Source organism: Leptospira ainazelensis, from assembly GCF_016918785.1.
Taxonomy (GTDB): domain Bacteria; phylum Spirochaetota; class Leptospiria; order Leptospirales; family Leptospiraceae; genus Leptospira; species Leptospira ainazelensis.
The window spans coordinates 288,358-330,000 of record NZ_JAFFPT010000009.1; the positions used below are offsets into that span (position 1 = coordinate 288,358).

31 protein-coding genes (1 of these 31 only partly in view) are annotated in these 41,643 nt (G+C 41.9%); 19 read left to right on the top strand and 12 right to left on the bottom strand.

The genetic code is table 11. The features are described 5' to 3' along the window. From JWG44_RS02835 to JWG44_RS02845, 3 genes are all read left to right on the top strand, one after another. Nucleotides 1-437: the 3' portion of a dihydrofolate reductase family protein gene (locus JWG44_RS02835; protein ID WP_205273440.1), read on the top strand. The gene continues 118 nt to the left of window position 1, outside the view; 437 of the gene's 555 nt are visible here — the last part of the coding sequence; its start codon lies off the left edge, out of view; its stop codon occupies nucleotides 435-437. 11 nt (nucleotides 438-448) lie between these two features. Next, the gene (locus JWG44_RS02840; protein ID WP_205273441.1) at nucleotides 449-1,981 is read left to right on the top strand and encodes an MFS transporter; all 1,533 of its coding nucleotides are present in this window, start codon (nucleotides 449-451) and stop codon (nucleotides 1,979-1,981) included. Nucleotides 1,982-2,082: 101 nt separating this feature from the next. Next, the gene (locus JWG44_RS02845; RefSeq protein ID WP_205273442.1) at nucleotides 2,083-2,268 is read left to right on the top strand and encodes a hypothetical protein; all 186 of its coding nucleotides are present in this window, start codon (nucleotides 2,083-2,085) and stop codon (nucleotides 2,266-2,268) included. A gap of 146 nt (nucleotides 2,269-2,414) precedes the next feature. On the opposite strand, the gene JWG44_RS02850 is transcribed toward JWG44_RS02845, so the two are convergent. The 3 genes from JWG44_RS02850 to JWG44_RS02860 form a co-directional block, all read right to left on the bottom strand. Continuing rightward, on the bottom strand, nucleotides 2,415-2,957 hold the full coding sequence (locus JWG44_RS02850; protein WP_205273443.1) for an SRPBCC family protein: 543 nt from the start codon (nucleotides 2,955-2,957) through the stop codon (nucleotides 2,415-2,417). A gap of 264 nt (nucleotides 2,958-3,221) precedes the next feature. Beyond that, nucleotides 3,222-4,229 (bottom strand): hypothetical protein, encoded by a 1,008-nt coding sequence (locus tag JWG44_RS02855; RefSeq protein WP_205273444.1) that lies wholly within the window; start codon nucleotides 4,227-4,229, stop codon nucleotides 3,222-3,224. A gap of 247 nt (nucleotides 4,230-4,476) precedes the next feature. Next, nucleotides 4,477-5,928 carry a RecQ family ATP-dependent DNA helicase gene (locus JWG44_RS02860; protein WP_205273445.1) on the bottom strand — a complete coding sequence of 484 codons (1,452 nt, stop codon included), beginning with the start codon at nucleotides 5,926-5,928 and terminating at the stop codon, nucleotides 4,477-4,479. Nucleotides 5,929-6,037: 109 nt separating this feature from the next. On the opposite strand from JWG44_RS02860, the gene JWG44_RS02865 reads away from it, so the two are divergent. The 8 genes from JWG44_RS02865 to JWG44_RS02900 all read left to right on the top strand — a co-directional run bounded on the left by JWG44_RS02865 (nucleotide 6,038) and on the right by JWG44_RS02900 (nucleotide 20,103). Beyond that, nucleotides 6,038-9,457, top strand: a complete 3,420-nt coding sequence (locus JWG44_RS02865) for an exodeoxyribonuclease V subunit gamma (protein WP_205273446.1) — start codon at nucleotides 6,038-6,040, stop codon at nucleotides 9,455-9,457. Further along, nucleotides 9,454-12,633: a UvrD-helicase domain-containing protein gene (locus JWG44_RS02870; RefSeq protein ID WP_205273447.1), complete on the top strand. Its 3,180-nt coding sequence runs from the start codon at nucleotides 9,454-9,456 to the stop codon at nucleotides 12,631-12,633. The genes JWG44_RS02865 and JWG44_RS02870 overlap by 4 nt, the downstream gene beginning before the upstream one ends. Beyond that, the gene (gene recD / locus JWG44_RS02875; RefSeq protein WP_205273488.1) at nucleotides 12,633-14,492 is read left to right on the top strand and encodes an exodeoxyribonuclease V subunit alpha; all 1,860 of its coding nucleotides are present in this window, start codon (nucleotides 12,633-12,635) and stop codon (nucleotides 14,490-14,492) included. Before JWG44_RS02870 ends, recD begins: the two co-directional genes overlap by 1 nt. 92 nt (nucleotides 14,493-14,584) lie before the next feature. Next, nucleotides 14,585-16,957 carry a SpoIIE family protein phosphatase gene (locus JWG44_RS02880; protein ID WP_205273448.1) on the top strand — a complete coding sequence of 791 codons (2,373 nt, stop codon included), beginning with the start codon at nucleotides 14,585-14,587 and terminating at the stop codon, nucleotides 16,955-16,957. A 114-nt stretch (nucleotides 16,958-17,071) separates the two neighbouring features. Beyond that, nucleotides 17,072-18,007, top strand: a complete 936-nt coding sequence (locus JWG44_RS02885; protein ID WP_205273449.1) for an ABC transporter ATP-binding protein — start codon at nucleotides 17,072-17,074, stop codon at nucleotides 18,005-18,007. Beyond that, on the top strand, nucleotides 18,004-18,765 hold the full coding sequence (locus tag JWG44_RS02890; RefSeq protein WP_205273450.1) for an ABC transporter permease: 762 nt from the start codon (nucleotides 18,004-18,006) through the stop codon (nucleotides 18,763-18,765). Before JWG44_RS02885 ends, JWG44_RS02890 begins: the two co-directional genes overlap by 4 nt. 156 nt (nucleotides 18,766-18,921) lie before the next feature. After that, complete coding sequence (locus JWG44_RS02895) at nucleotides 18,922-19,788, top strand: SDR family NAD(P)-dependent oxidoreductase (protein ID WP_205273451.1); 867 nt, start codon at nucleotides 18,922-18,924, stop codon at nucleotides 19,786-19,788. A 141-nt stretch (nucleotides 19,789-19,929) separates the two neighbouring features. Continuing rightward, nucleotides 19,930-20,103 carry a hypothetical protein gene (locus JWG44_RS02900; RefSeq protein ID WP_205273452.1) on the top strand — a complete coding sequence of 58 codons (174 nt, stop codon included), beginning with the start codon at nucleotides 19,930-19,932 and terminating at the stop codon, nucleotides 20,101-20,103. A 3-nt stretch (nucleotides 20,104-20,106) separates the two neighbouring features. Here the strand turns inward: JWG44_RS02900 and JWG44_RS02905 are convergent, their stop codons facing one another. Beyond that, nucleotides 20,107-21,495 (bottom strand): flavin-containing monooxygenase, encoded by a 1,389-nt coding sequence (locus tag JWG44_RS02905; protein ID WP_205273453.1) that lies wholly within the window; start codon nucleotides 21,493-21,495, stop codon nucleotides 20,107-20,109. Nucleotides 21,496-21,635: 140 nt separating this feature from the next. Here JWG44_RS02905 and JWG44_RS02910 point away from each other — a divergent pair, with 140 nt between their 5' ends. Both JWG44_RS02910 and JWG44_RS02915 read left to right on the top strand, forming a co-directional pair. Further along, entirely contained in the window at nucleotides 21,636-22,289 is a 654-nt protein-coding gene (locus tag JWG44_RS02910; RefSeq protein ID WP_205273454.1) for a TetR/AcrR family transcriptional regulator, read from the top strand. Between the two features lie 293 nt (nucleotides 22,290-22,582). Further along, entirely contained in the window at nucleotides 22,583-23,020 is a 438-nt protein-coding gene (locus JWG44_RS02915; protein WP_205273455.1) for a carboxymuconolactone decarboxylase family protein, read from the top strand. A gap of 170 nt (nucleotides 23,021-23,190) precedes the next feature. On the opposite strand, the gene JWG44_RS02920 is transcribed toward JWG44_RS02915, so the two are convergent. The 3 genes from JWG44_RS02920 to JWG44_RS22205 all read right to left on the bottom strand — a co-directional run bounded on the left by JWG44_RS02920 (nucleotide 23,191) and on the right by JWG44_RS22205 (nucleotide 25,522). Beyond that, nucleotides 23,191-23,361, bottom strand: a complete 171-nt coding sequence (locus JWG44_RS02920) for a hypothetical protein (RefSeq protein ID WP_205273456.1) — start codon at nucleotides 23,359-23,361, stop codon at nucleotides 23,191-23,193. Between the two features lie 60 nt (nucleotides 23,362-23,421). Then, nucleotides 23,422-24,918, bottom strand: coding sequence for an ABC-F family ATP-binding cassette domain-containing protein (locus tag JWG44_RS02925; protein WP_205273457.1), 1,497 nt, complete (start codon nucleotides 24,916-24,918; stop codon nucleotides 23,422-23,424). A gap of 346 nt (nucleotides 24,919-25,264) precedes the next feature. Then, on the bottom strand, nucleotides 25,265-25,522 hold the full coding sequence (locus JWG44_RS22205; protein WP_232371446.1) for a hypothetical protein: 258 nt from the start codon (nucleotides 25,520-25,522) through the stop codon (nucleotides 25,265-25,267). A 375-nt stretch (nucleotides 25,523-25,897) separates the two neighbouring features. Here JWG44_RS22205 and JWG44_RS02930 point away from each other — a divergent pair, with 375 nt between their 5' ends. Next, a complete protein-coding gene (locus JWG44_RS02930; RefSeq protein WP_205273458.1) occupies nucleotides 25,898-27,580 on the top strand; it encodes an SWIM zinc finger family protein in 1,683 nt (560 codons plus the stop codon). Between the two features lie 515 nt (nucleotides 27,581-28,095). Here JWG44_RS02930 and JWG44_RS02935 read toward each other — a convergent pair. From JWG44_RS02935 to JWG44_RS02955, 5 genes are all read right to left on the bottom strand, one after another. Beyond that, nucleotides 28,096-28,461, bottom strand: a complete 366-nt coding sequence (locus JWG44_RS02935) for a DoxX family protein (protein ID WP_205273459.1) — start codon at nucleotides 28,459-28,461, stop codon at nucleotides 28,096-28,098. A gap of 184 nt (nucleotides 28,462-28,645) precedes the next feature. Continuing rightward, the gene (locus tag JWG44_RS02940; RefSeq protein WP_205273460.1) at nucleotides 28,646-29,122 is read right to left on the bottom strand and encodes a hypothetical protein; all 477 of its coding nucleotides are present in this window, start codon (nucleotides 29,120-29,122) and stop codon (nucleotides 28,646-28,648) included. Between the two features lie 259 nt (nucleotides 29,123-29,381). Continuing rightward, nucleotides 29,382-30,443, bottom strand: coding sequence for a class I SAM-dependent methyltransferase (locus JWG44_RS02945; protein ID WP_205273461.1), 1,062 nt, complete (start codon nucleotides 30,441-30,443; stop codon nucleotides 29,382-29,384). Between the two features lie 366 nt (nucleotides 30,444-30,809). Further along, complete coding sequence (locus tag JWG44_RS02950; protein WP_205273462.1) at nucleotides 30,810-31,592, bottom strand: DUF2182 domain-containing protein; 783 nt, start codon at nucleotides 31,590-31,592, stop codon at nucleotides 30,810-30,812. Nucleotides 31,593-31,596: 4 nt separating this feature from the next. Further along, nucleotides 31,597-32,208: a DUF1326 domain-containing protein gene (locus JWG44_RS02955; protein ID WP_205273463.1), complete on the bottom strand. Its 612-nt coding sequence runs from the start codon at nucleotides 32,206-32,208 to the stop codon at nucleotides 31,597-31,599. A 425-nt stretch (nucleotides 32,209-32,633) separates the two neighbouring features. On the opposite strand from JWG44_RS02955, the gene JWG44_RS02960 reads away from it, so the two are divergent. The 5 genes from JWG44_RS02960 to tcmP all read left to right on the top strand — a co-directional run bounded on the left by JWG44_RS02960 (nucleotide 32,634) and on the right by tcmP (nucleotide 41,596). Beyond that, entirely contained in the window at nucleotides 32,634-33,239 is a 606-nt protein-coding gene (locus tag JWG44_RS02960; RefSeq protein WP_205273464.1) for a TetR/AcrR family transcriptional regulator, read from the top strand. A 273-nt stretch (nucleotides 33,240-33,512) separates the two neighbouring features. Beyond that, nucleotides 33,513-36,950: a helicase-related protein gene (locus JWG44_RS02965; protein WP_205273465.1), complete on the top strand. Its 3,438-nt coding sequence runs from the start codon at nucleotides 33,513-33,515 to the stop codon at nucleotides 36,948-36,950. 6 nt (nucleotides 36,951-36,956) lie between these two features. Next, nucleotides 36,957-37,478, top strand: coding sequence for a hypothetical protein (locus JWG44_RS22210; protein ID WP_232371447.1), 522 nt, complete (start codon nucleotides 36,957-36,959; stop codon nucleotides 37,476-37,478). Nucleotides 37,479-37,492: 14 nt separating this feature from the next. Further along, complete coding sequence (locus tag JWG44_RS02970; RefSeq protein ID WP_232371448.1) at nucleotides 37,493-40,489, top strand: Eco57I restriction-modification methylase domain-containing protein; 2,997 nt, start codon at nucleotides 37,493-37,495, stop codon at nucleotides 40,487-40,489. Between the two features lie 3 nt (nucleotides 40,490-40,492). Further along, nucleotides 40,493-41,596, top strand: coding sequence for a three-Cys-motif partner protein TcmP (gene tcmP / locus JWG44_RS02975; RefSeq protein WP_205273466.1), 1,104 nt, complete (start codon nucleotides 40,493-40,495; stop codon nucleotides 41,594-41,596). Nucleotides 41,597-41,643: the final 47 nt, after the last annotated feature.

Here is a 41,643-nt window from a genome sequence, read left to right on the forward strand (position 1 = left end):
TAAATCAACTCGACACACTAATATTCGGAAGAATCACCTATGAACTGATGGCGAACTATTGGCCGACGGAAGAAGCTATCAAAAATGATCCTCTTGTAGCGAATAGAATGAACGAAATCGAAAAGGTTGTAGTCTCCCGGACTCTCACAAATCCGAAATGGAAGAATTCCAGAAGGATACAAGGAAATCCCGAAGAGGAAATCCGAAAAATCAAACAACAACCGGGAAAAGATATTGCGATCTTCGGAAGTTCCGATCTGGCTCTTTCTTTGATACGGGCCGGATTGATCGATGAGTTCAGAATTCTTATAAACCCGGTTCTTTTAGGAAAAGGAAAACCTTTGTTTTTAGGTTTACCGAACTCATACAAGCTAAAACTGAAACAAACAAGAATATTCAAATCCGGCAATATACTTCTGAGTTATCAGCCGGTTTAAGAAAAAATAAAATGAATCAGACAAACACAAACTCGAACCTCGCCGGAAAAAAAGAATGGATCGGTCTTGCGGTTATCGCACTGCCCTGTCTTCTTTATGCGATGGATCTTACAGTTCTTTATCTCGCCGTTCCGCATTTGACGGAGGATTTAAAACCGTCCGGCTCTCAACTTCTTTGGATCGTAGATATCTACGGTTTTTTAGTAGCGGGCTTTTTGGTAACGATGGGGACTTTAGGAGACCGTATCGGCAGAAGAAAACTTCTTATGATCGGAGCGTTTGCCTTCGGCGTTGCGTCCGTTCTCGCAGCATTCTCTAAAACCGCGGAGATGTTGATCGCGACACGAGCACTGCTCGGAATTACCGCGGCCACTTTAGCGCCCTCAACTCTATCATTGATCCGTAATATGTTTTTGGACTCGAACCAGAGAACCTTTGCGATAGGAATCTGGGGAACAAGTTTTTCCATCGGAGGAGCCATCGGTCCTTTGATCGGAGGACTGTTACTCGAACATTTCTGGTGGGGATCCGTATTTCTTTTGAGCGTCCCGGTTATGATTCTACTTTTAATCGTCGGACCCAAACTTTTACCGGAGTTCAAGGATCCGAACGCAGGAAGTTTGGACATCCTAAGCGCGGTTCTTTCGCTTGTATCGGTTCTATCGATCATCTTCGGATTAAAACAAGTAGCGGAACATGGATGGGGAATCGTCTCCTTTCTTTCGATCGCCTTAGGGCTGTTTGTCGGAGCGCTTTTTATCCGAAGACAAAAACGATTACCGGATCCTATGATCGACCTTGAGTTGTTTAAGGTTCCGGCTTTCAGCGCGGCGCTCATCGCAAACAGTCTCACGATTTTTGTAGGCTTGGGAAGTTTTCTTTTCTTGGCACAATACCTTCAACTTGTACTCGGCTTATCCCCGATGGAAGCGGGGCTCTGGACCTTGCCGTCCGCAGCCGGAAACGTCGCGGGTTCGATGACTGTCCCGGTGCTCGTAAGAAAAATACGACCCGTCTTTGTCGTCGCGGGAGGTTTGATTTTGACCGTGATCGGAATGTCTCTCTACTCTCTCGTCAACGAACAAACCGGTTTGGCATACGTCGTCGTCGGTTCGGTCATTCTTTCCTTAGGAATTTGTTCCGTAGTCATTATCGGAACGGACATCATCGTCGGCTCCGCGCCGCCTGAAAAAGCGGGAGCCGCCGCATCCATCTCCGAAACCGGAGCCGAGTTCGGAGGTGTACTCGGAATCGCGGTTTTAGGAAGTATCGGAACCGCCGTTTATAAAAATCAAATGAAAGGAATCCTACCGGAAGGGATCACTCCGGAATCGGCGGAGGCGGCTCAGGGCACGTTAGGCGCAGCAGTGGCGATCGCGAAAGAATTGCCGGAACATTTAGGGCATTCTCTTCTCATCCCGGCCAAACAGGCGTTTACCGAATCATTTCAGTTGGTTTCAGTACTTTGTGCGGCCATCGCTTTAGTTTTGGCGATCACGGTGATCGCCTTACGTAAAAGTTTGGGAAAAGGAGAAGAGGCATGAATCCGGACCGTACAATAAAAGTCGGATCGTTTTTCCGCGGATCTCAAAAAACAGAGAGCTCAAATTCCAAACCGTCCTTGATATCGGTCTAAGAAAAAAAAATGAAAGCAGAAATAGAAATAAAAACTTCGAATGTTCTTTCGAAAGATTCTTCCTTTCAAAAAAAGGAAACGGGAAGGATTTTGTTTCATCCGGCTCTTTTAAAAAACCAAAAACGAACGGTGAAAAACTCCGAAATAGAAATGAAAGAGGATTACATTTCTATGATACAATCGCTTTTGTTTTAAACGAATTGAAATTCTAAGGTTCAATACGTTCTTTCTAAATCTAAAAGATAACATTTAAAGAAGCGACTTGTCTTCAAAAAAGTGCGGAAATCGTTTTAAAAAGAGAACATGCTTTCCACTTTAACGAGGAAAGCTAATCAGAATACTTACTTTTCTAGATTCGTCTTTAAGTTCTTTAGACTTTCATCCATGTTATCAATGATTTCTTTTTGCTGGTCCAAACAAACGTTCAGGATAAAACTGATCACAGTCATTGGAAACGACATACGGTCGAACATTCCCAAGGAAACTTTTGTCTGGTTTTCTCCGACGGCTTTGGTCGTAATGTAAGAAGTAAAACTTGCTTCGAAAGGTTTTTTAAAACGAAGCTGAGTTTCCAATTTTTCACCGTCGACGATCTTGACAATTTCCTCTTCGGCGGTTCCGACCTCCGGATTCTCGCTTTCCCAAGAACTCGTAAAACCGACGGTTCCGTCGATTCCTTTAAATTCTTTTTTCATCTTAGGATCTTTTTTCGACCAAGCGTTCCATTGTTCGTGATTTTTTAAGAATTTGATCTGGTCAAAAACCTGTTTGTTAGGTTTGTTGATTACGATTTCTCTTTCTATTTGAAAATCTTTCGGCGCAATCAGAGCGAGAACCACGACGAGCGCAACCAATCCGCCGGCGATGTATAATAAAATCTTCATATTCCATTCTCCCTTTTTGATCAATCGAATCTTACTGCAAATCGATTGTAAACGTAAAAAACGTTCTTTTGAGACGAAATCATCCGGATCAAATTCGATACGATCGTTAAAAGGTCCGAGACTCGTTGAAAAAATCCAAAAGGAGAATCCATAATTCGAGAATCATTCCGTAAAATTGAGAAACCTGCTCCTGTAACCCGGACCGAAAAAAACGTTAAAGGCACATTATATTCTAAAATTAGAATGTAATGTGCGATTGCCGAGTTAAAAATTTAAGGATTGGATTCTTTTCACCAGTTCTTTGGGTTTTACCAATTCCCATTTAGGAACGAGTTTTTCTTCCTGTCCTACGGTCGCCTCTTGCGTCCAAATCTGCCACCGACTAACTCCGGATCGTTTCAGAGCGAAGAGGATCGTTTTTTCCCCCGGGGGAAGATTTGGGAAAACGACACGATTGGAAGCGTCCTTATACGCGGGCATCACAGAACGGATCGAAGGAATGATCAATCGATACGAGGTTTCGTCCTCCCCGGAAGGATAAGCCGCTTCCACGTTCAGGGAAACCAAACGTGTTCCCATATATAGGAATCGATCACAGTTGATCCAACCGAGCGTTAAGATAGGAAAATAAACCGGCTTTGCCTTCCCGGATACGACTAAAACCTCTTCCGAAAAACGCATTTCAACTCTATCGTTCGGTTGTGTCGAAGTTTGATACTTTGCCAACGAAGGTTGAGTCGGTTCCAACTCCGATTTTGACACGTTAGTCGGTCTCGCCGCTTCCGTAGACCAATCTACGATTCCTTCCTTTGTCCGGTTTCCGTAAAAGACTTGAAAACCGGGTTCGATCTTTCCGGAAAAGGAAACTTTCGGAGGATTTTTGGGGTTCACATTCGCCTTGACTCCGGATTCTACGAACGCGTTTAGAAGAATCATCCCCTTTGTCTGAATCGGACGCCCAAGCGAGGCGGTGGTCAAACCGGACAGAAGAATATCTTCACTTTTATAATATTCAGAAACTTCAATACGAACTGCTGCGGTCAGAATAGGATTCCCATCGGCGTCCACAAGGCTTCCGCCCGGAAATTGAATCTTAGTTCCTTCGTCCGCTTCGATTTCGGAATCTTTTTTAGGATCGATCACGAAGATTTGAGTAGGTTTGTAACGGGAGGAATCGATCCATTCATAACGTTGTGTGGAAATCAAACGCTCCCAGCTCGCACAATTGAGAATCGTAATAGAAAGAAGAATCCAAAAAAACCGAACGATCATATACACCTCTATTTCTAATTGGTATCGGGCCCGATCTTAAGACAGACAAACAATCTCTCAAAAAGGTGTCGATAAAAATGAAATTTATTTCCACAAGATAAAAAGAAAACACCGAGTGACCGTAAACCGGGAACTTTGGAGTAGAACGTCAACCTTTTTTGGATCGATTTAATTGTTCCGACAAACAAGTTCTTTCGAGAAAAATACTTGCTTCGAACTCAAGGTTCGACTGGGAAAAAAGGCGAGTTCAAAGAATCGATCCGCGCCCCGGAAGACAAACGTCGCAGTTTCCGCAGCCTGGGAAGATCGTATCAAAATACTCGTATACGAATTCTCTTCTACACTTTTCCGATTTAAGATAGAGGAGCATCTGATACAAACGTTTGAGGCTTGTTTTCTTTTTTAAATCCAATAACTCCGGCGAAACAAGCGCGTCCGGCAAAGGCTCTCTCAATCGTAAAGAATTTCTTTCCAATTCTCCGGAGGTGACTCCGTGTCTTTCAAAAAGATTGAGAACCGTCTGAAGACGGTGATCTCCCCGGTTTTTATGAACAACCCTGGCCTGCAATTCTTCGTATGTCAGAGAAGACAATTTGTCTCCGAGGTGCTGCATCGCCTGAAAAACCCGTCCGATAAAAACTTCGTCCGGATTTTGCCATTCGATAAATTCCATCAATACCGTAAGATCGTCTTGGATATAAAATACGTGACAATCGGAAGGATTTCCGTCTCTTCCTGCGCGACCGATTTCCTGATAATAACTTTCTAAGGAGGAAGGTAATTCGGCGTGAATGATCGTTCTTATATTCGGTTTATCCACACCCATCCCGAACGCATTGGTCGCAAGAAGAATCGTTTCATCCGATTTAAGAAACTGATTTTGTACACGTTTTCTCTGATCCGGAGCCAACTGACCGTGATAGATTCGATGAGGAATTTTTTGTATATCGAGTTTCTCGCTAAACTTTTCTATATTCTTAATTAGATTAAAATATACGATCGTACTTTCTTTTTGTGTTCTTAAAAGATCCACAATCGCTTCCATCTTGGAAGGTTCGTCCACAAAAGTACGAACGTCTAAAAATAAATTCGGTCTACAGATCCCTTCGTTATAAACTTCGATTTCAGATTCTTCCAATCCTATCTGACGAACGATGTCTTTCTGAATTTCGGCGGTTGCGGTTGCGGTTAACGCAATCGTCGCGGGTTTATGAAGAATCTCCCTGAACTCGGAAATCTTAGTATAATCGGGCCGAAAATCATGACCCCACTGGCTGATACAATGCGCTTCGTCGATCGCAAGCAAAGAAACCTTTCTTCCTTGGAGCGCGTCCAAAAATGCCCGTTTACGAAATCTCTCGGGAGAAACATACAAGATCTTATACTTACCTCGTTTTAGATCTTCATAACTCCGAATTCGATCTTCCTTTGAAAGGGAGGAATTGATAAAAGCGGCGTCGATCCCCAGGGTTTTTAATTTGGAAACCTGATCCTGCATAAGCGCGATCAACGGAGAAATGACGATCGTCAATCCTTCCATCGCCAGAGCGGGCAACTGATAACAGATCGATTTACCCATTCCCGTCGGCATGATGACGAGACAATTTTTTCCGGAAAGAACGTCGGATATGATCTTTTCTTGCGAAGTTCTAAAAAAGGAAATACCAAAAAAAGTTTTGAGTTCGGCGACTGAAGGCATTCAGATTACATTCTTCTATCGATCTTTGAGAGCAAGAGAAAATGTAATTACTTGCCATCTCGCCGAATTCTTAGAATGCTCGTAAATCCGGGACCAAAAGAGGAAACGTTTGCCAGTTACTCATATCACAAGTCTATCGCTCGAAGATCTCGCAGTCGAACTTTCAAAAAACATCCTCGTCGAAAGGAAAAATTCTCCCTTACGCGCTCCCGTGATCGTGATTCCCAGCACGAATATGAAACTCTGGTTGAATCTCAATCTTTCCCGTATCGGCGGACTTACGGCCAATCTTCGTTTTTTATTTTTAGAAAAGGCTTTTGAAGAATTTTTTCTAAGAAGGGCCGGTTTGGATTTTGATAAGTTTCATCGAACGTTCCCGAGTCAAGAAACCAATCAAAGAAAAATTCTTACCTATCTGATCGAAAATAAAGACCGAAAAGAAATCCGATTTCTACAATCTTATCTACGGAGTATTCCCCGCGCGTTTTCGCTCAGCTCAAAACTGACTTCGCTTATCAAAGATTACGAGTTAAATCGATCGAGTTGGATTTCTTCCTGGGCAAAAGAAAAAGGAATCGAAATTCCTTCGATTTCACACCGTCCTTCTCCGTCTCCAAAAGAAGACGAATACTATCTTTTTCAAAAGGAACTCTATCAAAACGTTTTTCTCAGTTCGAAAGAACCGGCGACCTTGGTGCAGTTTCTTCTGAAAGAAGCTCAAAAAAATCCCAAATTTTCTCCGAAGGAATTTCCTTCTCTTCATCTTTTTTGTTTATCCAATCTTTCGGACACTTATTTGGGAATCTTAGAATCCCTTTCCAAACGGGATCAACTTCCGATCTATCTCTATCAATTTCATACGGGTGAAAAGAAAAATCATCACGAACCGTTCGGTCCTCAGCGTTGGTCCGTTCCTCAAGTTCATCTCGCAGGAAGAATGGGAAACGTCGAAGGGAGCTTGTCCAAACATCTTGAAACTTTTTCTTCCTTTCCTCCGAAACTAAACTCACTCAGAAGTTTGTTGGATGGAAAACAAAAACCGGCGCAGGAATCCGAAATCGTATCGGATACATCGGTGCGTTTTTGGAACGCGCCTTCCGCCTATCGTGAAATGGAAGCCGTTGCAAACGATATCCTCTATAAAATGAGTCTAAATTCAAAGTTAACGTATTGGGATTTTGCGATCCTTGTAACGGATATGAGAATTTATCGGCCCGCCGTCGAATGGGTGTTTGACGGCGGAATTCTTTTACAAAGTTCTCAAAACGGAAAGACGATCGACCCGCTTCCGGTCCGCAAAAAGATTCCTTATTCTCTCACTGATATCAAGGCAAACGACGCTTCGTTACTGTATCGAGGGTTGATCAGCGTTTGGGAAATTTGCTCAAGTCTCACGGTCGAAAAAAAAAGTCTCCTTAGTTTGTTTAGAAATCCCCTTTTACAGACAAGACTTCGGATCGATTCCCAAACGATTCTCGATCTGGAAAATCTGATCGATTTAAGCGGAATGATCTATGAAGAAGAAGGACGCGAAGCCGATTCTTTTCAGATCTCAAACGGTATGAGAAGAATTCGGTTGTCTTCGATTCTTTCGAAAGAAACAGCCTGGACAAAATACAAAATTCCGCCGATCGATCTCGAATCTGACGAAAACTCTTTTTATCTTTCGACGTTCTGGGAAACCGTCGTGAGGATTAAAAAAAACGTCCTTTCCGTTTATAAGGACAAACACAAGGAATGGACCCGGGAATACTTTAGAATATTAAGGAATTCTTTAGAAGAACTTTTTGAGTTTTCCGAAGAACACGAACAGGAGGGAAAACTTTTTTTCGCCTGGTTGGAATCCCTATACGAATGGGAGGGAGTCCGAGTAGAAAACGAAAAGGACGGAGTCGCGCTCCTCAAGTTCGTCACCGAACAAACCTTCGATCAGATTCCGTATCGAAAAGGCGCTTATCTAACCGGAGGAGTTACGATTTCCCTCTTACAACCGATGCGTCCGATTCCCTTTAAACATATTTTTATTCTCGGATTGGGAGAAGGAAAGTTCCCGGGAAACAACGATCGTTCACAACTCAATCTCAGAAAAGATCTCAAAGAAGAATGGGATATTTCCCGAAGAGAAATACAAGAATCCTTATTATGGGAAACGATTCATTCAGCAAAAGAATCGCTAACCTTGAGTTATGTGGGAAAAAATCTTCAGGAAGACAAAACTTTCGAACCGTGTTCTCATTTTTTCGAGATTATGGAATTCTTCGGAATTCGGGAAACTATCCAAATTCCGCTACATTCGTATAGTATAAAATACAAACATACCAAGGAGGAATTGGGGCAAGGCCTAGTGAGTTTCGACTTCGCAAGAACCTGGGTCAACGGAGATCGGAACGATCAAAATCTACTCGGCCGTTTTCAAAATCCGGACGATTTAAAAAAGAATTCAATAACCCCGTCGATAGGCGAGATCGATCTTCGGGAGATTTCGCAATTTTTGAGCGACCCTCTGGACACGTATCTTAAAAAGAAATTAGGGATGTATTTGGACGAAGAGGAATCGGTTGAAACGGAAGGAGAACCGTTCGACCTGGATGCAATCGCCCAAGCAAATATATTAAAAAAAATGCATGCGGTTATGATGCCGAGTCTTGTTTCAAAAGATCCGTGGGCTTGGAACGAAAAAACGATTTTATCGGCTTTGATTCCTATCTTAGAATTGGAAAAACGATCGGCGCGATTTCCTCAGTCGGTTTTCGGTAAAATCCAGGAAGCCGATCTTCTGGGATATCTTCGTCTTACAAACGAACTCCTCGCGGGTTGGAAACCTCTCTTTCAAGGCGGAACATATTATTCTTATCTGAGTCTGGGAGACACGGGTTTACCCGAAGAACTTTGTAAAAAATTCCCCGAGCTGAACATATCCTTACAATCCGGCAAAACTTTAAAGATCAAAGGAGAATGGGAACACGTGGTGGAAAAAGACGGCGTTCTCTATTGGCTTTTTCCAAAAAGCCTCGAAGACAAACCCACCGAAAACTTTTACGGCTACAAAGACTACTGGAAGGTGATGAGTTTTCCTTTTCTTACCGGCGTCGCCTTTTCCGCATTAGGTGAAAATTTTAAAATTTATTCCTTCAAGGCCCGTCCTTCCGAAGACTCAAAAAAGAAAAACTTTCTTCCGATCCAATATATACCGGAAGAATTTTCCCAAGGAAAAGAATACTTTCGGAAGATAGCGGAACTCTATCTACGGGAAGAACCCGTTTTTTTTCCGAGAAAGGCGTTTCTCGGATACTACGTAAAAAACATACAGGGAAACACGGGAAAAAAAACGACGCCGGATAACGCGGCAAAGTTCGACGATGAAACGGCGTGGAGAAATTATCTCAAAGAGGAATTGGATTCCGTCAAAGAAAATCTTTCTTCTCTCGTAAAACTTTATCGTCAAACGCCCGATCTGATTTTGAGTTCGGAGATTCGTTGGGCTAAGGACTTTTACAAACCTTTTTTGGATTGGAAGAGAGATCTATGAGCGGACAAACAACGCGTCCTTATAAATTAAAATCCAGCTTTATAGAAGCCTCCGCGGGGACGGGCAAAACTTATACGATCATGGAGATCGTAGGCGATCTGATCCAGGAACATAAAATTCCTCTTACGAACATTCTGATTCTTACTTACACCGAAAAGGCCGCCGGCGAATTGAAGGAACGGCTTCGAAAAAAATTGCTCCAGTCCGATCTTACCAAAGAAGCAAGGGAGCTCGACCAAGTTACGATTTCAACTATACACGGATTTTGTAATATGATTCTCCAGGAATATCCGGTGGAGACGGAATCTCCTTCCAATTGGATCCTAACCGAAGCAAAAGAAAGACTAAAAGCGGCGATGTATCGGCTTCAACACGAAGAATGGAAGAACTATGTGAATCCGAACGAATTGGAATCCTTACTTTCAGAATCCGATTTTTTGGAAAACAGAGACCGGATTCTTTCCGCCGGGGCAAAACTTTTAAGCGGAAAAAAATATCCGTATAACAACGATTCTACGCCTTTCTCCCCGGAAAACTTTCTTCAGAAGACCGCGCTGATTGCAAAAAAAATGGTGGAAGAAGAATTCAAGGACGGGGAATGGATGAGTTACGATCAGATGATTCTGAAAACGAGAGATTCTCTGAAAAATCCGTTTCTAAAAAAAGCGCTTCAGAACAGATATCAAATCGGAATTTTGGACGAGTTCCAGGATACGGACGCCGTACAATACGAAATTTTTTCACGGTTATTTTTGGATCCGAGCCCGCAAGATTCGCAAAGAGCTTTATATCTCATCGGAGATCCGAAACAATCGATCTACGGTTTCCGTGGCGCCGACATCGGAACTTATTTGCGCGCAAAAAAAGAACTCAAAACGATTCAAGCCGAGGAAATCCCGCTCGACGTAAACTATCGATCCGTTCCGGAACTCATACAAGGTTATAACGAAATCTTCGGAGGTAAAACCGGAGATCCAAGTTTTTTCCCGATCATAGAAAAAGGATTCGAATCACAACCGATTCTTTACTCGAACGTAAAACATCCCGAAAAAGACGATAAGGTCCGCCTCAGCCCTCGGCACAACAAAGGACCGATTCAGATCGTCCGTTTTCAAGGAAGAGAAACTTGGAAGAATGACGAGGCCAGAATCGCCTGGGGACAATTTATCTCGGAAGAGATTTTAAAACTCGTTTCTTCCGAAAATTCTTTTTCTTACGAAACCTACGATGAACGTTCGAAAACGTTTCAGGAAAAAAGAATAAACTTTAAAGAGATCGCGATCCTAGTCAAAAGTAAAGCCGAAGGGAAGCTCGTCGAACAGGCGTTAAAGCTTCGAGCGATTCCATGTTCGTTTTACAAACAGGAAGGAATCTATCAATCGCCCGAATCGATTCAAATACGCAATATATTGGAATGTCTTCTTGATCCGAATAAACCGTCTTCGTATCGAAAACTGCTTTTAGGAGATTTGTTTCAGGTCCATCCGAATCATCTTCCTTACTTCGACGAACATTCCATCGATTCCTATGAAAAATCGATCCTTGACCGTTGGAAAGTATTGGCGATGGAACGGAAGTTTGCGGAACTCTTTCGCTCCATCGAAGAGGATAGTAGGATCTTTCTGACAGAAGAAAAGACCGACATCGCGTGGGAAAGAAAAAGAACCAACTATAGACAGATCTTTCGCAAACTTCTTCAATTTCAAATCGCCAATCAGGCGGGATTGGAGGAAGTATTAGAAGAATTGAAACAACTTCAATCCGAAAAAAGAAACGAAGAGGAATTGCCCCTTTTCGAAAAAGAAACCGAAAAGGACGCGGTTCAAATCCTAACCTTACACGCATCCAAAGGTTTGGAATGGTCCGTCGTATTCTTATTCAATCTTTCCGGAAATTTCACGCCGGAAGTGTACGATTATCCTTTTGTGGATTCCGAAAACGATCGAACTTGGAAGTTGAGTCTTTGGGATAACGAAGAAGAAGGAAAAATTAGCAAAGAAGAATATTCTAATCAAAACCTAAACGAAAACAAACGACTGCTCTACGTCGGCATTACGCGGCCCAAGGTCAGATTGTATCTTCCTTTTTTCACGCCGCTTAACAATTGGAAGACGAGGGATTCCGCCTATTTCAAAATTCTTTATCCGAGACTCCAAGCGATTTTGGAAAACGAACCCGATCAAAGATTTTTTCAATCGCTCTCGTGGACTCCGCGATCTCCCGATAGTATGGATCAAAACATTCTTACGGAAACCCTATCGCCGGAAGTTATTTTTACTCCCTTAGTTCTGCAGGAATCCTATTCTCCAAAGACCGTCTGGATCCACAGTTATTCCTCTTTAAAGTCAAAGGCGAATGTCGCGTTAGACGAACAGCCTTTGTCCGTTTTAGAAGGGAAGAGTCTTTTTAAATCCGACGAAATCGAAGATTCTCCCTTGGAAACGGAAGACACACTTCCGTCTTCCGCAGCTACGGGCTCTTTTTTACATCTTCTTTTGGAAGAATTAGACTTTTCCCTTTTTGAAACCGAGACTTCGAAAGAACCTCTAAAAAACGATCGTGTCGTTTCTAGAATGGACTTTCATCTGGATTATTTTCAACTTTCGAAAACAAAACAGAAAGATACCGAGTTGGAAAAAGAACTCTATAAAAGAAGGGCCTGCGAAATTCTCTGGAACTCACTAAACGCGAAAATCACCTCTTGCAATCGGACTTCGTTTCGTCTGTTGGACATTCCGAATGAGAAAAGAATTTCAGAGATGGATTTTCACTTGGACTTGGATCCGCAACGGAGCGGTCCGGGAAATTATTTAAAGGGTTCCATCGACCTTGTTTTTGAATTTGAAAATCGATTTTATCTCGCTGACTACAAATCCAACCTTCTTGACGACTATTCTTTGTCCTCATTAAAAAGGAGCATCGAAAGTCCGGAAAGCAGATACGATCTGCAAAGGGATATCTATGCGATGATTCTTTTCGAATATCTAAAAAGTCTTTTCGGAGAAAAGGAAGCGTTTCAAAAACTCGGCGGAGTCTTTTACTTTTATCTCAGAGGAATGAAACCCGAAGAGGAAAAAGGAATTTATTCCGACTTTGATTGGTCCTTGAAAAGATTAAACGAAATCAAGGACAACGTTTTCCTTTTGACGAATCAGAATTGGGAGGACTTTCTATGATGGAAGAATCCTTCTCGTCCTGGACTACAAAGTTAAAGGAAGATATCCTTCTTCTTACGGAACTGGAATCCAAAAAGAAAACGGACACGAAACGTTCCGAAGAAAACTCGACGGTTTTATTAGAAATATTGAATGAACTATGGAAAGCCGGAGAAGACGGAAATTTATGCGTTCCGATCCGAAAAGAATGGAAGGATTTTCTCAAAACAAAACCTCCCGCTTTGGTCGTTGAAAAAATCGGGAACGCCGAATGGCTTTTTTTCGAAAAGACGTTCCGAACCAAAACCGAACTCGAAATTCTTCTTCAAGAAATCATAAGAGAAAACATCCAACTCAAACCCGATTTAGGGAAGGCGGAACAAATTCTCAAAAATCTAGAATCCAAAAGTTTCCCTCTCAAAAAAGGTCAGGTCCGATCTATCATCTCCTGTCTTTCCTCTTCGTTTCAAATCATAAGCGGCGGTCCGGGAACCGGAAAAACGACCGTGGTCGCATTCTTATTAGAAATTCTGAATAAACTCGGAGAACTTCCAGCTCCGGAAGAGATAGCGCTCGTCGCGCCGACCGGAAGAGCCGCCCAAAGATTAACGGAGTCCCTTCAGGAAAATCTCAAAAAAATTTCCATCTCGGAACACAATACGTTTCTGAGAGGGCAAACGATTCACGGTCTTCTTTCCTACAAACCGTCGTTAGGCGGATTCTATTACAATCGGGAACGCTATCTTCCCCACCGATTGATTATCGTCGACGAAGTTTCGATGGTGGATTTGAATCTGATGCTCTCCTTGTTTCAGGCATTACCGAAAAAATCTTCGTTCCGTCTGATTCTCATAGGAGATCCGAATCAGCTTCCTTCGGTGGAAAAGGGCGCCGTGTTAAGCGACTTCCTCGCTGTATTAGAATCCGAAAAAGGGACTTACGTTTCCAAACTCGAAGAAAGCAATCGCCAGAAGAAAAACTCCCGGGGAGAAGTTTCTAAAATCGTCACACTCGCGGAGGAAATTCTAAAGTATGTTCCTGAAAATTTGAATCTTGGAACAAAAATCGACGAGACGTTTCCGAAAACTAAGAACATTGGAGACGATATTGTTTACGAAAGTCAGGTCGTCTGGTTGCAAAATCCTTCCAAAGCGGATCCGAATGTTTTATCTAGAGACGAAGTAGTTGGACAACTCTGGGAAAAAATTTTTTTACCGCAAATCACGCGAATTGCACTTTGGAAAATCGAGGACGGGACCGAATTGACGGACATCGATTTTATCGGAAAGTTTCAAAAAGAGCTCGGAAGATTCCGTTGTCTTACGGTCTTTCGAAACGGATATTGGGGTGTGGAATCGATTCAATCTAAGATTATGAATCTTGCGGCGCAGGATCTTTACGGAAGAATTACGTCCTCCGCTTCTCAAATTTTTTTTCCTAAAAGACTCGCAAAACGTCTCTACTTCGTCGGACTCCCCATTCTGATTACACAAAACGACAAGAGTCGAAAATTATTCAACGGCGATATCGGAATCGTTCTCAGGATGGGAGACACGGGAGAATTGAGAGCGGTTTTTCCGATCGACAATCGACTTTATCCTTTCGCATTGGACACACTTCCGGAACACGAGCCCGCGTTCGTAATGAGCATTCACAAAAGCCAAGGCTCAGAATATGAGACAATTCTAATTTACCTTCCAGACAGCGCAGAGTCTGCGGAATCCAATTCTCATAAATTGCTCACTCGCCAGGTTCTTTATACCGGACTTACGCGGGCAAAAAATCAAGTCGTCCTTGCGGGAAATCCGCTGACATGGGAACTCGGAATTGAAAACTCTCAAAAAAGAAACACCGGATTTCGTGTGAATCAAAATCGATAGATTTTTTTATATGAAGGATTCGATTACAAGAAAATAGATTTCTTTTATAAAAGGATTGCGAATTCCCCCTTTTTATATTATGAAGGAGCGTCATGAATCGGCGCTTTGGTAGAAAGATTCCACATTTTGTTTTTTGGATTTCCATTTTTGGATGGATTCTTTTTCACGCCCATTGCAAACCGATCGCGGACTCCAACCCGAAAGCAAATAAAGGGGTTTTGATTCTTTCGAACGATCTTCCTACGGAAAATAAAATTTTTCCATTGGAAGGGGAATGGGAATTTCAAGAAGGTTTTGAAAGAAAGCAATCCGTCGATTTTATATCGGTTCCCGGTTTTTGGGAAAACAGCGAAGTGCCCGCTTTTAAAGATAAAGCCTTCGGAGCCGCGACCTACAGACTCAAAGTAATCGGTCTGAAGCCCGGAGAATATGCGATCAAATTCCATGAAATCCACAACGCCTATAGGGTCTTTATCAACGGAAAAATGCTCTTAGAATTCGGAAGACCTTCGCAAAATCCGGAAACCGAAGTAAGGAGAATCGGAAAACCCATAGTTCACTTCCTCGTCGAAAACGATAAAGTCCCTCTCGAAATCATATTAGAAGTTTCGAATTGGTTTGAAGCGGTTGGAGGAATTCGAAGGACGCCCGAGCTCGGAAATTTTCAGACCGTATTGGCCATCGATAAGACAAAGAGAAAACTGGACTTTCTTACGTTCGGCGCCCTCCTCTTTTTCGGATTTTCCAGCTTCTTTTTTTATCTTTTAACAAAGGAAGAATCGTCTTCCATCTATCTTTCGCTTGTCTGTGCTACCTTGGGTTTAAGGATATTTTTTACGGAAGAACACTATATCTTTGAAGCCTTCCCTAACTTTCCTCCCTTGCTCGAATTCAGAATCGACCAAGGCAGTTTGTTTTTTCTTGCCGCCGTTTTTTTAAGTTATATCCGTTCCCTATTTCCGAACGAACTCAAAACATTACTCTATCGTATTTTAGTGATTCCTAATTTTCTCATGCTCGGAATTTTTTGGATGTTCCGGGGAAAAATACTGGAATCTCTTTTCGAAGCCTATCTCATCTTTATGTTTCTTCTCATCGTTGTCGTCTTTGTCGTAATGATACGGGCGGCTTTGCACAAAAGAACGGGTTCCTTCGTATTCTTAATATCCTGTCTTCTCCTTTTATTCGGCGCCTTAAACGATACTCTTTCGCGTCTGGGATTGATCCCGACTCCTTATATCGTACCTTATACTTTTTTGTTGTTTATCGCGTTCCAATCGGTTTTAATTTCGATTCGTTATAGAAGCCTTTTAAAATTTACGGATTCTCTCAATCGGGAGCTTCAAGTTAAATTCAGAGCCATCTCGGCTTCGATTCAGGAAGCGATTCTCGTATCGGACGTTTCCGGAAAAATTCTTTTTTGGAACGAAGGCGCCGTGAAAATTTTCGGATGGGAAGGGGAAGAAATACTCGATTCTCCATTGGAAAGAATTCTTCCCGAAAGAATCCGAAACAAACACAAGAAGGCGTTTACAAGATTTTTTACGTCCGGAAGAAAGAACAATCCTTCTCAGACGATCGAGATGGTCGGTTTAAAAAAAGATAATACCGAATTTTCCTTAGAACTCTCTCTCACACATTGGATCCTGGAAAAAGATCGGTATATCGGGTTGATCATCCGCGACGTCACTCAGAGAAAGAATCTTGAATCGCAGAGAGACAAGGCTCTCAACCTTCTTCAATCGGACCTCCACACGGCCGAAAAATTGCAGAAGTCCATGTTCCCGAATCCTCGCACTCAAGATTGGCCTTTTGTCTGGTCGGTTTTATATCTTCCTATGGGACCGATCGGAGGCGATCTCTATGACATTCGAAAGACCAAAAACGGTTCTTGGAGATTTTTTATCGCCGACGCAACCGGACACGGAACACAAGCGGCGCTTTTGACGATGGCGATCAAGGCCGACTATGATACGGTGGAAGAGATGGATTCGCAACCGGGAATCATATTAGAACAATTGAATCAAAAGATTCATCCTATGTTTCACAATTTGAATTCCCTTTTTACGGCTTTTATTCTGGACTGGGATCCCAACTCGGGCAAAATTCAGTACGCTTCCGGAGGACATCCGGAACAAATCATTCTTACCGAAAACACGAAGATCACATTGCCGAAAACGGGTCCGATCCTCGGTTTGAAAGCTTCCGCGAAGTTTCAGACTCGGTCGTATCGGTTCGATTCTCCAATTCGTCTTTTTCTCTTTTCGGACGGAGCATTCGAAGTATTTGATAAGAATCTAATGCAGCTTTACGGAGAAGAGCGATTTCATTCTTATCTACACGAGAACTCGCAAACCCCGATCTCTGAAATTCTGGATTCTCATTTGAAAAGCCTTTATCTTTTTAGGGAATCTCAAGAGTTGATGGACGACCTCACTCTTCTTGCGATCACTTTGGGGGAATGAATACAAGTTCTTTCTCTGTGTGGTTTTCGAAATCCTGCTGGGCTGGAAAATAGGCTCCGCTATTTTTGGCATTCTATCCATCGCATTTTACAAGATCAGAGAAAAATCAAAAGTATGAAACGGCAATCCTCCATTGTTTCCATCAATAATCTTTCGAAGTCCTATTCGAACGGTTTTCAAGCGTTAAAAAATGTTTCTTTGGAAATTCAGGAAGGCGAAATCATCGCCTTACTTGGACCCAACGGAGCCGGTAAAACGACGCTCATTTCCATCATCTGCGGAATCGTAAATCCGAGCGACGGTTTTGTCCACGTCGCCGGGAAGGACATCCTGACCGATTTTCGATTTACACGTTCGAAGATCGGACTGGTTCCTCAAGAACTGAGCGTTCACGCTTTCGAATCCGTTTGGGCGACCGTGAGTTTCACGCGCGGTCTCTACGGAAAAGCGCCTAATCCGAGTTATATTGAAAAACTTTTAAAGTCGCTTTCCCTTTGGGATAAAAAGGACAGTACGATCATTACGCTTTCCGGCGGAATGAAACGAAGAGTTCTTATCGCCAAGGCCCTTTCTCACGAACCTTCGGTTCTTTTTTTGGACGAACCGACCGCCGGCGTCGACGTGGAACTTCGAAAAGATATGTGGAATATCGTCCGCAATCTGAGAGAAAGCGGGGTTACGATCATTCTGACCACACATTATATCGAAGAGGCGGAGGAGATCGCGGATAGAATCGGAGTGATGAACAAGGGAGAATTGATCTTAGTAGAAGATAAGAAAATTCTAATGCAAAAACTGGGTAAGAAGCAGATCATCCTGGATCTCAACCAAAGTTTGAAAAAGATTCCAACCACTCTGAAAACGAAAGGGTTGGAACTTTCTAAAACCGGAAAACAACTAGTTTATACTTACGATTCGCACGCAAAACAGACAGGAATCTCCGCGCTTCTTCAAGAATTAAAAAAAGCTAAGATAGAGTTTCAGGATCTGAATACGACTCAGAGTTCTTTGGAAGAAATTTTTGTTCAATTGGTAAAGGAGTCAGAATGAATCTTCACGCAATCAAATCCATTTATATTTTCGAAATGTCCAGAACCTGGAGAACGTTGTTTCAAAGTATCGCTTCTCCGGTGCTTTCAACGTCGCTATATTTTATCGTTTTCGGTTCCGCAATCGGCTCTCGAATTCAAAAAGTCGACGGAGTCGATTACGGCTCTTTTATAGTTCCGGGTCTGATCATGTTGTCCTTGTTGACGGAAAGTATATCGAATTCTTCCTTTGGAATTTATTTTCCGAAGTTTACCGGGACCATCTACGAGATTCTCGCCGCTCCGATTTCAATGGTGGAAATCGTGATCGGTTTTGTGGGAGCCGCCGCTACCAAGTCCGTCATCCTAGGCACGATCATGCTCGCAACCGCGTCTTTGTTTGTTCCTGTAAGAATCGCACATCCTTTTGTGATGATTTTTTTCCTTTTTCTTACTTCGATCTCATTTAGTCTTTTCGGTTTTATCATCGGGATTTGGGCCGATAGTTTCGAAAAACTGCAGATCATCCCGATGCTGATCATAACTCCTCTCGTTTTTCTCGGAGGAAGTTTTTATTCAGCAAGTATGCTTCCGCCCTTTTGGCAAAAGGTCACCCTTTTTAATCCGGTGCTTTATCTAGTGAGCGGGTTTCGTTGGAGCTTTTATGAAATTGCGGACGTCAGCGTCGGCGTAAGTTTAGGAATGGTTTCCGTCTTCCTGAGCGTTTGTTTGATTTTGGTTTGGTGGATTTTTAAAACCGGATATAAGATCAAAAAATAACGTCGTAATATTCAATTTTTATTACATTCCCTTTTTTACGGGAATGTAATAAAATCCTTGATAGATTTCTTCAATCTCGCTTTCCTAATCCCTCAAAAGTGAACAAAGCCGATCTTTTCACCTTTGTATCCAAGTTTCACATCAAAAGCGGGCATTATGAAAACAAAGCAAACTCCGTTCTCGGGTAAAAGAGTTTTTATTTCAGGGGGTTCCACGGGAATCGGGAAAGGTCTCGCCCTTGAGTTCGCAAAAAACGGAGCCAGTATTGTCATCTCCGCAAGAAACAAAAAAAACCTCGAAGAAACCGTGAGGGAACTCAGAACAATCGGACCTCAAGACGCGATCTACGATTTTGTAGTCGCGGACGTTTCCGATATTTCACAAGTAAAAAAAGCGGCTAATAAAACCCTCCAGATTCTAAACGGATTGGATCTCCTAGTTTGTAACAGCGGTTATGCGAAAGTGGGAAAAGTAAACGATTTGGAAGAATCCGATTTTCGAAATCTAATGGATATAAACTTTTTCGGTCACGTAAACGTGATCCGTGCGTTTCAGAATCATTTCATAAAACAAAACTCCGGCGATATCGTTTTGATTTCTTCGATGCTCGCGACATTTTCGATCTATGGTTACGGAGCCTATTCGGCGAGTAAATTTGCGATCACCGGGTTTGCACAATCTTTACGTCAGGAAATGATGCTTCACAACGTTCGAGTGAAAATTTTTCTCCCTCCTACGACGGAGACACCGGGCCTCGTAAAAGAAAACCGGGACAAACCGGACCTTGTGAAAGAAATCGAAATGGGTTCGGCTCTCAACGCCACCCATTCCGTAGAAAAGGTTTCCAAAGCCTTTATCTCTTGGTTTCCTAAAAGACGATTTATCGGATACGCTACCTGGGACTCCTGGCTTCAATATTTTTTGGTGAGACATTTCCCGGAATGGACCTTACTTCTCGCCGACGGAGAATTGAGATCGGCTCAAAAAAGATTGGAACAAAGAAGAATATCGGATTTAAAATAATCTAAATATTCTTCTTTTTGAATATAGTAGCGTAATTTTAAGATTCAGGGACTTGGAAAATTAAAAAGCGTCATCCGTTCTTTTGCGAAAGAAGAAGAAAAAAATAGAAGATAAAATTATCGGAATATAAAGAAATTAGGATTGATCGAGGAACTTTTAGGCGAAGGTTTTACTCTCAAAGCCGCCGGCAAAAAAGCGGAGAGTCGAATTGTGATCCTGAATTCCCTCTTTGAAACGGCTCAATTCAGCCAAAAAAATCAAAAACTTAGAACAAAACTCGTCTTCAAACGATCGAAAGACGAGCCCGCCTTATAAAATCTATTTTGACGCGACCGGTTCCTGCGAAACTTCCTTGGAATAAACCTTGTAGAGCGATTTATTTCCTCCTGGCGGTTTTCCAATATCGATCCCGGCTTTCAAAAGTTCAGATTTCAATTCCTTTCTAAAAGCGTGGTAGTCGACTTCCACAGCGTGACGTTGTCCTCCCCCGAACGAAAAATGAGGATGTTCGATCTCATATTGAATCGCAGCTTTTAGATCTTTCGGTCTTTCATACTTTCCTAATATTTCCATACAGGCAAGTTTCGCCTGATAATCCGCCATCGGCCAAATACAACCCACCGGCTGAAAAAGTCCGATAAAATAAAGATTCTTATAATCGTCGTGCATCATCTTTCTAAAAAGCGGGATTTTTTCCACGTGTTGAAAATCGATAAAGGATTTATCAAAAAACGGAAACGTGGTCCAAAATCCGGTGCAAGCGCAGATGATATCAAAGTGTTCTCTCACGCCGTTTACGAACTCGACTTCCTTTCCGTGAAGAGCTTTGATCGCAGGTCGAGGTTTGATTCTTCCATGACGTATAAAATCCAAAAGGTCCGAGTTTAAAGTGGGGTGATGGCTCAGAGCCAAAGTTGTATTTTCAGGAAGACCGTAATTCTTATATGGCCCCTGGAGAATATGAAGCAGTTTGGTCAAAACGAATTGTTTGATCTTGGATGGGATCCAACTCGGAGTAGTCGCCGCGAAAACATCGGAAGGCATTCCGAAGAGAAACTTCGGAAAAAACCACTGAGGACTCCTCATCGACAATTTTACGGTATTGGCGACACGAGCAGATTCTACTGCAACGTCGCAAGCCGAATTACCTGCTCCGATTACGAGAACGTCCTTGCCTTTCCACTCGTTCGTAACTCCCTTAAAATCATGAGAGTGCATAAACTTTCCCGTAAACTTCCCGGGATACTCGGGATATTTCGGATTCCAGTGATGTCCGTTCGCAACCATAAGAACGTCGAAAATCTCAACCTTCTTCTTTTTGGAAGCGTCCTGATAATCCACCTTCCATTTTCCGTCTTCAGTTCTCGTGATCTTTTGAATCGTATGATTGAATCGAATTTTTTTATACACTCCGAAATGTTTTGAATACGATTCGAAATAGGCTTGGAGTTGTTTATGATTCGGATATTCTGGATAGTCTTCGGGCATAGGAAAGTCTTCGTATTCGGACCAAACCTTGGAGCTGATGATATGGGTGTTTTCGTAAACGCTGGAATGTCCGGTTTTGGAATTGAAGACCCAGTTCCCACCGACCTTATCGTTCTTCTCGAAAACGACCACGTCCAATCCGTATTGAACACAATTCTTTGCGGCGGCGATTCCGCTCGGGCCCGCCCCTACTACGCAGACTTTGATATTCGGCTTCATCCGATTCTCCTTTACTTTCCCGAGAACATTCATTGACGAAATCTCAAATCCAACAAATGTTACATTTTCGAGAGATCTTAGTGAATTAACGTTTGAGTGCAAGGAATTTTTAAAGCTTGGAAAGAAACTATAAATAACGGATGTTAGACCTAAATTCAAAAACAAAACGTTCGAATTCTAAGAATCCGAAATCTCAGACAAGACCGAGAGCTCCTCTCCAAGAACGTTCTCAACAAAGGGTCGCTATCGTTTTAGAAACCGCCGAGAAAATTTTAGAAAGGATCGGTCCTGAAGATACGTCGATCCCTGAAATTGCGAAGGTTTCGGGAATTCCAAGAGCAAGTATCTATCAATTTTTTCCGGACAAATACGCGCTTTTTACGCATCTCGCCGAAAGACATCTCGCGAAAGTCGGAGAAATCCTCGCTGCTAAGGCTTCAAAAAATCCGAAAATTCACTGGGAGAAATTGGTCGGAGTTTTGGTGAACGCCGCTTCGGATTATTATGATTCCACTCCGGTTGCCAGCATGCTCGTGTTAGGCGGTCCTTTCAGCAGAAACGCTTATCTCGCGCAGGAGATTACGATCGATCATATCGGCGCGGGCGTGCGTGTTCAACTCGCAAATCTGGATTCTCCCTTGATTCTTCCCAAAAAACCGGATGTCGCTACGCTTGGTGTGGAAATCGCTTTTGCTTGTATGAAAAGAGGTTATTATCTGGAGAACAGAATTTCAAAGATGATGAGAGAACAGGCAGTCAATGCGGTCGTCTCTTATTTTGAAAATTGGAAATAGGAGACGCGACTTCACTGCCCGCCGATCCGATTTGTTAGAATCAATCAAGTTGATTCCCAAAAAGGAACTAAATAATTCTAAAAATTATACCTTTGCGCGAAATCTTGCTCTTGAGGATATCCTGTAATATCGCAAAAGAGGGAGATCCTACTTTTTCCAATGTTAGAGCAGCCTTCTAAACAGCGTCGCCTCTTAAGAAGATTCTCAAATTTTTCAAACCGTCCCGATAAATTCTAAAACTCCGTCACAAAACACGAGGAGCCGCGTCTTCTTTTTATAAATAAGGAGACATTATGGAAACCAGATTGAATTACGCAGAAGTTTATCCCGAATCTTTACAAGCGATGTTGAAGATGGAAAATTTTGCAAAACAAGGTGGAATCGATCCGGTTCTTTACGAGCTCATCAAGATTCGTTCTTCTCAGATCAACGGTTGTGCTTTTTGTATCGATATGCACACTAAGGACTTGAGAGCAATGGGAGAAGCCGAAAAAAGAATCTATCTTTTGGATGCTTGGAGAGAAGCTACTTTCTATTCGGAAAAAGAAAAGGCGGCGCTTGAGTTGACCGAAAAAATCACCAAAATTTCGGAAAACGGAGTTCCCGATGAAACTTATAAAAGAGTGAGAAAACATTTCGGAGAAAAGGAGTTTGTGGCGTTGATCATCTTGATCAATACGATCAACTCTTGGAATCGGATCGCGATCTCCACGGGGATGTACGCAAACTAAGGCATTCTCCTTTTACAAGGACTACCGGGAAATCAGTTTTGGATTTTCCGGTATGCGGGAACTCCTCAGGAGAAGAGACATCCGGATCAGAAGAACAGATCGATCGGTTCCTTTTTGGAAAGAGGGATGCTTTGTGTGAAAAACAAAGAAAAGTAGGATCTCCTTCTTTTTCAAGGGACTTCGACCGGACCCGGTTCTTCCTTTGAAATCAAAACGAATGCGGGAACTCCCGCGAAAAAGAAAAAGTCCGGATCAACCAGCAAAGGACGCAGCTCCTCAAAAAAATCGGATTCTTCTTTGATCTTGGAAAATAAAGAAAAGTAGGATCTCCTTCTTTTCAAGGAACTTCGACCGGACTCGGTTCTTCCTTTGAAATCAAAACGAACGCGGGAACTCCCAACTCAAAACTCTTCGTCGGACCAACCCACTTCGTTCAAGAAATCCTCGTAAGAACCGTCGAAAATCCGAATCGTATCGTTATCAAAGACGATCAGCTTCGTAGCGACCGCGCGAAGGTGCATTTCGTTGTGTGTAACCATGATCACCGAACCTTCAAACTCGTCGATGGCCTCGATGAGAGAATCGCAGGATTGCATATCCAAGTGATTCGTGGGCTCATCCAGATAGAGGAGATGACAAGGGGTCACAAGAATTTTTCCAAGAAGGACGCGGCTCTTTTCCCCACCGGACAAAACCTTGATCTTTTTGAGAGCCTGATCTTCCGAAAACATAAGACCACCCGCGATGTTTCTCGCCTGCCATTCCGTACAAGACTTATCCGAGCTCATGATCTCTTCCACGACAGTGGCGTTCTCGTTTAGATTGAGCTTGTTCGTTTGACCAAAATAACCTTCTTTGAGAATCGGATGTTTTTTGACCATCCCCTGCGAAGGAACATTTTCACCGGCAAACATCTTGAGAAGAGTGGACTTCCCTTTTCCATTCTTCCCGATGATACAAATCCGATCTCGATTGCCGACGCTGATGGAAAAATTTTCGATTAAGAACGGCTCCTTTCCGTCATAAGAAAAACAAAGATCTTCCGCAGAAAACATCTGACTCGCGGCAAAAGGAGCGCTGTTGAAATACAATTCCATATCTTGAATCTGTTCTAGGGCTTTCATCTCACCCTGTTTTTCCAACTTCTTCACTCGAGACTGAGTGCGGCTCGCAAAGCTCGCTTTCGCTTTGAACTTTGCGATAAAGATCTCTTCCTGTTTTCTTTTTTTCGCCTCGTTCAGACGCGTTTTTTCGTAGATTTCTTCGGCCTGATTGATCTGGTTGTAGAGTTTCTCAGTATCCCCTTGAACCTTGATCGCCTTCGTTCTGTGAATCGCAACCGTGTGTGTGACGACGGCGTCCATAAAGCTTCTATCATGAGTTACTAATATGATTTCTCCTTCCCATTCTCTCAAGAATTCTTCGAGCCAACGGATCGTAACGATATCGAGATAGTTGTTAGGCTCGTCGAGCATAAGCATATCGGGAGCGGAGACGAGGAGTTTTGCGAGATTCATTCGAATCTGATAACCTCCCGAGAACTCGGAAGGATTACGCTCCATATCTGCTTCCGAAAAACCGAGACCGAAAAGAATTTTCTCGACCTGCCAGGTTTCGTATTCTTCCCCTTCCGGAAGTCCGAGCGCGCATTCTTCCAAAACGGTAGGTTTCGTAAAATGAAGGTGTTGTTGGAGATGGCCGATTTTATAACCTTTCGGAACGGAGATGGAACCGGAATCCGCTTCCACGTTACCGAGAATCATCTGAAAGAGCGTCGATTTTCCGTGACCATTACGACCGACAAGACCAACCCTTTCTCCTCGATTGATCGTGAGACTGAGGTCGTCAAAAAGAACTTTTGTGGTAAACGCCTTGTTCAGGCCTGTAATTTTAATCATCGAAAATAGAATCCTTATGTCCAAGGTTTTGGAAAGACCTACGATTTCACTCAAAAATGAAAGGAAAAGGATACACAAAAAAAGACTTCTTCGAATCGACTTCAAACCGTCGGGGAAAATTAGAGACCGTCTGGTCGTTTATCATTTTCGAAGTCGATTTGAAAGTCGGGGAATCGTTCGACCTCAATGGCACACTCTAACCGGAGGAGAATGGAGAACGCGGAATCATCCGTTAAATTCTCACACCCGAAAGAAAATCGTTTTCCCATGGAAAAACGATTTTTGATTTTTAAAAAGGATTCGGAGGAATTTCTCAAAGGGGCAAAACGCCTATCCCGTTTCTAAATTAGGATTTTCTAATTTGATCGTGTTTCCAAGGGCCGAAATCTTGTGTCCAGCCCTTCGTTTTATATCGAAACCAAAAATGAACTAAAAGGGAAATCACGAATGCGCTTAACAAAATTGGCCAAAGATATTCTGAATCCCGAAGGAGATACAAAAGAAAAAACAACAAAAAATACTTTGAAATTCGAAACCAAATCGGTTGGCTCGTTTTTGAAAAAGCAACTTGAAATTCGCGTTTGAGAATTTTCGAAAAACTCATGGATGATTCTTCCTCTAAGAGGAACGATAAAAAAGGGACCAAGTATAACAAGAGCAATTTAAGTCCTTTAAAGCGCCTCCGAACGACGAATTTATACCGGGGTTTTTATAAAAGATTCCGCCTCTACTGCGTTTTGCGATAAGAAAAACGGGTGAATCACTTTTAACCGCTGAGACAGTCCGACAGTCCCTCATTTTTATTTTTTTCCAAATCACAAGGAAGCAACCTTTTTCGGTTGTCCTAAGAGGCCGGAGTTGAACATATTTGTAACCGGTACACTTTGAGTTTTCAAAAGGGATCAATCCGTATTTTTGCTTTAGGTCGATCCAAATTTCAGTTAGTCTCGGTAAAAAAGTTATATCAGAAAGAATCAATATGATCACAGTCAAAGAAGCGAATCTAATTCTCGATCAGATGGTCGGTTATAGACCTTCCGATACGATAGTGCAGAGAGGAATCGACCTTTTCGAAATCGGCGCCGTCGAGAGTTACACGGAAACTCGGCCAGATTCTTATTGGGTCAAAGTATTCGGTGAAACAAACGACTATAGGCTGCAAATACGAACCCATGGAGAAGCCTTTGTCGAATGCGATTGCCCTTACGATCAAGACGTATATTGCAAACACGGCGTCGCCGCCCTCCTACGGATTTTTTTCGATCATTCAGTTTCTAAAAATAAAAGGAAAGGTTCGATAAAGTTGAATCAACTTTTATCCAAGCTTTCCGCACAAGAACTGATCGAGTTTCTTTTGACGAAGGCGGAGAATGACGAAGAGTTTCTTCGCGAGCTGACCGATTATTTTGCACCGTCTCGAGCCGATTCAGAACAAGTTTATAAGGAAAAATCGAAGCAAATTTTTCGTACCTTTTCCGGAAAACACGGTTTTATAGACTATCAAACGAGCTTTTTCTTTGAAAGGGAAATGAGCAACTTTCTCAAAAAAGCCCAATCTCTGATTCGAGTAAAGCCGTTAGACGCTTTGTATATAGCCGGCGCTTCCGCAGAAACCGTATTATCGGCGGCACAACAGATGGACGACTCTTCCGGACTGACCTCTTCCCTAATCAACGAAAGTTTGGAAATCATCGAATCAGTCGCAAATATCAACGACAAAATCCATATCGAAATTTTCAGAATCTGTCTATCGCTCTATCAAAATGCAACGGCGGAAGACTTAGGTTTTTCGGACGAGTATTTCGAAGTTCTGCTTTCTTTAAATCTCCCACAGGAGCCGCTGGATTCGCTTATCAAACATTTGGATAAAAGAATAAAAACCGAAAAAGAAGGCTCTTATCAAACGGAGAAAATGATTCTCCAGAAATATAAGATCTTAGAAAGACTCGGACGCAAAACCGAAGGACTTTCGTTTCTTCAATCTTATATCGAATATCCTACAATAAGAAGTAGGTTCGTTAAAAAAAATATCTCCGAACAAAAATACGAAGACGCCGAACATTTGATTTTAGAAGGAATAGAAATCGCTCAGAATGAAAGAGATCTGGGATACGTCCATCTCTGGAAAAACGATTTATTAGAGCTGATGGAGATACGGCGAAAAAAAGAAGAGGCGTTTCAGATTGCAAAGGAACTCTTTTTGGTAAATTGCAAGAACGAATACAAACTAATCATGCAAAGAAACCTTCCCAAAAAGGAATGGAAAAAAAATGCAGAGGAAATTTCGAATATTATCCTAACCACACCGAGATATTTGAATCGTTACGAACCGATCCGGTTCCTACTCGACGAAGGATTTGTCAAAAAGGTAATTCCAATACTCGGAAAAGATAATTTTCACATGTTCTTTCACTTTTATCCTGAATTGATTCAAGGCGATAAACATCAGACTATTGAAATCGGACTCTCCTATATCGAGGAGAAAGCAAAAAACATTTCTTCTAGACCGGAATATAAGGATCTCGTAAAGAAGATGAAATTAATGGCGCAGTCCGCTCCGTCCGGAAAAAAAGAAATCTTATCTTTAGCTGCAAAATTTACTTCGGTTTATAAAATTAGACCCGCGATGATCGACGAGCTAAAAAAAGGAAAGTTGATTTGAGGAAACATCCGGTACGAAACAAAAGAAAAAGAAAGGTTTACGAACGTCTTTACATCGAAAGATTTCAAAAAAAACTATAAGAACCGTTTCGTTTGACGTAAGTTCAAATCCGAATCTTAGTTTCATACAACGTGCTATACAATTTTTAAAGACCAGGGAAACCGGATCGAATACGTTCGGATTTATCATGAGGTCGTTTGGGCGTTCCCCGCGAAAATAGAATTCTAATAAAGAATTCTACACATACAAATCTACGATTCCTAACGAAGTGTTCGCGGGTCGGGCTTCTTCAGGCTCCGCTTCGCTTCGGCCCTAAACGGGCCGCTCACGCGCCTTCCGAATCCCTAACGCGGGGATTCAAAAAAAAAGAGTCTGGAAAAGCAAAGAAGCGATAAATCCCGAGATAGGATTTTACATTTTCCAATTCTTAGATAAAAACTTTTTCAGACTGGATTCAGTTTCCAAAGAAGCCGAGATCTGTTTTAGAATCTTTCCTAAAAAAATCACCGAAGGTTTCATTCGACATCCTTTACGCTCCAAGCCCAAAAGATAAAGAGGAGTTGAAACGGAAGACGAACGTAAAGGGCCCAGACGGGAACGCCGAAGTCGGTTCCGGAGAGCGCCGCCTGAAGCATATAGACATTCGCAGGAAGAACCGCGATCAAAAGAGCGATGATTCCAAAACTTGCAAGTCTTCGAAGCGGCTGTAAAAACAAAGCCAACCCTAAGACGATCTCGGCGCTTCCGCTCACGTAGTTCAAAAGAGAATGATAAGGAAGATAAGGAGGCATCATTCTCAAATAAAAAGGAGGATTGAGAAAATGATTGAGTCCCGCAAAAACGTAAAAGACGGCCATCGCGTACAAAAGAATTTTTTTCATGAAATCTCCAGTTGAGAAAGCATTGTAGGGATAGGCTTCAAAAAGAAAGAGTTTTTGTAAATGAAATCGGAAATATAATTCGATTTCCTCTCTCCATCCGGCTGACAGATCAAAATAAAAAAAGAGAGGTTGCAGCAGATCCGAAAAAAATTCTCGAACCTACTGCAACGTTTAAAACGGAATCTTAGGGAATTTTTCCGCCGTCTCCAAAACAAAACATACGATTGTAATAGGCTCTCGCACTTCTTTGGGCCTCCATATGATTGATTCCTGCAAAACAATCCGCAGGGGGAAATTTCTCCTCCATCGGACCGTCATCGGGAAAAACCGTAACTTTACAGATAAGCCCTTTTGAGAGAGGGGGACAGACTAAAGGTTCAAAGGCCTGACAAGAGACACCACAACTTATGAGCGGAATATTTTCATCCTGAGCATATCTTTTGTTCAAATCCATTTTCTGATCTCGATTTGATTCGGCCCGTTCTTTGAAAGAAAGCTTTAATCCGGGCAAGACTCTTGGCTCGTCTCCTCCAACCAGTGCGAGAAAGCTATCGCGGTCTTTTGTTTCCAAAGTTCCACCAGCCTCCTCGCCGTTACATCCCGCAATCAAAAATCCGAAACAAATTGTCGCGATTCCTTTTTTCCAATATTCTATATTCATTTAAGTTTCCTTATTTTTTATCTTCGTCCGCCTCGATCTTATTTTTATATTTAGAATTCATTGTTTTCATTATATTCAAATATTGTTTTTCTCTATTTGTCTTCCAAATCGGAAACAATTTAAAAGGAAGAATACAACTTTTCCGCGTATAAAAAAAGGAAGCCGCGCTTTCACTCTTCGGTTTTCTAAAGAATAGCTGGACTCACCCTGAACCAGCATGGATCGGCTGAACAAAATAACCAAGTCCAGTCCGCCGATTCTAATTGCGAGCTTCGTAGACGATGTTAAAAGGAGATTCAGAGGCTCTACGGAATCGGCTAAAACCACCCTTGGTAACGACTTCCCGCAAACGGGCTTCACCGGCCTGCGCACCCAAACCTAATGCCACTTCTTGACTCAAGGAACTAGGTGTACAAAACATAGTCGAGGCCGCGTAATAGACTCGTCCGATCGGATTCAAATTTTGTTCGAGTTGATCGTGAGCGAACGGTTCTACGATAATAACGGAGCCGTCTTTGTTCAGGGATTTGCGCGCGTGTGTGACCGCACCAACCGGATCCCCCATGTCGTGAAGACAATCAAACATCGCGACTAAGTCATATCCTCCAACCGGATAATCCTTAGCGGTCGCAACTTCGAAGGTTACGTTCTTGATACCCGCGTTACGCGCCGCCTCGCGCGCCTTTTCAATCGAAGGGGCGTGAGCGTCGAAACCGTAGAAATGGGAATTAGGAAATTCTTGAGCCAGAATGATCGTGGAAGTACCAAAACCGCAACCCACATCCGCGGCTTTTGCCCCTTTTTTTAACTTATCGACCATCCCATTTTCAAGAGAAGGAAGCCATACTTGAATGAGCTGAGAAAGATAAGTAGGTCGAAAAAATTTAGCGGTAGCGCAGAAAATATGTTCGTGCTGATCTCCCCAGGGAACACCGTCTCCTGTTTGAAACGCATCGGCCAGCTTAGGAACGGCCGCGTACATAGCGGAGATACCGTAAAATCCCCCCATCAAATAAGCGGGACTGTCCTCATTGTTAAAGATCATAGCTTGCTCCGGTGAGATGGAAAATTTTTTCTCCGCCGGATCATACTGAAGATATTCCGCGGCCGCCTGAGCGGACAGCCATTCTCGCGCATAACGTTCATTTGTATTGGTAGCCTGAGCCAATTCAGACGAGGTGAGAGGGCCGTTTGCAAGAGCTTTGTAATAGCCCAGTTTTTCTCCCATAAGCACAAGCGCCCCGCTGTATCCCGCCGAAATTTCGCCGAATATTTTTCCAACGAGTTGTTCTAACTTCGTTTGATCGATTGTTATATTCATTTTTTCTAAAATCCTAATTGAATGTTCGTTTAGTTTAAACTCGAAGCAGATTCTACTTTAAGTTATTTGGCAGATTATCTTCGGATTTTTTTTTGGTGGATTGATTTTCGAAATACGCGTCTCACCGGGAACAAACGGAGTAAAAAAGGAAATGAGCAGAATTTGTTTTTTATACAAACGATTAAAGATTTATAAGGTTATTTTCTATTTTTCTAATATATGGAATTAAACATGTCAGAGAAGGAATGAAAAATACGAGGCGAATCATCCAAAAACGGATTCAAAATCATAGAGGAGCGAGAGAATTTCCCGTTGTATTTTTCAAATCCTTTCCGAACCACAAAAGAGAATTATTTCTCGGAGAGATCAAGTTCTAATCCATAAGAACAAACCCCATCCAATCAAAACAAAGCCCGTGATTTTGCGGATCGAAAACTTACCATCGATCCATTTCTCCGCCAAAACTAAAGCGGTCAGCCCTATCATCCAAAAGAGACTCATCACCCCGCCTACAAACATAAGAGCCATCAAAAGAAGACAACAACCCACGCAGTAGATTCCTTGGGACCAACCCATTTGAAAGGCGCCTAACGCACCTTCTTTCCAGGATGTAAGAAAAAAACCGAGAGGGGATTTACACTGAGAAAGGCATTTGTCTTTGAGACCGCTAAACTGAAAAATTCCAGTTAATATCAAAAGTCCCCCGCTCCATTCCATCGAATAAAAAGAGAGATTGGAAGAAAGTAAATTCATCTGGAGGAGAATATACTGGAGAATCGTTCCAAGAAGGCCATAACCCGCCCAAGCTGAAAGATATCCTAGGATTATAAAAAGTCCATTGTTTATACTAAAAAAAGATCCTCCCGCTCTTTTACTTTGATCCATCTTAGTAAACAGCAAGACCGATTTCAAAAAGGAAGGGAGCATCATCGCGATCATCATCAAAACCCACATGCAAAAATTGAGAACGGCCCAGGAAAAAGAAAATACGTTCGCATGTTTATCGCAGTGACGACTTCCGCCCCATTGCATCCAAGACATATCGTACATAGCCATCCAAGAGATGAACGTAAGAAAAAACATCAGCCCCAGAATGACGCTCTGCTCCAAATTCAAACGAAGCCGGAAAATTCCTTCAAAGACTTTCATTCTTTTAGCCCTTCCAATGAAAAGGCCCCAGGAATCCATTCTTACCGGGATTTTCCCAATCGAATTCGTAATCTTTCACAGTAGCTCTTGCGGTGATTCCGGGCGCAATCTTTTGCGCGACGTGAGCAACGTTATCGATCCAAACAGTTCTCCCACGATGTCCTCGGATCGATTCGAGACGAACGTCTACAAGATTCGGAATCTTCAGTTCTCTCGTCTTATCCCCTTTCAGTTCGTATTGAATGGGAACTTTTTTCGCACCTAAGAATTTCGTCGTGAGGGATTTCATATATTCGGGAGCTCCTCCCATCTCTCCCGAAAAAATTCGAAAAAGAGAATCGAACTGTTCCTCGTTCGCACGTTCGTCTATGTAAAGTCCTGTGGTCCAAGAAACGTCCGCCATCGGACCCGGAGTAAAAACGAGCATCGCAACGTTCAAGTCGTCCAACTTCAAACCGGCACATTCTCCTTCTTTAATATGAAACGCGAGCATACTCTGACAATGTCCGTAAGTCGGATCCGCTTTAAAACCGCTCAACAAACAAGGACACAAACTCTCACAACTGCAGTGCTCGAAATAATCCCCTTCCAAAAACCATCTTCTTTCCTGACTCATACAATCCTTCCTTTCTAAAAATCACTCGTTCAATCAAGTTTAAAAACCATCGAACGGTAAGAATACAATGAACTACTTAATATATTAATAATATTCTAAACCGAATCCAAATTCTCCCTAAAATAGTCCTCTAACCTTAGTGTTCCATACTTTGGTCCGATTCCGTCTAATGTGTGAACTACGTTCCCGAACTTGAGGAATTGAAAGATTCTTCGGTTACGAATTTTCCTAAAGTCCCCGTAGCTCCCAGAACCAAGATTCGTTTCATATTCTCCCCAAAAAAAATAGACTCGATCGTCTACTTTTAAACTTCAGGAATAGACGATCCCGTCTACTAAAAAATAGACAACGATGTCTATTTTTTAATGCCCTTTTAGGGAGAATTGAGAAGATAACCGAGAAATCGGTCAAAATCGGGGAATTCTATGAAAACTCGGGAAAAAATCATCCAAGCCGCGGACGAACTTTTTTACGAACGGGGTTTTGCAAACACGGGAGTGAACGATATCCTGGAACGATCCGGAGTTCACAAAGGAAGTTTTTACAAATACTTTCGAGAAAAAGGGGACGTGGGTTTGGAATACCTTCGCCTTCGCAGAGAAAGAAATGCGGAGCTCTTTCGCACACTAACAAGTCGTTATTCCGACTTCAGCCAATTGGCGAAAGCGTGGGTGGTTTTGTTACGCAAAGAAGCAAAGGCCGATCGTCTCAAAGGTTGTCCTTTTGCGATGTTCGCGAATCAGACATTCTCTTCCCCTCTCTCCCTCGACGAAAAACAATACGACGAGGCAAATCGCCAGATCCAAGAAGTCGTTTGCGATTGGGAGGAAATTTTCTCTTCTTATCTTCGAAATACGGCTACAGGCAAAAAAGATACGTTATCCGAAACAGAGATTCAATCCTTTGTCAGACGGATCGTGATTCTTTATGAAGGTTCGATCCAAGTTTATTTTATGACCGGTAGAGAGGAATACTTGAAGGAGTTTCAAGAGAGTTTGTTGATGTTGGGGAAGTTTTACGGGAGGGCGTGAGGGTGTGGTTTTGTTTGGGTGCTAAATTTACGACAAAATTTCTTAAATTCGTTCGTGAAACAAAAGTATAACCCCAAAATCATATATTTCCTATATCTATGCTGACTATGATTTGACATATAAGATACAGATATGAAATTATGATTTCACCCTGGCCGAAAAACTAGAATCGGACTCCTGCAATGAGTATCGAAGCCGCTAGGGCAAAATTTCAACGATTCGTAAATCATGATTTGTATCTTTAGCTTAAAAGGAAATTCTACGTTTTAACCTATGGATTTCCCCGCGATCATTGATAACAACACCGAAGACTCACAACTTGCAACCGTTTTAAACCGCTTCCTTCTACCTTATGCAAAAAATATCAACGCTGCAGTCGGATATTTTTATTATAGCGGTTTCGATCTGATTGCTCCGGGTCTTTTACAGAATCCGAGATTTCAAAACTTAGATTCGATCTCCGAAAACACGATCAGAATCATAATGAGTCCGAGGACAGATAAATATACTGCGATATTATTAAACGCGGGTTTTCGATTAAGCGCCAAAGATCAAGTTCGAGAAATCATTAGACAAATTGAATCCGATATTGCAGGGAGGGATTTAACGAATGTTACATTTTTCTTAGAATTATTAAAACGTAGAATCCTGAACGTAAAATTGTATACCGAAGATTTTTTCCACGCAAAGGCATACTTAGCAGAATTAAGTCTTCAGAATGGTACACATTATCATTCTATCGTCGGTTCCTCTAATTTTAGCGAATCGGGCTTAACGGATAATCGAGAACTCAACCTAACGAACTCCGACAAACTTCACTATGACCATCTTCTCAGTTGGTTTCAAAAAATCTGGGACACTTCGACTGTAGACTTAAACGAATCTTTGATTCAAATCGTTGACATGGAACGTAGAGGGCGTGCAAATAATCGGCCTACTTCCATCGCACTTTCCCCGTTCGAGCTTTATTTGCTTCTCATTCGTCATTATTTAGGACAACTAACTAAGGATAGATTGGAGAAAACCGATCTCTTAGCAGAATTTCAGCAAGTAGGTGCTGAAAACGTATTAGGTAAACTTGAGATTTTAGGAGGAGCTATAGTTTCCGATTCTGTAGGTTTAGGGAAAACCTTTACTGCTGGAGAAGTCATTCGACGATATCGAGAAAAAGAGGATCGAGTTCTGATCGTCGCCCCACCCACTCTGATTCCCCAGTGGAAAGAAACCTTAGAAACATATTTCAATATCCCCGAATCGGATTCCGTTCAATTTCTTTCCCAAGGAAAGTTAAGTCAAGAAAGCGAAGAAAAGATTCATGCTTTCAAAGGTGGTAAAGAATTCGGCCTTATTGTAATAGATGAAGCCCATCGCGCAAGAAACCGAGATACTCTCTTATACCAAAATTTACGGAAACTACAACCACAACAAGTTTCGCAAAGATCCGCGATCTTATTATTGACGGCAACCCCATTTAACAATTCGATTCGAGACTTACAAAACCTAGTCAGTTTATGCACCACAGATGCGAAACTATATGCAGCTGGTTTTAGTCCGAACGCATTTGACAAATTTCATGAAAAAATTAAATCCCTAAAATCCGAAAAAAATATTTCCAGTTTAAGTTCCGATGGAGAATTTCAAAAATCGATTCAAGAAATCAGAAATTTACTAAATGGAATTATGCTCTTAAGAATGCGCTCTTCCATTAAAAAAAATTATAAGAATATTACCGTGGCTGGTAAAGCATTAGAGTTTCAAGACCCTGAAGTAAAAAGATTAAACTATTCTTATTTAAGTAATCATCACGATATTTTTAAAGAGCTTGGGAGTTTTCTGGAAAAGCTTCACCTCCCTCATATCATCCTTTCAAATCCAAAAGCCGGAAGAACCCTCTCATATTTGTATGTTTTGCTTCTTTATAAACGGATAGAATCCAGTTTATATGCTTTTTATACTTCCCTACTCAATATTATTCGGAGGGAAAAAGAACTCCTCAATGAATTAGAATCGGGTGATACAATCGAAGAACTCCTTCAAAAATACAATCGATACAGGTTACAAACCGAGATTATTGAGTCAGAAGAATCCTCTACTTTTTTCGAAGAGACGTCCGAATCCGACGATGAAGAAAATGAAAAGAAGTCCAACATACAATTCACCGCAACCGAGGTAAGATCTTGGATCGAAAATGACATATTGGAAATTAATCGTTTCATAGAACGTCATCTTAAACCTCTTCAAAAAAATCCAGAAAATCCGATCAGTTTAGTTGATCCGAAATTAGGGACATTCATCCACACCCTTAAAACCGCACGATTTCGGAAGTGCATGACATTTACCGAATATAAGGATACTGCAAAATATCTTGAATATCACTTAAAAGATAAGGATTCGGACCAAAGTAATTTCAGAATCGATATGGTCACTTCGGGCGACCCGGAACTCAAACAGAAATTGTCTCGATTTGCTCCTCGCGGACAAAGAGCTGAGATCTCTCCTGAGGACGAATTGGATGTTTTAATCGCCACGGACGTTCTTGCTGAAGGCGTTAATCTTCAAGATGCGGACTTGTTGGTTAATTTTGATCTACCTTGGAATCCTATGCGAATCGTTCAGAGAGTGGGACGAGTCAATCGAATCGGATCGGAAAATCGAGTCACCGTACTGAACATGACTCCGGATGATGAAGTATTAAACGGCTTCTTAAAACTCCTAGACATCCTATCTTCGAAAGTGGAACAAGTTGCAATTCTTCTCGGAAAAGAGATGGCGATTCTTTCCAGTGAAGACGAACACATCGACATTCGAGAAATTGGCGAAGAAATCAAAACTATCCGCAACGCAGGTTCCGTAGATGAATTGGAAGATTTATCGCACAAGACAAGCGTCTTCAACGGAATCGAAGGAGAAACAGAGGAAGACCATTTTCGCTCTCGATTGCAATTTTCTGCAGTAAAAAATCGAATTCGATCAGAAGACTTTGAAATTCTCCCCGACTCCAATCTATCACAGTCTTATTATACGATTCTTAACGAAAAACCGAACGCTGCATACGTATTATACGAAATTTATGGTCGGCGAGGAGATCACAAAGACCTCCTTTCCAGACATTGGATTTTATCCTCGCAAGAAGAACTAAAAGAACAATTCCCCTATCCATTTATAGATTCAACGATATCTCCCAACTCGCCGATCGTCGGTTTGAAAACGAATCAACTCAACGAATTGGAAAACAAGGCGGATAAAGAGTTTGATCTGATACTGGGAGAGAGAAAGGACAGATTTAAGCCGGGCGCCGCTGGTAAGAGCTTAAGACAAATCAAAGCGAGGATTCAAATCGATGTACTGACTGTCATTGATTCCATTCTGAAAAAGAAAGGTCAGCAGGACCTCACCTTTCAAGAACAAGATGAAACTTTTCTTTCCGAAATAAGTCGACTGAAGGGGAACGGACTCGAGATCGTTCAAGAGATACGAGATATCTTCGGACGGCATCCCTTCTCCAATGCGCAACTCGCGTATCTGCGTAACCAATTAAAAAAAATCGGGATCAACTTGGACAGGGGAGTCTCCTCGGTTAAATACAAAGACTTCGCTCAAGTATTAGCGGATTTTTATGACCATCATATCATCTCCGAGCCAACGCTCAGAGGTACAATCTATAAACGAGACGAGATTATAGGAAAAAGAATTCTTACGATTTTTCTTTAGGAGAACATGAGTAAAATAGATAGACTGAAAGAAATCTTTCAAAAGGCGAATTCATTAGATAGCGTTCTTGCCCTATTTCAAGAACTTAAATTTCCGGTTCAAAAAGAAGAAAATTCTCTCATTGTAGAAATGGACGAGAACGGTTTTCTCGAAGTGTTTCTTTTTTCGGATCGGCAAGAAATTAATAAAAAAGTCTCCCTACACGTATATCAAAGAATCGGAATATTAGCGATTTCATCCGACTTTGAGGAATGGATCTTCCTAAGAAAAGGAATGGAAGATAAGATCCGAATCCAACGTTATAAGGTCAAACGCTCTTCAATCCTAGAAAATTCGAATCCGGTTGCGTTGCAAAGAATATCGAAACTCTCCTTTGGGGATCCGTCTAAATTCGAAGACTTGTTTGAAAGAAAGGATATTTCCAAAAAATTCTACCAAGAGTTCAACCGTCAGAAAATCGCTTTGGGTAATTCGATTCACGGAATTACGAACCCGGAAGAAAAAAACTCTACGCGCAAATACTTTTAGATCGATTGATCTTTTTGTTCTTCCTTCAATCTAAAAATCTTTTAAACGAAAATCCAAGATACTTTGCGGAAAAATATCGTGAATATGCTAAAAAGAAGAACGCTTTTTACGAAACATTCCTAAAAGAATTATTCTTCAATGCCCTTTGTCGAAAAGAACGAGAGCGCTCGACGCTGGACGTGGTCGGCCAATCGATCCCTTATCTAAACGGAGGCTTGTTTCTTAAACACGAATTGGAGGAACGATATCCTAAAATTCAAGTGGCGAACGAATCCTTTGCGGAAATCTTTCAATTCTTTGAATCCTGGAATTGGAACGTAAATGAAAGATCGGAAACGGATGAAGATTCCATCGATCCCTATATCCTCGGTTATATCTTCGAAAATACGTTAGTCGATAATAAATCAGGCGGGGTCTATTATACTCCAGCCTCCCTCTCGCAATTTCTATCCGACGAAACGATCGAAGGTCATTTGTTCCAGGAGACAAGTCGAAAATCCACTTCGGGACCGTATAAACACACGCGAGAATTTATCGAAAAGGCGACCGAGGAGGAATTATTATTCTTTTATCAAACTCTAAGTACGATCACAATCTGCGACCCTGCCTGCGGATCAGGACAATTTTTAGTACAAGCCTTACATTCTCTCTCAGCCTATCATTCCCAATTGGCTGAGAGAATTCTCCATGAAAAATGGGAAACACTCAAGGAGTATGTGCAAAGAGATTATTCCCTCGAAAAGGAACCGATCTATGGAATTCGCCGTCATATTGCCGCCAAAAATTTATACGGCGTGGATATTCTTCCAGAGGCCGCCGAAATCACAAAGCTAAGACTCTTTCTTGCTATGGTGGAGGGAATCGGGAATAAGTCTGATTCCTTGGAGCCCCTGCCTAATATCGACTTCCATATACGGAGCGGAAACTCGCTTACCGGTTTTCTTTTTTTACCGGAAGATTTTTTCAAGGCGCTTTCCGAAACCCAATCCGGATCCAAACGAAAAAAAGATTCCGCTTATGAAGGAGTTTTGGATTTCGGAGACGCAGAGAGCAAGATGCTCAAAAAAGATAAACTCGTAACCCGGTATACGAACGAACCGAATCCGGAAAAAGCCCTCCAGCTCCGAAAAGAAATCCGAGAAATTGATTTAGAATTACAGAATATACTCAATCAGCGACTAGAACAACAGATGTCGGAATGGAAGGTTCGACCAAAAAAGAAAATCGATTTTATCGATGAAAAAAAGGATCTAAAAGCAAAAGAAATTCTCAATCGGTTTGTTCTAAAATCCGAAGATACAAAACCGTTTCACTATGGAATGGAATTCTCGACCATTCTCCATCCACCCAAACCGAACCTCCCCGGATTTGATATCGTACTGATGAATCCACCTTGGGAGGTTTGGAAACCGAATTCTCAGGAATTTTTCGAAGAATTTATTCCACAATTTCGGGAATTGGATAAAAACGAGGCGCGTAAGGCCGTCTCGGATCTGTTTCAAAAAAAACCGAAAATCCAAGAAGAATGGATTCGCAACTGCGCTCAATTGACTTCCACGGCGGAGTTCTTTCGAAATTCAGAATTTTATCTTCATCGAGGAAGCGGAGATATCAACCTCTACAAACTCTTTTTGGAGCGCGGTTGGAATCTTCTCAAAGAAGGAGGCTCTTTGGGAATCGTAATCCCCGCCGGATTGTATTCCGACCTGGGATCCAAGGACTTACGAAAGATGCTCTTCCAAGAAGGGAAAATTCATTTCCTCTATGGGTTTGAGAATTCAAAGGCGTTATTCGATAACGTCCATCGAAGTTTTAAGTTTATCCTTCTTTCCACGACCAAGCAGACCGATTCTCCCGCTTCGTCTGTTCCGGCGGCGTTTATGCTCCACACGGAGTCGGACCTTCTTAGCGTTCACGAGAGCAATCGTAAAAAGCAATTAAGCCTATCGGAAGATTCTACGTCCGATCCTTCTCTTGACCCGCGCTTTTTGGATCTTCCGATCGAATTGATCACACGATTGAGTCCCGATTCTTGGAGTCTGATGGAATTCAAATCGGCTACGGATATCCGCATCGTGGAAAAAATGGCGAGGTTTCCTAGGTTGGGAGAAGAATTGGAAGGAACCTGGAATGTGAAATTGTCTGCTGAGTTCCACATGACAAATGATGCTCATCTCTTTTTTACACAGGAGGCTTTGAAAAAGAAAGGCGCGCAATACGATCCGGAAACGATGATCTGGAAAAAAGGAAAGGAAGAATGGTGGCCTTTGTATGAAGGACGCATGGTAACCCAGTATGACCATCGGGCAGCAAGTTACATTAGTGGTTCTCAGAGATCGGCAGTTTGGAATTATTCTGACTTTCCAAAGTTAGAGAAAATAAATCCACATTATTGGATCATCCCGCAGGAAAAAAATAAAGCAGGTTATAAAATTTATATATGCGACGTCACTGCCTCTTCCAATAAAAGAACCGGATTAGCTACAATTGTAAAAGGAAACGAGTCTTCAGGAAATTCTCTTTCGATAATCGATTCTGATCATCTACAAATTAACTTATTACTAACCGGTCTCATTAATAGTTTTTCTTTGGATTTTTATGTTAGATTGCGTATTCCAGGTAATCACTATAACCAAGCAGTTATTTTTGATCTTCCAACACCACGATATTTAAATGAAGACCCAACGTTTCAAAAAGAAAAACACATCCAGGCGTCTCAGCCTTACTTCGCCTTCCGAAAAAATATAATTCAATCAACTGCCCAACTGATTGGAACTACTTCTGCTTTCGACGAACTTCTCAAAGAAATTTTCGGCCCTCAAGCAAACCACAAAACCCACGGGGTCACGGATCCGGTTCAAAGACAAATTCTCAAAAACCAAATCGATGCGATGGTCGCCAAAATTTACGGGTTGGAAGAAGCCGAGTTAAAACATATCCTATCGACCTTTCCGTTGGTGGAAGAAGAGATCAAGGAGGGTGTTTTGGAAGAATGGAGGAAGTTGGGATAAGAGATGCCCGCAAAAGATCTACATAAAGATCCTTTTGGAGATTCCACGCTTACCAAACTATTTCTCTATCGGAATTATTTAGAAGCATGGTTGCCCACGTTCATCATGCAGGGTCAATTTCGAACCGTTCAGGTCTTCGATTTTTTTGCAGGTCCGGGTTACGATAGTGCGGAGCAACCAGGAAGCCCGATTCTAACCTTAGAAACGATTCTTCAGTTTAAAAACGAATTGGATCAACATCCAACTCATATCATTCTTTATTTTAATGAATACAAGAATTCAAAATTCGATTCTTTAAAAAAGAATGTAACCGAATTTCTAAAAAATCATAAAGAATTGGATCCGTATCTGACAGTGAAATTTTCCAACGAAGACTTTGAAAGCTCTTTTACAAAAGTTCGTGGCCAATTGGAGAAAGGGATTCCCTCTCTGCTTTTCCTGGATCAAAATGGAATTAAATTCGTTTCGGAATCTCGATTTCAGGAAATCATTCGGTTTGAATTGATGGATTTTCTTTTCTTCATTTCTTCCGCGCATTTATATCGTTTCAGCGATCATGATTCTTTCCTGAAACATTTGAATATCTCTCAAGAAGATTTAGAAAATTCTCCATACAGAACATTTCATCGAACGGTAGTCGATCATTTTCGGAAATTGATTCCCGTGTACTCTAATTACAAGATATTTCCCTTTTCGCTTAAAAAAGGTCCGAATATTCACGGCCTAATATTTGGCGCATCGCACATTGCGGCATTCTATAAATTTCTCGAGATTGCTTGGAAGGTAAATCCGATCAACGGAGATGCAAATTTTGATATTGACTCTGATTCTGAAAAACAGGAATCGAACGAGCTTTTTCAAGAATTGAAATTGAAAACTAAAATCGAGTTATTCAAAGAACAACTGATAAACAAAATCAAAACTAGATCGATTCAGAATAGTCTTGAAATCTTCGAATTTACGATCTTTTCAGGACATTTGCCGATTCATGCGAGAGATGTAATCAATTCTTTGAAGACAGATGGAACTATTCGATTTTCCGGAAACATGCCCATTAGCTACGACGCATATAAACGAAAGGAGCGAAAAACCTGGGAACTCATCTGAATTCAACAATTGATTTTGTCTGATCTCTCCGATAAAATATAGTAGGA

Excerpts from the sequence above, each read along its gene's own strand:
- JWG44_RS02925 (WP_205273457.1), bottom strand. The coding sequence starts at position 24,918 with ATGATTAAAATTACAGGCCTGAACAAGGCGTTTACCACAAAAGTTCTT.
- JWG44_RS22205 (WP_232371446.1), bottom strand. The coding sequence starts at position 25,522 with ATGAGTTTTTCGAAAATTCTCAAACGCGAATTTCAAGTTGCTTTTTCA.
- JWG44_RS02910 (WP_205273454.1), top strand. The coding sequence starts at position 21,636 with ATGTTAGACCTAAATTCAAAAACAAAACGTTCGAATTCTAAGAATCCG.
- JWG44_RS02895 (WP_205273451.1), top strand. The coding sequence starts at position 18,922 with ATGAAAACAAAGCAAACTCCGTTCTCGGGTAAAAGAGTTTTTATTTCA.
- JWG44_RS02915 (WP_205273455.1), top strand. The coding sequence starts at position 22,583 with ATGGAAACCAGATTGAATTACGCAGAAGTTTATCCCGAATCTTTACAA.
- JWG44_RS02885 (WP_205273449.1), top strand. The coding sequence starts at position 17,072 with ATGAAACGGCAATCCTCCATTGTTTCCATCAATAATCTTTCGAAGTCC.
- JWG44_RS02960 (WP_205273464.1), top strand. The coding sequence starts at position 32,634 with ATGAAAACTCGGGAAAAAATCATCCAAGCCGCGGACGAACTTTTTTAC.
- JWG44_RS02965 (WP_205273465.1), top strand. The coding sequence starts at position 33,513 with ATGGATTTCCCCGCGATCATTGATAACAACACCGAAGACTCACAACTT.
- JWG44_RS02850 (WP_205273443.1), bottom strand. The coding sequence starts at position 2,957 with ATGAAGATTTTATTATACATCGCCGGCGGATTGGTTGCGCTCGTCGTG.
- JWG44_RS02890 (WP_205273450.1), top strand. The coding sequence starts at position 18,004 with ATGAATCTTCACGCAATCAAATCCATTTATATTTTCGAAATGTCCAGA.
- JWG44_RS02945 (WP_205273461.1), bottom strand. The coding sequence starts at position 30,443 with ATGAATATAACAATCGATCAAACGAAGTTAGAACAACTCGTTGGAAAA.
- JWG44_RS02950 (WP_205273462.1), bottom strand. The coding sequence starts at position 31,592 with ATGAAAGTCTTTGAAGGAATTTTCCGGCTTCGTTTGAATTTGGAGCAG.
- JWG44_RS02860 (WP_205273445.1), bottom strand. The coding sequence starts at position 5,928 with ATGCCTTCAGTCGCCGAACTCAAAACTTTTTTTGGTATTTCCTTTTTT.
- JWG44_RS02955 (WP_205273463.1), bottom strand. The coding sequence starts at position 32,208 with ATGAGTCAGGAAAGAAGATGGTTTTTGGAAGGGGATTATTTCGAGCAC.
- JWG44_RS02940 (WP_205273460.1), bottom strand. The coding sequence starts at position 29,122 with ATGAATATAGAATATTGGAAAAAAGGAATCGCGACAATTTGTTTCGGA.
- tcmP (WP_205273466.1), top strand. The coding sequence starts at position 40,493 with ATGCCCGCAAAAGATCTACATAAAGATCCTTTTGGAGATTCCACGCTT.
- JWG44_RS02845 (WP_205273442.1), top strand. The coding sequence starts at position 2,083 with ATGAAAGCAGAAATAGAAATAAAAACTTCGAATGTTCTTTCGAAAGAT.
- JWG44_RS02935 (WP_205273459.1), bottom strand. The coding sequence starts at position 28,461 with ATGAAAAAAATTCTTTTGTACGCGATGGCCGTCTTTTACGTTTTTGCG.
- JWG44_RS02930 (WP_205273458.1), top strand. The coding sequence starts at position 25,898 with ATGATCACAGTCAAAGAAGCGAATCTAATTCTCGATCAGATGGTCGGT.
- JWG44_RS22210 (WP_232371447.1), top strand. The coding sequence starts at position 36,957 with ATGAGTAAAATAGATAGACTGAAAGAAATCTTTCAAAAGGCGAATTCA.
- JWG44_RS02905 (WP_205273453.1), bottom strand. The coding sequence starts at position 21,495 with ATGAAGCCGAATATCAAAGTCTGCGTAGTAGGGGCGGGCCCGAGCGGA.
- JWG44_RS02855 (WP_205273444.1), bottom strand. The coding sequence starts at position 4,229 with ATGATCGTTCGGTTTTTTTGGATTCTTCTTTCTATTACGATTCTCAAT.
- JWG44_RS02880 (WP_205273448.1), top strand. The coding sequence starts at position 14,585 with ATGAATCGGCGCTTTGGTAGAAAGATTCCACATTTTGTTTTTTGGATT.
- JWG44_RS02840 (WP_205273441.1), top strand. The coding sequence starts at position 449 with ATGAATCAGACAAACACAAACTCGAACCTCGCCGGAAAAAAAGAATGG.
- JWG44_RS02870 (WP_205273447.1), top strand. The coding sequence starts at position 9,454 with ATGAGCGGACAAACAACGCGTCCTTATAAATTAAAATCCAGCTTTATA.
- recD (WP_205273488.1), top strand. The coding sequence starts at position 12,633 with ATGGAAGAATCCTTCTCGTCCTGGACTACAAAGTTAAAGGAAGATATC.